This window comes from Roseovarius sp., assembly GCF_030373445.1.
GTDB lineage: Bacteria > Pseudomonadota > Alphaproteobacteria > Rhodobacterales > Rhodobacteraceae > Roseovarius.
The window spans coordinates 54,019-107,477 of the sequence record NZ_JAUCYU010000009.1; the positions used below are offsets into that span (position 1 = coordinate 54,019).

General features: G+C 66.2%; 58 protein-coding genes and 2 tRNA genes. 33 read left to right on the forward strand and 27 right to left on the reverse strand.

Annotated features, from left to right (window positions below):
* Window positions 1-120: 120 nt before the first annotated feature.
* Window positions 121-501: a hypothetical protein gene (locus QUV18_RS16210; protein WP_300895061.1), complete on the forward strand. Its 381-nt coding sequence runs from the start codon at window positions 121-123 to the stop codon at window positions 499-501.
* A gap of 75 nt (window positions 502-576) precedes the next feature.
* Here the strand turns inward: QUV18_RS16210 and QUV18_RS16215 are convergent, their stop codons facing one another.
* Both QUV18_RS16215 and QUV18_RS16220 read right to left on the reverse strand, forming a co-directional pair.
* Window positions 577-1,497, reverse strand: coding sequence for a manganese-dependent inorganic pyrophosphatase (locus tag QUV18_RS16215; RefSeq protein ID WP_300895062.1), 921 nt, complete (start codon window positions 1,495-1,497; stop codon window positions 577-579).
* 118 nt (window positions 1,498-1,615) lie between these two features.
* On the reverse strand, window positions 1,616-2,458 hold the full coding sequence (locus QUV18_RS16220; protein WP_300895063.1) for a GNAT family N-acetyltransferase: 843 nt from the start codon (window positions 2,456-2,458) through the stop codon (window positions 1,616-1,618).
* 106 nt (window positions 2,459-2,564) lie between these two features.
* On the opposite strand from QUV18_RS16220, the gene QUV18_RS16225 reads away from it, so the two are divergent.
* Window positions 2,565-3,239: a DUF2161 family putative PD-(D/E)XK-type phosphodiesterase gene (locus tag QUV18_RS16225; RefSeq protein WP_300895064.1), complete on the forward strand. Its 675-nt coding sequence runs from the start codon at window positions 2,565-2,567 to the stop codon at window positions 3,237-3,239.
* Here the strand turns inward: QUV18_RS16225 and QUV18_RS16230 are convergent.
* On the reverse strand, window positions 3,208-4,194 hold the full coding sequence (locus QUV18_RS16230) for a TraB/GumN family protein (RefSeq protein ID WP_300895065.1): 987 nt from the start codon (window positions 4,192-4,194) through the stop codon (window positions 3,208-3,210). The genes QUV18_RS16225 and QUV18_RS16230 overlap by 32 nt on opposite strands.
* 204 nt (window positions 4,195-4,398) lie before the next feature.
* On the opposite strand from QUV18_RS16230, the gene groES reads away from it, so the two are divergent.
* Both groES and groL read left to right on the forward strand, forming a co-directional pair.
* Complete coding sequence (groES, locus tag QUV18_RS16235; protein WP_300895066.1) at window positions 4,399-4,710, forward strand: co-chaperone GroES; 312 nt, start codon at window positions 4,399-4,401, stop codon at window positions 4,708-4,710.
* A 55-nt stretch (window positions 4,711-4,765) separates the two neighbouring features.
* Window positions 4,766-6,409 (forward strand): chaperonin GroEL, encoded by a 1,644-nt coding sequence (gene groL, locus QUV18_RS16240; protein ID WP_300895067.1) that lies wholly within the window; start codon window positions 4,766-4,768, stop codon window positions 6,407-6,409.
* Window positions 6,410-6,500: 91 nt separating this feature from the next.
* On the opposite strand, the gene QUV18_RS16245 is transcribed toward groL, so the two are convergent.
* Both QUV18_RS16245 and QUV18_RS16250 read right to left on the reverse strand, forming a co-directional pair.
* Window positions 6,501-7,115 (reverse strand): hypothetical protein, encoded by a 615-nt coding sequence (locus tag QUV18_RS16245; RefSeq protein ID WP_300895068.1) that lies wholly within the window; start codon window positions 7,113-7,115, stop codon window positions 6,501-6,503.
* A gap of 140 nt (window positions 7,116-7,255) precedes the next feature.
* A complete protein-coding gene (locus tag QUV18_RS16250) occupies window positions 7,256-7,744 on the reverse strand; it encodes a flavin reductase family protein (protein WP_300895069.1) in 489 nt (162 codons plus the stop codon).
* A 205-nt stretch (window positions 7,745-7,949) separates the two neighbouring features.
* On the opposite strand from QUV18_RS16250, the gene QUV18_RS16255 reads away from it, so the two are divergent.
* Window positions 7,950-8,855, forward strand: coding sequence for a glycosyltransferase family 10 (locus tag QUV18_RS16255; protein WP_300895070.1), 906 nt, complete (start codon window positions 7,950-7,952; stop codon window positions 8,853-8,855).
* A gap of 131 nt (window positions 8,856-8,986) precedes the next feature.
* Here QUV18_RS16255 and QUV18_RS16260 read toward each other — a convergent pair whose 3' ends face one another.
* Window positions 8,987-9,673 (reverse strand): glycosyltransferase family A protein, encoded by a 687-nt coding sequence (locus QUV18_RS16260; protein ID WP_300895071.1) that lies wholly within the window; start codon window positions 9,671-9,673, stop codon window positions 8,987-8,989.
* Window positions 9,674-9,805: 132 nt separating this feature from the next.
* On the reverse strand, window positions 9,806-11,518 hold the full coding sequence (locus QUV18_RS16265; protein ID WP_300895072.1) for a bifunctional sulfate adenylyltransferase/adenylylsulfate kinase: 1,713 nt from the start codon (window positions 11,516-11,518) through the stop codon (window positions 9,806-9,808).
* Window positions 11,519-11,809: 291 nt separating this feature from the next.
* Here QUV18_RS16265 and QUV18_RS16270 point away from each other — a divergent pair, with 291 nt between their 5' ends.
* Entirely contained in the window at window positions 11,810-12,859 is a 1,050-nt protein-coding gene (locus QUV18_RS16270; RefSeq protein ID WP_300895073.1) for a cytochrome-c peroxidase, read from the forward strand.
* Between the two features lie 41 nt (window positions 12,860-12,900).
* Here QUV18_RS16270 and QUV18_RS16275 read toward each other — a convergent pair whose 3' ends face one another.
* Window positions 12,901-13,806, reverse strand: a complete 906-nt coding sequence (locus tag QUV18_RS16275; RefSeq protein ID WP_300895074.1) for an SDR family oxidoreductase — start codon at window positions 13,804-13,806, stop codon at window positions 12,901-12,903.
* 190 nt (window positions 13,807-13,996) lie between these two features.
* Window positions 13,997-14,980 carry a thioredoxin-disulfide reductase gene (trxB, locus tag QUV18_RS16280; protein ID WP_300895075.1) on the reverse strand — a complete coding sequence of 328 codons (984 nt, stop codon included), beginning with the start codon at window positions 14,978-14,980 and terminating at the stop codon, window positions 13,997-13,999.
* Between the two features lie 271 nt (window positions 14,981-15,251).
* Between trxB and QUV18_RS16285 the strand changes: the two genes are divergently transcribed.
* A complete protein-coding gene (locus QUV18_RS16285; RefSeq protein WP_300895076.1) occupies window positions 15,252-15,752 on the forward strand; it encodes an Lrp/AsnC family transcriptional regulator in 501 nt (166 codons plus the stop codon).
* Window positions 15,753-15,780: 28 nt separating this feature from the next.
* Window positions 15,781-16,203 carry a hypothetical protein gene (locus QUV18_RS16290; protein ID WP_300895077.1) on the forward strand — a complete coding sequence of 141 codons (423 nt, stop codon included), beginning with the start codon at window positions 15,781-15,783 and terminating at the stop codon, window positions 16,201-16,203.
* A gap of 60 nt (window positions 16,204-16,263) precedes the next feature.
* Here QUV18_RS16290 and QUV18_RS16295 read toward each other — a convergent pair whose 3' ends face one another.
* From QUV18_RS16295 to lgt, 5 genes are all read right to left on the reverse strand, one after another.
* The gene (locus QUV18_RS16295; RefSeq protein WP_300895078.1) at window positions 16,264-17,055 is read right to left on the reverse strand and encodes a Hint domain-containing protein; all 792 of its coding nucleotides are present in this window, start codon (window positions 17,053-17,055) and stop codon (window positions 16,264-16,266) included.
* A 264-nt stretch (window positions 17,056-17,319) separates the two neighbouring features.
* A complete protein-coding gene (locus tag QUV18_RS16300) occupies window positions 17,320-17,460 on the reverse strand; it encodes a hypothetical protein (RefSeq protein ID WP_300895079.1) in 141 nt (46 codons plus the stop codon).
* 306 nt (window positions 17,461-17,766) lie between these two features.
* On the reverse strand, window positions 17,767-18,522 hold the full coding sequence (pgeF, locus tag QUV18_RS16305; protein ID WP_300895080.1) for a peptidoglycan editing factor PgeF: 756 nt from the start codon (window positions 18,520-18,522) through the stop codon (window positions 17,767-17,769).
* Window positions 18,519-19,580, reverse strand: a complete 1,062-nt coding sequence (locus tag QUV18_RS16310; protein WP_300895081.1) for an SAM-dependent methyltransferase — start codon at window positions 19,578-19,580, stop codon at window positions 18,519-18,521. Before QUV18_RS16310 ends, pgeF begins: the two co-directional genes overlap by 4 nt.
* Window positions 19,577-20,461, reverse strand: a complete 885-nt coding sequence (gene lgt, locus QUV18_RS16315) for a prolipoprotein diacylglyceryl transferase (protein ID WP_300895082.1) — start codon at window positions 20,459-20,461, stop codon at window positions 19,577-19,579. The genes QUV18_RS16310 and lgt overlap by 4 nt, the downstream gene beginning before the upstream one ends.
* Before the next feature lie 110 nt (window positions 20,462-20,571).
* Here lgt and QUV18_RS16320 point away from each other — a divergent pair, with 110 nt between their 5' ends.
* Complete coding sequence (locus tag QUV18_RS16320; RefSeq protein WP_057817815.1) at window positions 20,572-20,808, forward strand: accessory factor UbiK family protein; 237 nt, start codon at window positions 20,572-20,574, stop codon at window positions 20,806-20,808.
* 138 nt (window positions 20,809-20,946) lie between these two features.
* On the opposite strand, the gene QUV18_RS16325 is transcribed toward QUV18_RS16320, so the two are convergent.
* Window positions 20,947-21,294: a nuclear transport factor 2 family protein gene (locus QUV18_RS16325; protein ID WP_300895083.1), complete on the reverse strand. Its 348-nt coding sequence runs from the start codon at window positions 21,292-21,294 to the stop codon at window positions 20,947-20,949.
* 381 nt (window positions 21,295-21,675) lie between these two features.
* Here QUV18_RS16325 and QUV18_RS16330 point away from each other — a divergent pair, with 381 nt between their 5' ends.
* From QUV18_RS16330 to QUV18_RS16350, 5 genes are all read left to right on the forward strand, one after another.
* Window positions 21,676-22,176 (forward strand): YbjN domain-containing protein, encoded by a 501-nt coding sequence (locus tag QUV18_RS16330; protein ID WP_300895084.1) that lies wholly within the window; start codon window positions 21,676-21,678, stop codon window positions 22,174-22,176.
* Between the two features lie 138 nt (window positions 22,177-22,314).
* Window positions 22,315-23,130, forward strand: a complete 816-nt coding sequence (proC, locus tag QUV18_RS16335) for a pyrroline-5-carboxylate reductase (RefSeq protein WP_300895085.1) — start codon at window positions 22,315-22,317, stop codon at window positions 23,128-23,130.
* Window positions 23,123-23,464 carry a tRNA-binding protein gene (locus tag QUV18_RS16340; RefSeq protein WP_300895086.1) on the forward strand — a complete coding sequence of 114 codons (342 nt, stop codon included), beginning with the start codon at window positions 23,123-23,125 and terminating at the stop codon, window positions 23,462-23,464. Before proC ends, QUV18_RS16340 begins: the two co-directional genes overlap by 8 nt.
* Window positions 23,464-24,417, forward strand: a complete 954-nt coding sequence (locus tag QUV18_RS16345; RefSeq protein WP_300895087.1) for a D-glycerate dehydrogenase — start codon at window positions 23,464-23,466, stop codon at window positions 24,415-24,417. The genes QUV18_RS16340 and QUV18_RS16345 overlap by 1 nt, the downstream gene beginning before the upstream one ends.
* Before the next feature lie 88 nt (window positions 24,418-24,505).
* Window positions 24,506-25,627, forward strand: a complete 1,122-nt coding sequence (locus tag QUV18_RS16350; RefSeq protein ID WP_300895088.1) for a beta-ketoacyl-ACP synthase III — start codon at window positions 24,506-24,508, stop codon at window positions 25,625-25,627.
* 13 nt (window positions 25,628-25,640) lie between these two features.
* Here the strand turns inward: QUV18_RS16350 and QUV18_RS16355 are convergent, their stop codons facing one another.
* Together QUV18_RS16355 and QUV18_RS16360 are read right to left on the reverse strand one after the other, a co-directional pair.
* Window positions 25,641-25,895 carry a hypothetical protein gene (locus QUV18_RS16355; RefSeq protein ID WP_300895089.1) on the reverse strand — a complete coding sequence of 85 codons (255 nt, stop codon included), beginning with the start codon at window positions 25,893-25,895 and terminating at the stop codon, window positions 25,641-25,643.
* Between the two features lie 53 nt (window positions 25,896-25,948).
* A complete protein-coding gene (locus QUV18_RS16360) occupies window positions 25,949-26,533 on the reverse strand; it encodes a thymidine kinase (RefSeq protein ID WP_300895090.1) in 585 nt (194 codons plus the stop codon).
* A 90-nt stretch (window positions 26,534-26,623) separates the two neighbouring features.
* Here QUV18_RS16360 and QUV18_RS16365 point away from each other — a divergent pair, with 90 nt between their 5' ends.
* From QUV18_RS16365 to QUV18_RS16380, 4 genes are all read left to right on the forward strand, one after another.
* Entirely contained in the window at window positions 26,624-26,971 is a 348-nt protein-coding gene (locus tag QUV18_RS16365) for a RidA family protein (RefSeq protein WP_300895091.1), read from the forward strand.
* A gap of 5 nt (window positions 26,972-26,976) precedes the next feature.
* Entirely contained in the window at window positions 26,977-27,855 is an 879-nt protein-coding gene (locus tag QUV18_RS16370; protein WP_300895092.1) for an arginine deiminase family protein, read from the forward strand.
* A gap of 68 nt (window positions 27,856-27,923) precedes the next feature.
* Window positions 27,924-29,270 carry a 3-phosphoshikimate 1-carboxyvinyltransferase gene (gene aroA, locus QUV18_RS16375; RefSeq protein ID WP_300895093.1) on the forward strand — a complete coding sequence of 449 codons (1,347 nt, stop codon included), beginning with the start codon at window positions 27,924-27,926 and terminating at the stop codon, window positions 29,268-29,270.
* A gap of 238 nt (window positions 29,271-29,508) precedes the next feature.
* Window positions 29,509-30,126, forward strand: coding sequence for a hypothetical protein (locus QUV18_RS16380; RefSeq protein ID WP_300895094.1), 618 nt, complete (start codon window positions 29,509-29,511; stop codon window positions 30,124-30,126).
* Window positions 30,127-30,128: 2 nt separating this feature from the next.
* Here QUV18_RS16380 and QUV18_RS16385 read toward each other — a convergent pair whose 3' ends face one another.
* Window positions 30,129-31,130: a hypothetical protein gene (locus QUV18_RS16385; protein ID WP_300895095.1), complete on the reverse strand. Its 1,002-nt coding sequence runs from the start codon at window positions 31,128-31,130 to the stop codon at window positions 30,129-30,131.
* 154 nt (window positions 31,131-31,284) lie between these two features.
* Between QUV18_RS16385 and QUV18_RS16390 the strand changes: the two genes are divergently transcribed.
* The 10 genes from QUV18_RS16390 to QUV18_RS16435 all read left to right on the forward strand — a co-directional run bounded on the left by QUV18_RS16390 (window position 31,285) and on the right by QUV18_RS16435 (window position 40,444).
* Complete coding sequence (locus tag QUV18_RS16390; protein WP_300895096.1) at window positions 31,285-31,935, forward strand: hypothetical protein; 651 nt, start codon at window positions 31,285-31,287, stop codon at window positions 31,933-31,935.
* Window positions 31,932-32,897: a hypothetical protein gene (locus QUV18_RS16395; protein ID WP_300895097.1), complete on the forward strand. Its 966-nt coding sequence runs from the start codon at window positions 31,932-31,934 to the stop codon at window positions 32,895-32,897. Before QUV18_RS16390 ends, QUV18_RS16395 begins: the two co-directional genes overlap by 4 nt.
* Before the next feature lie 156 nt (window positions 32,898-33,053).
* Complete coding sequence (locus QUV18_RS16400; RefSeq protein ID WP_300895098.1) at window positions 33,054-35,099, forward strand: ASKHA domain-containing protein; 2,046 nt, start codon at window positions 33,054-33,056, stop codon at window positions 35,097-35,099.
* A 299-nt stretch (window positions 35,100-35,398) separates the two neighbouring features.
* Window positions 35,399-35,472, forward strand: a tRNA-Gly gene (locus tag QUV18_RS16405).
* A gap of 87 nt (window positions 35,473-35,559) precedes the next feature.
* Window positions 35,560-36,168: a (d)CMP kinase gene (locus tag QUV18_RS16410; RefSeq protein ID WP_300895099.1), complete on the forward strand. Its 609-nt coding sequence runs from the start codon at window positions 35,560-35,562 to the stop codon at window positions 36,166-36,168.
* A gap of 253 nt (window positions 36,169-36,421) precedes the next feature.
* Window positions 36,422-38,107, forward strand: a complete 1,686-nt coding sequence (rpsA, locus tag QUV18_RS16415) for a 30S ribosomal protein S1 (protein ID WP_300895100.1) — start codon at window positions 36,422-36,424, stop codon at window positions 38,105-38,107.
* Between the two features lie 377 nt (window positions 38,108-38,484).
* Complete coding sequence (ihfB, locus tag QUV18_RS16420) at window positions 38,485-38,769, forward strand: integration host factor subunit beta (RefSeq protein ID WP_300895101.1); 285 nt, start codon at window positions 38,485-38,487, stop codon at window positions 38,767-38,769.
* A complete protein-coding gene (locus QUV18_RS16425; protein WP_300895102.1) occupies window positions 38,769-39,119 on the forward strand; it encodes a lipopolysaccharide assembly protein LapA domain-containing protein in 351 nt (116 codons plus the stop codon). The genes ihfB and QUV18_RS16425 overlap by 1 nt, the downstream gene beginning before the upstream one ends.
* A gap of 9 nt (window positions 39,120-39,128) precedes the next feature.
* A complete protein-coding gene (locus QUV18_RS16430) occupies window positions 39,129-39,773 on the forward strand; it encodes a phosphoribosylanthranilate isomerase (protein ID WP_300895103.1) in 645 nt (214 codons plus the stop codon).
* Between the two features lie 47 nt (window positions 39,774-39,820).
* Entirely contained in the window at window positions 39,821-40,444 is a 624-nt protein-coding gene (locus QUV18_RS16435) for a class I SAM-dependent methyltransferase (protein WP_300895104.1), read from the forward strand.
* A gap of 19 nt (window positions 40,445-40,463) precedes the next feature.
* On the opposite strand, the gene QUV18_RS16440 is transcribed toward QUV18_RS16435, so the two are convergent.
* Window positions 40,464-42,290 (reverse strand): hypothetical protein, encoded by a 1,827-nt coding sequence (locus QUV18_RS16440; RefSeq protein ID WP_300895105.1) that lies wholly within the window; start codon window positions 42,288-42,290, stop codon window positions 40,464-40,466.
* 166 nt (window positions 42,291-42,456) lie between these two features.
* On the opposite strand from QUV18_RS16440, the gene QUV18_RS16445 reads away from it, so the two are divergent.
* The 5 genes from QUV18_RS16445 to QUV18_RS16465 all read left to right on the forward strand — a co-directional run bounded on the left by QUV18_RS16445 (window position 42,457) and on the right by QUV18_RS16465 (window position 47,185).
* A complete protein-coding gene (locus QUV18_RS16445) occupies window positions 42,457-43,479 on the forward strand; it encodes a glycosyltransferase family 2 protein (protein ID WP_300895106.1) in 1,023 nt (340 codons plus the stop codon).
* A 1-nt stretch (window position 43,480) separates the two neighbouring features.
* Window positions 43,481-43,879 carry a GtrA family protein gene (locus QUV18_RS16450; RefSeq protein WP_300895107.1) on the forward strand — a complete coding sequence of 133 codons (399 nt, stop codon included), beginning with the start codon at window positions 43,481-43,483 and terminating at the stop codon, window positions 43,877-43,879.
* Window positions 43,880-44,016: 137 nt separating this feature from the next.
* Entirely contained in the window at window positions 44,017-45,246 is a 1,230-nt protein-coding gene (gene trpB, locus QUV18_RS16455; protein ID WP_300895108.1) for a tryptophan synthase subunit beta, read from the forward strand.
* Between the two features lie 301 nt (window positions 45,247-45,547).
* A tRNA-Ile gene (locus QUV18_RS16460) sits at window positions 45,548-45,622 on the forward strand.
* Between the two features lie 411 nt (window positions 45,623-46,033).
* Window positions 46,034-47,185: a slipin family protein gene (locus tag QUV18_RS16465; protein ID WP_300895109.1), complete on the forward strand. Its 1,152-nt coding sequence runs from the start codon at window positions 46,034-46,036 to the stop codon at window positions 47,183-47,185.
* 44 nt (window positions 47,186-47,229) lie between these two features.
* On the opposite strand, the gene QUV18_RS16470 is transcribed toward QUV18_RS16465, so the two are convergent.
* From QUV18_RS16470 to QUV18_RS16505, 8 genes are all read right to left on the reverse strand, one after another.
* On the reverse strand, window positions 47,230-47,625 hold the full coding sequence (locus tag QUV18_RS16470; protein ID WP_064258822.1) for a carboxymuconolactone decarboxylase family protein: 396 nt from the start codon (window positions 47,623-47,625) through the stop codon (window positions 47,230-47,232).
* A 52-nt stretch (window positions 47,626-47,677) separates the two neighbouring features.
* Window positions 47,678-48,280 (reverse strand): hypothetical protein, encoded by a 603-nt coding sequence (locus tag QUV18_RS16475; protein ID WP_300895110.1) that lies wholly within the window; start codon window positions 48,278-48,280, stop codon window positions 47,678-47,680.
* A gap of 96 nt (window positions 48,281-48,376) precedes the next feature.
* Entirely contained in the window at window positions 48,377-48,751 is a 375-nt protein-coding gene (locus QUV18_RS16480) for a DUF2237 domain-containing protein (protein ID WP_300895111.1), read from the reverse strand.
* Window positions 48,752-48,828: 77 nt separating this feature from the next.
* The gene (locus QUV18_RS16485; RefSeq protein ID WP_300895112.1) at window positions 48,829-49,149 is read right to left on the reverse strand and encodes an antibiotic biosynthesis monooxygenase; all 321 of its coding nucleotides are present in this window, start codon (window positions 49,147-49,149) and stop codon (window positions 48,829-48,831) included.
* A gap of 108 nt (window positions 49,150-49,257) precedes the next feature.
* Window positions 49,258-50,421, reverse strand: a complete 1,164-nt coding sequence (locus QUV18_RS16490) for a serine hydrolase (RefSeq protein ID WP_300895113.1) — start codon at window positions 50,419-50,421, stop codon at window positions 49,258-49,260.
* Window positions 50,422-50,489: 68 nt separating this feature from the next.
* Window positions 50,490-51,182 carry an aminoacyl-tRNA hydrolase gene (gene pth / locus QUV18_RS16495; RefSeq protein ID WP_300895114.1) on the reverse strand — a complete coding sequence of 231 codons (693 nt, stop codon included), beginning with the start codon at window positions 51,180-51,182 and terminating at the stop codon, window positions 50,490-50,492.
* Between the two features lie 150 nt (window positions 51,183-51,332).
* The gene (locus QUV18_RS16500) at window positions 51,333-52,004 is read right to left on the reverse strand and encodes a 50S ribosomal protein L25/general stress protein Ctc (RefSeq protein ID WP_300895115.1); all 672 of its coding nucleotides are present in this window, start codon (window positions 52,002-52,004) and stop codon (window positions 51,333-51,335) included.
* Window positions 52,005-52,231: 227 nt separating this feature from the next.
* Window positions 52,232-53,398 carry an alpha-hydroxy acid oxidase gene (locus tag QUV18_RS16505; protein WP_300895116.1) on the reverse strand — a complete coding sequence of 389 codons (1,167 nt, stop codon included), beginning with the start codon at window positions 53,396-53,398 and terminating at the stop codon, window positions 52,232-52,234.
* Window positions 53,399-53,459 lie beyond the last annotated feature (61 nt).

A 53,459-nucleotide genomic window follows, 5' to 3' on the forward strand; every position in this document is an offset into this window, starting at 1 on the left:
ACTCGGGGCCGGCGGTCTGTGTTCCTGTTCCGGGTTGCCCGGGATCACCAAACGGGTTCTATGGAGCAGGAGGCCGGACGTGGCACAGATGCACCGGTTGACGACCAGAGGCGACGACACATGCAGCCCCGACATATCCAGAGATTGATTTCGGCTCCCTACTTCGTTCTCGGCGGGTGGTGCCTGTTCGCGCCGGGCATGGTCGAGCGGCTGACCATCGCCGCCGATTACCAGCACCTGAGCGCGACAAGCGCCCTCCTGATCGGCTGCTTCGGTGCCCAGGCCGTTCTCGGGGGGCTCTTCATCTGGTTCAGCACATGGCAGCGCACCACGTTCCTGGTCTACGCCATCGCCCTGCTGCCGTTTTTCTGGTTCAACTACTGGTTCGTCTTCGAGGTGCCGGTCTTCAATCGCTGGATGATGCTGGATTTCGGCGCCAACGCCGCGATGCTGGGGCTCAGCCTGTGGGGCTGGAAGCGCCTTGGTGAGGTCGCGCCGTAAGGGGCCGCGGCGGCGCAGGGGGCCGAACGCAAAAGGGCGCCCGCAGGCGCCCTCTCATTCAAACCATCGGTCCGGTCAGACCGCCAGGTTCGGGATGATCTGTTTCTTCCGGCTCATCACGCCCGGCAGCACCACCGTGTCACCCGAGACGGAGGCGCCGAAGCTCTTCTCGGCCACGGTTTTCACCAGATCGTTCGGCACCAGCAGGGTGGCTTCTTCCTTGAGGATGTCGACCACGAACAAGAGGACCTGGTCGACGCCGTCTTCAGAGGCCACGCCGGTCATGCTCTCCATCAGGCTGTCCTTGCGCGACAGGACCATGTCGGGCGCGGTGGTTTCCAGAACCGAGACGCGGAACTTCTTGCCGCCCACCTCGTATTCCTTCGAGTCCATCCGCAGCAGTTCGGCATCGGAAAAAGCCGACACGTCGGACTTGGCGGCGAACATCTCGGCGGCGTAGTCCGGGATCTTGATGCCGAGATCGGCGGCCAGTTGCTGGGCCACGGCCTTGTCGTGGTCGGTGGTGGTGGGCGAGCGGAATTCCAGCGTGTCCGACAGGATGCAGGTCAGCGCCGCGCCCTTGGCCCATTCGGGCATCCGGGCACTCTCCTCGCCCATCAGGTCGACCATGATCGTCGCGGTGCAGGCCAGCGGGCGCACGGTGATGTCGATCGGGCCCTTGGTCTCCAGCCCGCCGACCAGCTTGTGGTGGTCGATGATCGCCTGCACGTCGGCGCCGTTCACGTTGGCGGGCAGCTCGGCGGGGTTGTTGGTGTCGACGATCACGCAGGCCTGCCCGTCCTCGACGTCGGAGATGATGCGCGGCTTCGGCAGGTTCCAGCGCTCGAGCATGAAGGCCGCTTCGGTGTTGGGCTCGCCCAGCAGCACGGCCTCGGCGTCGATGCCCTTCACTTCCTTGAGGTACCACGCCCACAGGATGGGCGAGCCGGTGGAATCGGTGTCGGGGGATTTATGGCCGAAAACAAGCGTGGTCATTTGGGGTTTATCCTGTCTGCGATGAGAATTTGCGCGCCTTATAGGCATGTCCGAAAGGCTTGTCACTACCGATGCTGCGGTGCAGCATCATTTTGCTCGGCACCGCACGGATCGCCACCTATCCCAGCTCCATCGTGGCGATCGCCTGCAGCGTGGGGCCGGTCTCGGGCGCTGGGCCGCGGTACATCCGGGCGGTCGCGAACGGCACGGTGAACCCGTCCTGTTCCAGCGCCCGGCGCAGCGCCGTGTTGCCCTCCGGCAAGTCGACGATCAGCGGGCCATCGGGGCGCAGCGCGGCGATGTCGGCGATCAGGGTGAGCGCCTCGCCCGTGCCGGGCGCGATGACCGGCCCGATCTTGGTGCCACTGCCACAAGCCCGCCACGTGGCAAAACCGGCGATGTCGCCATTCGCCCCCAGCACGCGCGTCTCCCGCACCTCCGCCTCGTTCGACAGCCACGCCCCCAGGAACCGCGGCCGCGCATACCCCGTGGCCCGCGCGTCGAGCGCCATGAGCGCGGGCATGTCCCCTTCCTTGGCGGCACGAACCGCGGCGGATGCCATTGCCTCCACCCGCCCCTCGTGCCGCAGGCTCGCCCCCGTCCGCACGAAGCCCGACACCCGGTAATTCGCCTCCTGCGCCGGCACGCCATCCAGCCCCACGCACCGCGAACCGGCATGGTTGAGCCCATGCATCCACGTCGCATAGCCGATCCCCCGCCCGCGCCATTCCGGCCGGCAGAGGTAGAGGCCGAGGAAAGCGTTCCCCTCGTCGTGATTGACCACCGAGATCGCCGCCACCGGCTCGCCGCCCACCAGCGTCAGGAAGAACCCCTCCGGATCAGCGGCATGGAAGGCCGCCGCATCGGCGAGACCGGGGTTCCAGCCCTCTTCGGCGGCCCAGCCCATCACCGTCTCCAGCTCTGCGGCGCTCGTCGGGCGAGTGACGGGCGTCTCGGTCATGGCTGTCTCCTGCAAAGCCCCGCAACAGGGTAGCCCCGCCACGCCGCCCGCTCAATCGCATTTCCCGCATTGGCAAGCCGCCCCCGCCCCGGCTAGTTTGCGGGGCATGAGCAGACTGGCCGAAACAGACCTCTACCCGCCTGTCAAAGCGTGGCTCGAAGGCCTGGGCTACGAGGTCAAGGCCGAGGTCGGCCCGGCCGACGTGGTGGCCTGCCGCGACGGGGAAGAACCGGTGCTGGTGGAGCTGAAAACCGGCTTTTCCCTCACCCTCCTGCAACAGGCCGTGGCGCGGCAGGCGATATCCGACGCCGTCTACGTCGCCGTGCCTCGCTGGCAGGGCAGGGCGGGGTGGCGCGCCTTCAAGGGCAATATCGGGCTGTGCAAGCGGCTGGGCGTCGGCGTGATCAGCGTGCGGGCCGAGGATGGCTTCGTGCAGGTGCATGCTGACCCGGTGCCGTTCCGGCCGCGCAAGTCGCAACGCCGGCGCGAGAGGCTGCTAACCGAGTTCGCCCGCCGCGAGGGTGACCCGAACGCGGGCGGCACGCGGGGCGCGATCATGACCGCCTACAAGCAGGACACGCTGCGCATCGTCGCGCACCTTGCGGAAAACGGCGCCTGCCGCGGCGCCGAGGTGGCCAAGGCCACGGGCGTGACGCGCGCGACCCGCATCATGGCCGACAACCATTCCGGCTGGTTCATCCGGGTCGAGCGTGGGCTTTACGCCTTGAGCGACGCGGGCGGCCTTGCCGTCACGGACGAAGCGGAAGCCGCTCGATCGTGAAGCCTTCCTGCTCCAGCAGGTACAGGATCCCGATCTCGCCCGGCAGATGCCCGGCCCCCGCGGCGAGAACCACCTTCTGCCCCGGCACCTCGGCCATCAGCTTGTCGATCCACGCGGCGTTGCGGGCGGTCAGGAAGATCCTCTCCAGCCGCGCGAAATCCTCCTCCGCCGTCGGCCCTCCGTATTTCAGCGAAACGGCGCGAGAGAACTCCCACATCAGCGCCACCTCCTGCTGCAGGTAGCGCTCGCGGATCGTGTAGGACATGTCGTTCGCATCGCCCGGCCAGGCCAGCGTCATCCGGATCATCTCGATCTGCTTCTCCGGCGGCTCGGTGTCGAGCGTCGTCAATACCTCGGCGAAATCCTCCAGCGAGTGCGAGCCGAGCCCCTGCTCGGTCGCGTATTCGCCGACCATCTCGTCGATTCCGCCGCCTTCCAACCCGCCGTTGCGCGCCTCGCAGGGGCCGATGCCAAGCATCATCGCGGCCCAGAGCGGCTTGAACTTCGCGGCCATGAAACCGGGGATCATCCGCGCTTCCATCTCGGCCTTGAAATGCTGCCAGTCGGCCTCGCCCAGCAGGTCGGGCAGGGTCTCTCCCTCTGTGATGAACATGATCGACGGGTCGCTGGCCAGTTCGGCCTGAAAGCCCTTCTGATCTTCCAGCGACATTTCGAGATAAACGGAATCGGCCGCGTCGATCAGCGGTTTCAGGCGTTCGAGATGGGCGCCGGTCTCGGCATGGCGGAAGTGGTAGGTGCCGAAGATGGTGATCTCCGTATCGCCCCGTTCGGCCCGCCACAGCAGGCCCTCGGGATAGGGGGTGGCGTCCGCCCGCGCCTGCACCTCTTGCCGTTCGGCCTCGGGCATGGCATCGATCAGATCCTTGCCCTCGCACAGCGCAAACGCGGCAACGGGTTGAAGAACCAAAAGAATCACGGCAACAAGACGCAGCATGAAAACTCCTTTCGCCCCCCGTTCGGCGAAAGCCTATTGGCCCCATGCCCCGGCCGCAAACCCTCTTTCAAAAAAATGCATCACGGGATGTTGACAGCCTCGCGACCAGCCCCTAGCTATTCGCCGTTAGCACTCACCACCGACGAGTGCTAATCGCCCGGGACGGGGCGATTGGAGGAAACTTTGAGCCAAGGAGCCAAAGCAATGGCATTTAAACCGCTGCATGACCGCGTGCTTGTCCGCCGCGTTGAGAGCGAAGAGAAAACCTCTGGCGGGCTGATCATTCCCGACAGCGCCAAGGAAAAACCGCAGGAAGGCGAAGTCGTTTCCGTGGGCGCAGGCGCCCGTGACGAAGGCGGCGCCCGCGTCGAGCTCGACGTCAAGGCCGGCGACCGCATCCTGTTCGGCAAATGGTCGGGCACCGAGATCACGCTCGACGGTGAAGAGCTGCTGATCATGAAGGAAAGCGACATTCTGGGCATCATCGACGGTGACAAGGCCGCCAAGGCAGCCTGAACGCCCCGGATCGTCTAACTGACCCAACGACAACAAGATTTCAGGAGCAACTGACATGTCTGCAAAAGACGTCAAATTCAACACCGACGCCCGCAACAAGATGATGCGCGGTGTCAACACTCTGGCCGATGCCGTCCGCGTGACCCTCGGCCCGAAAGGCCGCAACGTCGTTCTCGACAAATCCTTCGGCTCGCCCCGCATCACCAAGGACGGTGTTTCGGTCGCCAAGGAAATCGAACTGGAAGACAAGTTCGAGAACATGGGCGCGCAGATGGTGAAAGAAGTTGCCAGCCGCACCAATGACGAAGCCGGCGACGGCACCACCACCGCCACCGTGCTGGCCCAGGCGATTGCCAAGGAAGGCATGAAAGCCGTTGCCGCCGGCATGAACCCGATGGACCTCAAGCGCGGCATCGACCTTGCCACCGCGAAGGTCGTCGAGCACATCAAGAACCTCGCCCGCGAAGTGAAAGACTCGAGCGAAGTTGCCCAAGTCGGCACCGTGTCCGCCAACGGCGAATCGGAAATCGGCCAGATGATCGCCGACGCGATGCAGAAAGTCGGCAATGACGGCGTCATCACCGTCGAGGAAAACAAGGGCCTTGAAACCGAGACCGACGTCGTCGAAGGCATGCAGTTCGATCGCGGCTACCTGTCGCCCTACTTCGTGACCAACGCCGACAAGATGACCACCGAGCTGGAAGACTGCATGATCCTGCTGCACGAGAAGAAACTCTCGTCGCTGCAGCCGATGGTTCCGCTGCTTGAATCGGTGATCCAGTCGCAGAAACCCCTGCTGATCATCGCCGAAGACGTCGAAGGCGAAGCGCTGGCGACCCTCGTGGTCAACAAGCTGCGCGGCGGCCTGAAAATCGCGGCCGTCAAGGCACCGGGCTTCGGCGATCGCCGCAAGGCCATGCTGCAGGACATCGCGATCCTGACCGGCGGCCAGGTCATCTCGGAAGACCTCGGCATGAAGCTGGAAAGCGTCACCATGGACATGCTTGGCCAGGCCAAGAAAGTGTCGATCACCAAGGACGAGACCACCATCGTCGACGGTGCCGGTGAGAAAGCCGAAATCGAAGCCCGCGTCAGCCAGATCCGCAAGCAGATCGAGGACACCACCTCGGACTACGACCGCGAGAAGCTGCAGGAACGTGTTGCCAAGCTGGCCGGCGGCGTTGCCGTCATCCGCGTCGGCGGCATGACCGAAACCGAGGTGAAAGAGCGCAAGGACCGCGTCGACGACGCGCTGAACGCCACCCGCGCCGCGGTTCAGGAAGGCATCGTTGTCGGCGGCGGCGTGGCCCTGGTTCAGGGTGCCAAGGCGCTCGACGGCCTCGAAGGTCTGAACCACGACCAGAACAACGGCATCGCCATCGTTCGCAAGGCGCTCGAAGCACCGCTTCGTCAGATCGCCGAGAACGCCGGTGTCGACGGCTCGGTCGTGGCCGGCAAGATCCGTGAATCGGACGATCCGAAGTTCGGCTTCAACGCGCAAACCGAGGAATATGGCGACATGTTCTCCTACGGTGTCATCGACCCCGCGAAGGTCGTCCGCACCGCGCTGGAAGACGCCTCCTCGATCGCGGGTCTGCTGATCACCACCGAAGCGATGGTGGCGGACAAACCGCAAAAGGAAGGTAACGGCGCAGGCGCCGGCATGCCCGACATGGGCGGCATGGGCGGCATGATGTAATCTGCCGAAGTCTGCGCACGAAGTACCAAGGGCCGCCTTTCGGGGCGGCCCTTTTCTCGTGTAACGCTCTTCCGGATCAAGCGGTGACGGCTTACGCCGACAGCAGCCCCCTCGAGAACCGCCCCGCCGTCTGCCCCGACCCCTGCCGGACATCGGTTTCCGAGGTCTGGATGATCTCGCAGAGATCCTCGTGGATCTGTTCCAGCTCCTCCGTCGCCCCGGTCAGGGCCAGGAGCGGGCTGTCCTGCCCGGCGACCCTTACGTAGAGCGAGGCGAACCCCGTGCGCCCGGCCGGGCGGCGCAGGAACAGGCTTTCGATCTCGTTCAGGCGGATGCTGCGCACCACGCGGCCCTGGTCGTTCATGTTGATCTTGGTCAGCGCCAGCGTCCCGCGCTTGGCATCCAGCGACAGCTGCCGACGGAAGCCGCGCGTACCATAGGCATAGACGACCAGCCCGGTCGCCGTGAACAGCGTCGCCAACAGGCTGTGCGAGACGATCTGGTCTGCGCTTGCCTCCAGCGGCAGTACCAGCCAAAGCAGGGTCGAGCCCGCCACCATCAGCCCACCCGCCAGACGCAGGACCAGCTCCGACATCGCCTCGACCTTGAAGCGCTCGAACCGTTCGCGCACCGTCAGGCCAAGCGCCGTCGCGGTCAGCGAAACGGTGCTCCAGTCGCCTTCATAGATGTTTTCCAGCCGTCCCATGCCTCGCCGACCCTATTGTTTCCCTTTGACTTGAATTGGCGCGAAAAAACCGGCGACAATATGTCCGGCCCATATCCATTTCACGGCGCGCGCGGGGTAAATTTCGGCCCGCCGGGCGGATCGCGGAGCGGCAGCGCCCCTCAGACCTGCCGCGGCCGGACGATATGGAACGACCCGCTCATGTAGGTCAGCGGCTTCTCGCCCGCGTTGGAAATACCGGTGACATCGCCGATACATATGGCGTGGCTGCCATGCACGTGCCGGTGGTTGAGCGAGCAGGTGAACGCCGTCGCCCGGGCCAGGATCGGCCCGAACTCGGTATTCGAGAACTCCACGCCCTGGAAGCGGCTGTCGCGCTCGTGGTCGAAGACCCCGGCAAAGGCCTGTGCCATCTCGACCGCGTCCTCGGGCAGCACGTTGACGCAGAACACCCCGTTGCCGCGCACAGCCCGGGCGATGCTGCTGTCGGCCTTCAGGCAGACCAGCACCGAGGGCGGATCGGCCGACAGCGAGGTGAAGGCGCTGACTGTGGCGCCGGCCTGGCCTGCCGGGCCGTCGGTGGTGACGACGGTGACCGTGGCCGCAACCTGCCGCATCGCCGTGATGAAGGCCTCGCGCGCGGCGTTCACGGGCGCGGGCCTTTCACGGCTGGCAGGAGGGCGGGGGCGGTCACGGGCGGTCGTCTCCTTGGCACGGGGGATCTGTCCTGTCGGTGACCACGGATAAAGGCGAAACCGGCCCCGGTAAAGCGCTTAGGCGGCCCGGACCTGCCGGCAGGCGATTGCCCAGCGGGCGGATTGCCCGTATGACCCTGCCTGCCAAGCGGAGCCTGCAATGCCTGATCCCACCCCTGCCGTTGCCGTCATGACGCCCGACATCAAGCCGGGCCTGCGCCGGGGGCGCGTGCCGCTCGACCGGCTGCTCTGGCCGCTGGGCCGGCCCGACCGTCTGGCGGGAGCGGGCGCCACCATCGCCGACCTCACTCCCGACGATCACCTCGTGGGGTTTGCCCAAAGCTACTACCTCGCGTGGCCCGGCCTCGGCACGCGGGCGCGGGTTTCGGTCATCATGGCCGAGCCCACGGCCATCCACGGCGCCTACCATGCCCGCGTCGCCCGCGCCGCGCGCCGCTACCACCGCGTTCTCAGCTACAACGAGGACCTGCTCGCGCGCCTCCCCAACGGCCTTTTCTTCCCCTATGGCAGCACCTGGGTCCGCGACTGGCAGACGCGTGACATGACCAAGTCCGCCATGTGCTCGCTGATCGCCTCGAAGAAACGCTCTCAGGCGGGTCACGCCCTGCGCCACCGGCTGGTCGAGCGGGTGCGGGCCGAGAATCTGCCGGTCGACGTGATGGGACGCGGATACAAACCGTTCGACACCAAGGCCGAGGGGCTGGCGCCCTACCGCTACTCGCTCATCATCGAGAACGTGCAGGAGCGGAACTACTTCACCGAGAAACTGGTCGACGCGGTGCTCTGCCGGACGGTGCCGATCTACTGGGGTTGCCCCAATATCGGCGATTTCATGGACACGTCCGGCATGATCCTGTGCCAGTCCGAAGGGGACATGCACGCCGCCCTCCTGTCGATGTCCGAGACCGACTATTCCGCCCGGCTTCCGGGTCTTGAAAGCGCGATCCCCGCCGCCGCATCCTACGCCGATTTCTACCACCGCGCCGCCACCGCCGTCCTGGAAGACCGCCCCGACCCGCCTCGACGGAACGATCGGAGGCCTTGAGGGGCCAGCCCCTTCAAACGCCCCGGGAGTATTTGGATCCAAGAAGAAACCGGGCGCCCGCGCCTCGTGCTTCTTCTGGCCCGAAATATCCCCGCCGGAGGCTCCGACGGTTTCACCAGAGGCGCCGGTCCCTATCGCGCGGGCCAGATCCCGTAGCGCCTGGTCAACAGCTCGACGCAGGCGATGTTCGCCGCGTGCCGCCCGCGCCCGCCGATCACCGCGTCCTGCAGCGCGTGCCCGTCCCCGAACGCCGGTACCAAACCGGCCCGTGCGCCGTCGGCAAGCCGGATCGCAACGCCCTGCCGCGCCAACTGTCCCGAGAGCCAGATATCGTCGACCGCCCACGCCTCCGCCGGAGGCACGACCTCCGCGCCCGCCAGCCAGCGCGGGTCGACCAGCACGCCCGAGAAGCCCTGCGCGATGTCCACGCAACCCGGCGTGGTCGTCCCCAGCCGCTTCAGCCGCGCCACCGACCAACCGCTTGCCGCCACCGCCGCCCCCTCCCGGCGCGCCGCCAGCAGCCTCGCCGCCCAGCCTGGCGGCATCAGCCAGTCGTCATCGCAATAGATCAGCCGCTCCACCTGTCCCGCCAGCGCCCGGGCCGGGCCGATCGCCTTCGTGGCCGGTCCGAAATCCTGTTCTGCCCGGATCACCTCAACGCCCTCGGGCAGGGCGGCCGGGCCGGGAAACCGCGCCCAGTCCCGCGGCAGGCACAGCAATACCCGCTCCGGCGCGGGCGTCTGCGCCAGAAGCGAGGCCAGCACCGGTCCCAGCCGGGGCAGGCGCGGCGGAATGGAAGTGAGCGCGACGGCATACATGCGTCTGCTCCTAACCGATCGCTGCCGCGAGGGCCAACCTCCCCGCCCCAGCCCCCGAGCCGGGGCCTCTCCCGGACGACAACGGGCGGTCCCGAAGGACCGCCCGTCAATCCGTTCAACCTGTCGTCAGGCTCAGCCCGCGATCAGCCCCATCTGCTCGAGCTTCAGGATCACCTGGTGCGCGCAGTTGTCAACATCGGTGCCTTCCGTCTCGACCCGCAGCTCGGGGTTCTCGGGCACGTCATAGGGGTCGGAAATCCCGGTGAATTCCTTGATCTTGCCCTCGCGCGCCAGCTTGTAGAGACCCTTGCGGTCGCGCTTTTCGCATTCCTCGATCGAGGTGGCGACATGCACTTCGCAGAAGGCGCCGTATTCCTCGATTCCCTGGCGCACCTTGCGGCGGGTATGGGCATAGGGCGCGATCGGGGCACAGATGGCGATGCCGCCGTTCTTGGTGATCTCCGACGCGACATAGCCGATGCGCAGGATGTTGAGGTCGCGGTGCTCCTTCGAGAAGCCCAGTTCGCTCGACAGGTTCTTCCGCACGATATCGCCGTCAAGCAGCGTGACCGGGCGGCCGCCCATCTCCATCAGCTTGACCATCAGCGCGTTGGCGATGGTCGACTTGCCGCTGCCCGAGAAGCCGGTGAAGAACACCGTGAAACCCTGGTCCGAGCGCGGCGGCTTGGTGCGGCGCAGTTCCTTGACCACTTCGGGGAAGGAGAACCATTCGGGAATCTCCAGCCCTTCCGACAGGCGGCGGCGCAGCTCGGTGCCGGAGATGTTCAGGATCGTGACCTTGTCCTTGTCGGCGATCTCGTCCATCGGCTCGTACTGGGCGCGCTCCTGCACATAGACCATGTGCTTGAAGTCGACCATTTCGATGCCGATCTCGTCCTGGTGCTCGCGGAACAGCTCCTGCGCGTCGTAAGGGCCGTAGAAATCCTCGCCGGCCGAGTTCTTGCCGGGGCCGGCGTGGTCGCGGCCGACGATGAAGTGGGTGCAGCCGTGGTTGCGGCGGATCAGCCCGTGCCAGACGGCCTCGCGCGGGCCAGCCATGCGCATGGCGAGGTTCAGCAGGCTCATCGTGGTGGTCGAGCCCGGGTACTTGTCCAGCACCGCCTCGTAGCAACGGACACGGGTGAAGTGATCCACGTCGCCCGGCTTGGTCATGCCCACGACGGGGTGGATCAGCAGGTTGGCTTCCACTTCCTTGGCGGCGCGGAAGGTCAGTTCCTGGTGCGCGCGGTGCAGCGGGTTGCGGGTCTGGAAGGCCACGACCTTGCGCCAGCCCAGCTTGCGGAAATAGGCGCGCAGCTCGTTGGGCGTGTCGCGGCGGGCGCGGAAATCGTAATGCACCGGCTGCTGGATGCCCACGACCGGGCCGCCCAGGTACACCTTGCCGGCGGTGTTGTGCAGGTAGTCGACGGCGGGGTGCGCGTCGTCGTCGGCGCCGAACACCTTCTCGGCCTCGCGCTTCTTGTCGGGCGTCCAGCGGTCGGTGACGGTCATCGTGGCAAGGATCACGCCTTCCTGGTCGCGCAGCGCGATATCCTGGCCGGGCTCGATCCCCTCGGCGAACGCCTCGGAGACGTCCAGCGTGATCGGCATCGGCCAAAGCGAGCCGTCGGCGAGGCGCATGTTCTCGACGACACCGTTATAGTCGGCCTCGGTCAGGAAGCCCTTGAGCGGGCTGAACCCGCCGTTCATCAGAAGCTCGAGATCGCAGATCTGGCGCGGGCTCAGGTCCCAGCTTGTCAGGTCACCGGCTTCGACCTTCAGTTTCTGCGCGGAGTCGTAGGAGACGTAGAGCTCGGGAATCGGAGCCAGGTTTGAATATGACATTGCTTCTCTCGTGTCGTCTGGACATTGAAATTCCTAAAGGCCCGCAACGACCGGGCCCGGCATCACCGGCGCCTTAAACCGCCTTGAACCCCACTTGCAAGTGCCCGCTGCGGGCGTCGGGCCGAAACTGGCGAAAATACCGCTATGTGCGCGGTGCATTGCCACCTCGCGCGGCATCCGTGGCGGGAAAGGGTCTGACCTATGTCAATTCGCAGCGTCTGGAATCGGTCTAATGTGGGCATGCGCGCGAACGCACTCGATCCATTTTCGAAATGTGACAAGGAGGTTCACATGCGCGTATTCCGACAGACCGCTCTCGCCACCGTGTCGGCGCTCGCCATGGCCACACCGGCCGCGGCGGATGACGACCTCAGGGCCGAGGCACTCGACATGTTCTCGCCGGTGCCCTCGACCATCCCGGCAATGACCGACAACCCCATCACCCCGGCCAAGATCGACCTTGGCAAGGCGCTGTTCTTCGACCCAAGGATGTCCGCCTCGGGGGTCTTCTCCTGCAACTCCTGCCACAACCTCGCCACCGGCGGGGATGACAACATGCCCACCTCGATCGGGCATGGCTGGCAGAAGGGGCCGCGCAACTCGCCCACCGTGCTCAATGCGGTGTTCAACGAGGCCCAGTTCTGGGACGGCCGCGCCGAAGACCTCAAGGCCCAGGCCAAGGGCCCGGTGCAAGCCGGTGTCGAGATGGCCAACACCCCCGGCAACGTCATCGCGACGCTAAACTCGATGCCGCAATATGTCGACTGGTTCAAATCCTCCTTCCCGGACGAGGCGGACCCGGTCACCTTCGACAACTTCGCCAAGGCGATCGAGGCCTACGAAGCAACGCTGACAACGCCCGCCCCGTTCGACGCCTTCCTCAACGGCGACGACGCGGCACTCGACGAGGCCCAGAAGGCGGGGCTCGGGATCTTCATGGAGAAGGGCTGCGCCTCCTGCCACAACGGGGTCAACCTTGGCGGCAACGGCTACTTCCCCTTCGGTCTGATCGAGAAGCCCGGCGCCGACGTGCTGCCGCCGGATGACCGGGGCCGCTTCCAGGTGACCGAGACGGCGGATGACAGCTACGTCTTCCGCGCCGCACCCCTGCGCAACATCGCGCTGACCGCGCCCTATTTCCACTCGGGCAAGGTCTGGGATCTGGAGGTGGCTGTGGCGATCATGGGCACCTCGCAGCTTGGCACCGAGCTGAACGAGGAAGAAATCGACAGCATCGTCGCCTTCCTCGGCTCGCTGACCGGCGAGGTTCCGGACGTCACCTACCCGGTTCTTCCGGCGGAAACCTCGGGCACGCCGCGCCCGACGGGCGAAGTGCAATAATAATTGGCCAGGGCGCGGATTACCTCCGCGCCCTGGCCTTTTCAGACCTGCACGCGCAGCCGGTTCACCAGCAGGTCGTCTTGCAGGATCGTGTCCTGCATGGCCGAAAGTTCGCCCACATCCCATGTCGCGCTCAGGTAGCGGCCCCTGGCCCAGTCGGCCTTGCCGGAGGCCAGCCATACGGCAAAACCCGCTGCCAGGTCCGGCGTCTCGGTCAGGTAGGCGTGCATCGCCTCGGGCATCTGCTTGCCCAGCTCGGTTGCCACGCCGCCGGGATGGATGGCGAAACACTTGATCCCGTCGGCGCCATGATCCGCCTGCACGAATTCGCACAGCCGGTTGATGGCGTGTTTCGAGGTCTGGTAATCCGACGCGCCGGGCATCAGCAGTTGCGCCCCGATTGACGACAGCAGGATCAGGTGCCCGCCGCTGCCGCCCTCTGCCGCCCACCTTTGGGCCGACGCGATCAGGTGGGGCAGGGTGAAGCGGATCACGTGGTAGGTGCCGCGCAGGTTGACCTCCCAGTTATGCCACCAGCCTTCGGGGTCGCTCTCGCCGATCTTCACCCACGGGCCCAGGTAGCCGGCATTGGCATCGGCCACGTCGATGGCGCCGAACCGGGCGATGCAATCATTGACCGCCTGTTCGACCGCTGCCGCCTGCGTGACATCACAGGCCGCGATGGCGCAGGCCGTGTCGGGATTGGCCTTACCGACCAATTCCCGCGTCTCCTCCAGCGCCGCAAGGGACCGGGCCGTCAGGTACAGGGCCTTCGCCCCGGCCTCGGCAAAACCCACCGCCGTGGCCTGCCCGATCCCCCGGGAGGCGCCGGCGATGAACACGACCTTGCCCTTGGCACTGCCCTGCAATGCGCCCGCAGGGTCGATCGCGTCATAGCGGTCGCTGTGAGAGGTCAGGTCGAGGAATTGCGATTGAATCGAGGACATGGGGCCGCTCCGTGCATCTGTTGATCCGTCTTGAAACCGATAGCCTGCCATGCAAGCCCGGTCCTGCCGCATCCTCCGCAAGACTTGCCTGATCCTCCGAATGGAACGGGGCTCCAGCTACGAAAAAGGCGCGGGGATGTCCCGCGCCTGCCCGTTTCATTTGAACTCCGATACCCGGTTCAGGGGAGCATCACTCGACCGCGACAACCTTCTCGGCAGGCGGCGCCGGCTGGTCTTCGAGCTCCGCAAGGAACCGCTCCGCATCGAGCGCGGCCATGCAGCCCATCCCGGCACTGGTCACCGCCTGCCGGTAGGTGTGGTCGGTCAGGTCGCCCGCCGCGAAGAGGCCGGGAACGGAGGTGCGCGTGCTGCCCGGCTCGACCTTCACGTAATCGCCGTGATGCATCTCGACCTTGCCCTTCAGGAGCTCGCTGGCGGGCGCATGGCCGATGGCGATGAAGACGCCCTTGCAGGGGATCTCCTTGACCTCGCCGGTCTGGTTGTTCTTCACCTTCACGCCGGTCACGCCCTTGGGGCTGTCGTCGCCCAGCACTTCCTCAAGCTCGTGGAACCACAGCGGCTCGATCTTCGGGTGCTTGAGCAGACGGTTCTCGAGGATCTTCTCGGCCCTGAGCTCGTCGCGGCGGTGAATCAGCGTCACCTTGCTGGCGAAGTTCGTCAGGAACAGCGCCTCTTCCACGGCGGTATTCCCGCCGCCCACAACGACGATTTCCTCGCCACGGTAGAAGAACCCGTCACAGGTGGCACAGGCCGACACGCCGAAACCCTTGAAGGCCTCCTCGCTATCGATCCCCAGCCACTTGGCGCGGGCGCCGGTGGCCATGATCACGCTGTCGGCGGTATAGACCGTGCCGCTGTCGCCGGTTGCCTTGAAGGGGCGGCTGTCGGTGTCCAGATGGGTGATGATGTCGCTCACGATGTCACAGCCCATCGCCTTGGCATGGGCCTCCATCCGCACCATCAGGTCGGGGCCCTGCACCTCGGTATCGCCGGGCCAGTTCTCGACCTCGGTGGTGGTGGTCAGCTGGCCGCCCGGTTCGATCCCCTGAACCAGCACCGGCTCGAGCATGGCGCGGGCGGCATAGACACCGGCGGTATAGCCGGCCGGGCCTGACCCGATGATGAGGGTTTTGGTGTGACGTGTCTCGGCCATGATCGGAACCTGCGTGATAAGGGTGTCGGTGACTCGGGGCACAGATATAGCGGCGGGGCAGGGGGCGCGAAACCCCTGCAAGCCCGCCATGTGCAAAGCGGGACGCAATCCCGCCAAGCCGCGGGCCTTCGGTGCCGCCGTTCCCGGCGCGCGCTGCGCAACGAAACACCGCTGCGGCGCCGGTCAGGAAACGATCTTGCGCCAAGGCGAAACAATATTGCGCGCGCTGCCAGTGGTGTTATAACAATCGCGAATTTTCAGGAGACCCAGAATGCCCGCGACCCGACTCGATGAGATCGACCGCAAGATCCTCGCCGAACTGCAGGCTGACGGCCGGATGACCAATGTCGAACTGGCCAAGCGCGTCGGCATCTCGGCGCCGCCCTGCCTCCGCCGGGTCCGCACGCTCGAGGAAAGCGGCTATATCCAGGGCTACCACGCCAAGGTCGACGCCCGCGAACTGGGATTCGAGGTGCAGGTCTACGCCATGGTCGGCCTGCAAAGCCAGGCCGAGGCCGACCTGTCGGCTTTCGAGGCCCGCTGCCGCGCCTGGCCGCTGGTTCGCGAATGCCACATGCTGAACGGCGAGGTGGATTTCATTCTCAAATGCGTGGCGCCCGACCTCTCGACCTTCCAGCGCTTCCTGACCGAGGAGCTGACCGCCGCCGACAACGTGGGCAGCGTCAAGACCTCGCTGGTGATCCGCGGCGCCAAGGACGAGCCGGGCGTGCCCTTCGACGTGCTGGAAGACCGGCTGAAGAAATCCGCCTGAGGCGCGGTTCCTGCCGCATGAGACCAACATGCCGTCATCCCGGACCAACCCGAAACGCATCGTCATCGACCCGGCCACGGCGATCCTGATCGCCTCCGGAGAACTGTCGCCGTCGGCCTCCTTCACTATCCTCGCCCCGACCCTCCTGCGGTCGCAGGTGCTCGCGACCCTCTATGCGCGCGTTCGCGACGGCGCCCTCTCCGCTGACGAGGGGCAGGCGATCAACGCGCGCTTCGCCAAGCTCAAATTCAGGTACCTGGGCGACGCGGTGATGCGGCACAGGGCCTGGACCATCGCCGACCGGCAAGGGCTCGCTTCGACGGAACTGGCCGAATACGTCGCCCTCACGCAATTGCAGGCCGATGCGCTGGTCACCGAGGATGCAGCCCTGGCCGCGGCGGCCGAAGGGCTCGTTCCCGTCATCTCGCCCGGGTCCATCGCAACCGGTTGAATCGAAACGGGGCGCGACCCCCGTCGCGCCCCGTTTCGGTCATGGCAGCAAAATACCTTGTCAGGCCATCTCAGCCGCGTTCTCGATCCCCTTCAGCGGCAGGCGTTCATGCGCCAGCGGGCCGAAATCGCGCGGCTGCTTGATATGCGGGAAGAACGACAGGAACAGGCTCAGCATGTTCGGCCCCATGTTCCGCTCGAACCCCGGGCCGGGGTGATAGCTCTCGGCCTCCATCCCGCCGGCGGTGATGATCGCGTGGCGCCGCAGGCAGAGGTGATAGACCGTCACCGGCCGCGGCGGGGTGATCTCGATAGCGTTGTACCCGTCGACCATCTGCGCCGCCGGGGTCAGCGTCCGTTCGCTGCCATAGCGCTCGGCATAGCCGCTGGGCCGCAGCAGGAACCGCGCGCCGGGCCCGGCCATGATGTCGGCCTGCGGCCGGCCAAAGCCGAAACTGTCGGCCATGATCCGGGTCAGGCTGCTGCCGTGCGGATGCTTGTCGGACCGCGGCATCAGCGTCATCGCTCCCACCCACAGAAGCTGCATCGGCCCCTGGTCGGTGGTCTGAAGCTTCATGCCCGGCTCGAGATCCTCGACCGCGACCTGGCCTTGCGTGGTGTTGATCAGCGTGCCGTGCGAAAACGCCGAGAAGGCGGCTTCGAAAATCGGCATCGCCGGACCGATCTGGTCCGAGACGCGCACCTGTCCGTCCGACATGAGCGAGGAAATACGGTACTTGCGCATCGCCAGCGTCTTGCGGGCCTGCTGCGGAACGGTGCCGCGGTCGCGATGTGCAGAAGACTTGTTACCGGAACGCGCGGAAAAATGCGCGGAATCGTAGGGGGATACCATTATTGAGTCACCTTTATCAGGTTGTCTCAACCGCGTCGGCCCCCACCGACAACGACAGAAGGACTTGTTACCATTCACGTTGCGATGACAAACAATTGGCGCAATTGCCCAAGTTTAGTCAAATTTGACCAATCACTGTCATGTGCCGACCGACAATCTATTAAATTTCGTTAAGATTGTCGGTCACGTGTCGACGATTTCGCCACAATTCGGCATTCCCGTCCGATTCGAATCGCGCAACTTTGCCACAATTGGCAGCGTCGCTCAGGCGGTGCGCACGGCCTTGACCGGTGCGGCGACCGGCGCGGCACCCTGGCCCGCGTGTCGCAGCGCCGTGTTGCGCATCCCGCGCCGGAACGGCAGCGCCGGCGTCGCCTGCTTGCTGGTTTCGATGACGGATTTCATCCAACGTCTCTTCATTGTCCCTTACCCTCTTGCTTTGACGGCTCTCGAACCCGGCGGTGTGAGCGCGGCGGCGTCCCTCGTTCCGTTGCCTGCAATATTGCCGGGGTTTGAGGCCACGATTTGACGCGGGTGTGGGATTCCTCGGTCTTTTGCCGGGCAGGGCGGCCAAAATCCGGAAACCCTGCCAGAGTTCCGGCACATGACTGAAATCATTTAGGAAATAGCCTCGACCCAAAGGCCGCCACCGGTCCGGACGGGCGCGATTGTGGCAAGAACGGGCACCGCCCGGTCCCGGCCATGCCCCATTTACAGCCGGATCGCCGCCAGAAGCCGTCCGTAATCGGCCTCGCCCGCATGGGTCGCGCGCCGGTAGGAATAGAACCGCCCGGCATCGGAATAGGTGCAATGCCGCGTCCATTCCGCGTGGCCCACCCCGGCGCGGCGCAGCCGGTGCAACCCGAAAGAGGGCAGGTCGAACAGGTAACGGTCGCCCTCGCCATTGGCGAAGAAGCGGTGGTTGTCCGGGTCGTCGGCCATGAAGTCGTCAAGGAACTCGGGGCCCACCTCGTAGGCCTGTTGGCTGATCGAGGGCCCGATCACCGCCACGATATCCCCGCGCGACGCGCCCAGTGCCTCCATCTGCTCCACGGTCTCTTCCAGCACGCCGTCCAGCGCCCCGCGCCAGCCCGCATGGGCCGCGCCGATCACCCCGGCCTGCCGGTCGGCGAACAGCACCGGCTGGCAATCGGCGGTCAGGATCGCCAGCGCCAGCCCGGGCACCTTCGTCACCATGCCATCGGCCCTGGGCCGCTCCTCCTGCGGATCCTCCACCACCTCGACCCGCGCGGAATGCACCTGGTGGACGTTCACGAGATTCTCCGGCCCGAGCCCCAGCGCATCGGCCGCCCGCGTCCGGTTGATCCGCACCACGTCGGACTGGTCGGATGATCCCAGCCCGCAATTCAGCCCCGAGAACACGCCGGACGACGCCCCGCCCTTGCGGGTGAAGAACCCGTGGCGCAGCGGGGCAAGGGCGTCGGCGGTGATGATCTCGAGCGTCATGTGTCCAGTCCGGGCGGCGGGGCCGCCCCGTCGGGGGTGAATGCCATTACCTTGAAGAGCGTCCCCATTTCATGGGGGTGGGTCAAGCGGCGATGCGCGGCAATGTGGGTTTCCAGCCGATCGCCCTCAAGCCCCTTGGCCAGCGCCTGCGCCCGCGCGGTGATTCCCAGCCGCTCCAGGAACACCCCCTGCGGCGTCAACCGGCTGTACCGGCAGGGCACCGCCCGCGCCAGCGCCTCGAAATCCACATGCGCCGTCAGGTCGGCCCGCCCCGGCTCGGCCAGCGGGTCCGTGGCCTCGTGCCCCTTCACCGCCTGCCACGTATCGCCCAGCGACCGCCAGTCGCCGTAATCCACGATCAGCGCGGCGCCGCCATGTTTCGCGATCCGCCCGCCGATCTCGGCCGCGATACTTTCGCCCATGGGCGAGAATTCGACGATATCCCCGTCCCGCGTATCCTCCAGCCGGTGCTCCAGCGGTGCCATCGCCTTCGGATCGCTCAGCCCGATCGCCAGCGCCTCGCCCTCGAGCCCCACCAGCCGTTCCCGCCAGCGCTCGCCCTCCCGCTGCACCTGCCGCACGGGCAGGGCATCGAAGAACTCGTTCGCGACCACGAAAAGCGGCAGCTCCGGCAGGTCGCCCACGCTCTCGCGCCACGCGATGCCCGGCCACGTGACCGTCTGCGCCTGCACCTGCCTGAGCGCCGGCGACGTCTCCACAAGGTTCACCCGCGCCGCGTCGTGAAACCCGGCCACCCCCTTCGTCGCCCGCAGCACATCCGCCATCAGCGTCCCGCGCCCCGGCCCCAGCTCGGCCAGCACGAACGCCTCCGGCGCCCCCTGGTCCATCCACGCCTGCGCCAGCGCCAGCCCGATCAGCTCGCCGAACATCTGGCTCATCTCCGGCGCCGTTATGAAATCGCCCGCCGTGCCCAGCGGGTCGCGCGTGGCGTAATAGCCATGCTCGGGATGCATCAGGCAGACGGCCATGTACTCCGCCACCGTCATCGGCCCGTTGGCCCTTATCTGGCTGACAAGATGCTCCTTCAGCGCGGTCATGCCGGCCCGCGCGCCCGGATCACCAGGTAGGCGGCCAGCGCGAACATCGGCAGCGACAATATTTGCCCCATGGTCAGCCCGTAGCCGCCCACGTGGAAGGCCAGCCCCAGCGGGTTGCCCTCCGACACGAACTGCGCATCCGGCTGCCGCACGAACTCTACCAGGAACCGCGCCAGGCCATAGCCCGCGAAGAACACCCCCGTCACCGTGCCCACCCGCTTCAGCGCGCCTTTCCGGAACACCAGCCACAACAGCACGGCACCCAGGATCAGCCCCTCCAGCAACGCCTCGTAAAGCTGTGAGGGATGCCGCGCACAGGCGCCCACCACCTCGGGGCAATACTGCGCCATCTCGCCGGGGAAGATCACGCCCCACGGCAGGTCGGTCGGCCGCCCCCACAGCTCGGCATTGATGAAATTCGCGATCCGCCCCAGCAAAAGCCCCACCGGCGTCGCCATGCACAGCACGTCCGCCACCGACAGCCACGGAATCCGCTGCCGCCACGAGAAGCCCACGCAGGCGATGATCACCCCGAGAAGCCCGCCATGGAACGACATGCCGCCCTGCCACAGCATCAGGATCTCGGCCGGATTCTGAACGAAATAAGCAGGCTTGTAGAACAACACGTAGCCCAGCCGCCCGCCAAGGATGACACCCAGCACCACCCAGGTCAGCAGGTCCTCGACCTGGCTTTCCTTCATAACGGGCGTGTCGTTCTTCCACAGGTGCGGCCGGCGCAGCGTCGCCACCACCAGCCGCCAGCCGATGATGATGCCCACGATATAGGCCATCGCGTACCAGCGCAGCGCGAATTCCATGCCGAAGATCGGCAGGGTGAAGATCTCGGGCGACAGATCGGGGAATTGGATGGCGGCCTGCATTTGTGTCTCTCTGCCTCTGTCGCCACGGGGAAGTCAACGGGGAAGTCGACCTTGCGCGGCGGGGTTTTGCGGCCCATATAGATTGCAAATATAACGCCGGAGCAATCCCCATGCAGACCCGCAACAAGGTATTCGACGACATCTCGCAGCTCATGACCAACGCCATGGGCGTGGCCCAGGGCGCGCGGGAAGAGGCCGAGACGGCAATGAAGTCGATGATCGACCGCTGGCTCGCCGACCGAGATTTCGTCACGCGCGAGGAATTCGACGCCGTCCGCGCCATGGCCCAAAAGGCCCGCGAGGAGAACGAGGCGCTCAAGGCCCGCATCGAGGCGCTGGAGAAGTAAGCGTCGGGCGGGCATTGGCCCGCCACTGTCGCACCCTGCCACGCTCGGCGCGGCGGCCGTAGGGTGGGTGCCAACCCACCTTTTCCCCGCACCACGTCCCTATCCAAGCCCCGCCCGGCGTGCCACGCCCCAACCGCTCTACCCGGAAACCGGCGACTGCTGATGCGCCAGCAACCGCCACCCCTCGTCCCCCTTCACATACGTGCTCATGCACAGCGCCACGTAAGCCGCCTCGCCCTTCCGTTTGCCCGTCGCGCGGTACGCCAGCACCACCGTGTCCCCCATCCCGGTCGCCTCCCGCTCGTCGAACCGCACCTCGGCCCAGCGCGGCGCCTGTTTGAGCCCCTCGACGATCTCCTCCCCGGCCAGGATTCCCACCGGATCGGGAAACACCATCCGCGCATCCGGCGCCATCGCGCGGCCATAGAACTCCGGCCCATCGAGCCAGAAGCTCTTCTCCATCTTCCACAGCTCGTCATGTGCCATGCCGGCCGCCTTCCTTTCCACGCCAACCGGCAGCCTCGGCCCGCGGTTCCCGGCGCATTGCATACCGCAAGGTGAGTTCCCCCGTCCCGGCCCCCGAGCCGGGACCTCGCTCAAACCAGAGGCCCCGGGTCAGGCCCGGGGCGGACAAACCCTAAAGGGCCGGGAGCGATCCCCCACATGACACCCCCAACTCATCTTGATGAAGTTTTGACGTCATCCACAACTTATTGAGGTTATCCCCAACAAATAGCTTTACAGGCTGCAATCCACTCGCCACGATATATGGTAGGGACAGAGGGAATAAGCCCCCGTTCTAGAGCAGGCACCTAGCGCTTGGGGCGCTGCCAAGCCCCCGCGCTACAACTCACAAGAGGTGGCGGCATGGCATTATCCGAGCAGTTTCTGAGTGAAGATCTTCACCCCATCGATATCGTCGAGCATCTCGCCGAGCATCACGACTGGGATTTCGACCGGATCGGAGACGATCAGATCGCCATGGCCGTCGAGGGCCAGTGGCGCACCTATTCGGTCACGCTGGCATGGTCCGCCTATGACGAGACCCTGCGCATGGTCTGCACCTTCGAGATGGAGCCGCCGGAAGACAAGCTGCCGGTCCTCTACCAGACCCTCAACGAAGTGAACGACCAGTGCTGGGCCGGCGCCTTCACCTACTGGGCCGAGCAGAAGCTGATGGTCTACCGCTACGGCCTCGTCATGGCCGGCGCGCCCAGCGTCTGCCCCGAACAGGTCGACACGCTGATCAACGCCGCCGTCCTCAGCGCCGAGCGCTTCTACCCGGCCTTCCAGCTTGTCGTCTGGGGCGACCGTACTCCGCGCGACGCCATGCAGGTCGCCATCGCCGAGGCTTACGGCACCGCCTGATTTCACGGCAATCCGCCGCGCCCGGCGGGCGATGCTTCGCCGGGTCGCGCCGCGCCGCTTTTCCCGCCATTGAATCCCGCGGGATGCGGGCGTAACACTCTCCCCCGAATGCCGTTCATCAAGGCAAGGGGGACAGGGATGACCACGGACAACGTAGCCCGCAACGGGCTGGTGCTGCTGGGCTGCGGCAAGATGGGCTCGGCCATGCTGGCAGGCTGGCTGAAGCGGGGCCTGCCGCCGCAAAGCGTCTGGGTGATCGACCCGAAACCCTCCGAATGGCTGCAAACCACCGGCGTCACCCTCAACGGCGACCTGCCGAAACAGCCCGCCATCGTGCTCATCGCCGTGAAACCCCAGATGATGGGCGACGCGCTGCCCGCCATCGCCGCCATGGGCGGGGGCAGGACCCTCTTCGTCTCCGTCGCCGCCGGCACGCCGATTTCCGCCTTCGAGGCCGCGCTCGGCGATGACAGCCCGATCATCCGTGCCATGCCCAACACGCCCGCCGCCGTGGGCCGGGGCATCACCGCCATCATCGGCAACGCGCACGCCACGCCCGCCCATCTCGACACCGCCGAGGAGCTGCTGACAGCGGTGGGGCAGGTGGTCCGCCTCGACAGCGAGGACCAGATGGATGCCGTCACCGGCGTCTCGGGCTCCGGCCCGGCCTACGTGTTCCACATGATCGAATGCCTGGCCAAGGCGGGCGAGGCGCAAGGTTTGTCCCCCGCGCTGGCCATGCAGCTCGCCCAGGCCACCGTCGCCGGGGCAGGGGCGCTCGCCGAAGAGGCCGAGGAAACCCCCGCCCAGCTTCGCGTCAACGTCACCAGCCCCAACGGCACCACGCAGGCCGGGCTGGAGGTGCTGATGGATGAAGATACCGGCCTCCCGCCCTTGATGAAGAAAACCGTGGCCGCCGCCACCGACCGCTCGAAAGAACTCCGCAATGGCTGACGAAATAACCTTCGACGACTTCCTCAAGGTCGACATCCGCGTGGGCCGCGTGATCCGCGCCGAACCCTTCCCCGAGGCCCGCAAGCCCGCCATCAAGATGTGGATCGATTTCGGCCCCGAGATCGGCGAGCGCAAGACCTCTGCGCAGCTCACCGCCCACTACACGCCCGAAAGCCTGACAGGCCGGCAGGTCATGGGCGTGGTCAACTTCCCGCCCCGCCAGATCGGACCCTTCATGTCCGAAGTGCTGGTGCTCGGTGCTGCCGATCCGCAAGGTGGTATCGTCCTCATCGCCCCCGACCAGGAAGTTGCCGAAGGGGAGCGGATGCACTGATGCGGGTGCTCTTCACCACACGCCTGCCCGATGCCGTCATCGCCCGCGCCGAACAGCATTTCGACGTCGAGATCCGCGAAGATACGCGGCCGCTGAAAGTCGGCCAGATGCGCGCGGCGCTCACGCTTTACGACGGTGTCCTGCCCACCCTGGGCGATTTCTTTACGGCGGATGTCTTCGAAGGCTCCGAAGGCTCCCGCTGCAAGGTGCTGGCCAATTTCGGCGTCGGCTACAACCATATCGACGTGGCCGCCGCCCGCGCCGCCGGGCTGATGGTCACCAACACCCCCGGCGCCGTCACCGACGCCACCGCCGATATTGCCCTCACCCTCATGCTGATGACCGCCCGCCGCGCGGGCGAGGGCGAGCGCCTTCTGCGCGCCGGCAAGTGGACGGGCTGGACCCCCACGCAACTCCTCGGCCTGCATGTCACCGGCAAGACCGTGGGCATCATCGGCATGGGCCGCATCGGCCAGGCCATCGCCCGGCGCTGTCACTATGGCTTCGGGATGAACGTGGTTTATTTCAACAGATCGCCCAAGGATGTGGACATCGAGGCCCGGCAGGTTGAAACCATGCAAGAGCTGGCTGGTCTTTCCGATTTTGTCGTCACCGCCGTGCCGGGCGGGGGCGAGAACCAGTATCTCGTCGGCGAAGAGCTCTTCTCCGCCATGCAGCCCCATGCCCGCTTCATCAACATCGCCCGCGGCGACGTGGTCGACGAGGACGCGCTGATCGAGGCGCTGAAAACCGGGCAGATCGGCGGTGCCGGGCTCGATGTCTACGAGCACGAGCCGAAAGTGCCCGAGGCGCTGACCAAGATGGAGAACGTCGCCCTCCTGCCGCATCTCGGTACCGCCGCGCTGGAAGTGCGCGAACGGATGGGGTTCGTCGCCGTCGACAACCTCGTCGCCGCGCTCAACGGGAATATCCCGCCCAACCTCGTCAACTGACCCGGCGTTCCGGCAAGGCTTCGCCGGTTCCGCTTGACCTTCAGGCCCGCCTGCGTTGATCTGGGCGATACACCTGATGAGAGCCACAATGTTCAAACCTGCCATCACGGGCACCGGGGTCTTCACCCCGAACGAGACCATCACCAACGCCGAACTGGTCGACGCCTTCAACGCCTATGCCGACACCTTCAACGCCGAGAATGCCGAGGCGATCTCGGCGGGCGAGATCGAGGCCAAGCCGCACTCCTCCACCGGCTTCATCTTCTCCGCCTCCGGCATCGAACAGCGCTACGTGATGGACAAGACGGGCGTGCTCGACCCGGACGTGATGCACCCCCACCTTCGCCCCCGCTCGAACGAGGAGCCGGGGATCATGGCCGAAATGGCGCTCGACGCCTGCGGCAAGGCGCTGGCGCAATCGGGCCGCACGGCGGAGGAGGTCGACCTGGTCATCTGCGCCGCCTCCAACCACGAACGGCCCTATCCGGCCATCGCCATCGAGATCCAGCAACACCTGGGCGCCGGCGGCTTCGCCTTCGACATGAATGTCGCCTGTTTCTCGGCCACCTTCGGCATCCAGGCGGCCGCCGACATGATCCGCGCGGGCTCGGTCCGCTGCGCCATCGTGGTCAGCCCGGAAATCTGCTCCGGCCACCTCGAATGGCGCGACCGCGACTGTCACTTCATCTTCGGCGACGTCTGCACCGCCATGGTTCTCGAACGCGCCGAGGATGCGAAAGGCCCGCATTTCCTCGTCCATTCCACCCGCTGCGCCACGCAGTTCTCGAACAACATCCGCAACAACAACGGCTTCCTCCGCCGCACCCGCGAGGGGCACATGGACGACCGCCGCGACATGCTCTTCGTTCAGGAGGGGCGCAAGGTGTTCAAGGAAGTCCTGCCGCTGGTGTCGAAACACATCGCCGACCACATGGCAGAGGAAGGCGTCGCCGCCGACCAGCTTAAACGCCTCTGGCTGCACCAGGCGAACAAGACGATGAACGATTTCATCGGGAAAAAGGTCATGGGCCGCACGCCGGAACCCGACGAACAGCCCAACATCCTGCAGGACTATGCCAACACCTCTTCGGCGGGCTCGATCATCGCCTTCTCGAAATACTCGGATGACCTCCAGCCCGGCGATGCCGGGCTGATCTGCTCCTTCGGGGCAGGGTACTCGGTTGGCTCGGTCCTGGTCGAACGGGCTTGAGCCACCCCCGGGTTTAAATCTCCGGCGCCTTCGGATCGGGCAGGATCCCGTCCGACTGCCGCGGCTTGCGGTGGTTGAAATTCGGGTCTTCCCGCTTGATGGCGCGGGAAATCCAGAAACCGATGGGGTAGGCGGTGACAACGCCGATGACGCCGCAGACAAGGAAAGACCAGAAAGAATAGTATCCAAGCGCGAATGCCACGATCAGCGCGGCACCGGCAACACAGGCACCGGCCAGGACGGCAAAGTAGATGGCCAGACGGTCCATGACGGTTCTCCTTTCACGCGAAACCAACGTGCAAGGGCCCTCGCCGGTTCCCGCTATCCCCGGTCGCCCACCGCCTCGCGCCAGTGCCGCCGGCACAGGCTGACGTAGGTCTCGTTGCCGCCGATCTGCACCTGCTCGCCCTCGGTCAGCACCCGGCCCCCGGCATCCTGCCGCGCCACCATGGTGGCCTTCTTGCCGCAATGACAGATCGTGCGCACCTCTCGCATCTCGTCCGCCAGCGCCAGAAGCGCGGCCGAGCCCGGAAACAGCTCGCCCCGGAAATCCACCCGCAGGCCATAGCACATCACCGGCACGCCAAGGTCGTCCACCGCCCGGGCCAGTTGCCAGACCTGGGCCTTGGTCAGGAACTGCGACTCGTCGATGAAGGCACAGGCCACAGGCCCTTTCTCCAGTCGCGCCCGAAGCGCTGCGAACATGTCGGTCTCGCCCGAAAACACCGCCGCCCGCTGCCCGATCCCGATGCGCGAGGCGATGGTCGCCTCGCCCGCCCGGTCATCCACCCGCGCGGTCATCAGGAAGGTCTCCATTCCCCGCTCCTGGTAGTTATGCGCCGCCTGCAGAAGCAGCGTTGACTTGCCCGCGTTCATCGTCGAGTAGTGGAAATAGAGCTTGGCCATGCCCCGCCTTATGCCGATCGCGCGGCCGGATGCAATTGTCTTCTCGCGGCCCCGCCACGGGGTCAATCATCATCGAAGGAACCCACCCCCATGTCCGACATCTCCCGCCACCACACCGGCCAGCGCATGAGCCAGATGGTCACCCATAACGGCACGATCTACCTGGCCGGGCAGGTGGGCGAAAAGGGCGACAGCGTCGCCGACCAGACCCGCTCGTGCCTCTCGAAGGTCGAGAAACTTCTGGCCGAGGCCGGCTCCGACACCACCCGCATCCTGCAATGCACCATCTGGCTCGCCGACATGGCCGATTTCGCCGAGATGAACGAGGTCTGGGATGCCTGGGTGCCCGAGGGCCACGCCCCCGCCCGTGCCTGCGGCGAGGCCAAGCTCGCCCATCCCGAGCTCAAGGTCGAGTTCCTGATCACTGCGGCAGGCTGAGGCGCTTGCGGCACTTCCACATCGCCGACGAGTTCGCGCCCCTTCGCCACGTGGTAATGGGGCGCGGCGCCGGCTATCACCGCGACGGCGCCCGCGTCGAGGTGGTCAACGAAACCCACCGCCACACGCTCGCCCGCCACGGCCACCCCACCGAGGCACAGGTCGTGGCCGACTTCTCCACCTTCCGCACGGCGCTGGAGGGGGCGGGCGTCACCGTTCACATCCCCGACCTCGCCCCGGAAACCGTGCAGGACCAGACCTGCCCCCGCGACATCGGCTTCGTCATCGGCGACACCTTCGTCACCGCCGCCATGCGTAACGCCAGCCGTACGGAGGAAATCCGCGGGCTCGACCGCCTCCTCGCCAGCTTCACCGGCCCCCGCCTTTCCGTGCCCCCCGGCATCACCCTCGAAGGCGGCGACGTGATCATCGCCGGCCCCGACATCTTCGTGGGCGTGGGCCAGCGCAGCGACCCCGAAGGCGCGGCCTTCCTCCGCCGGGAATTCGGCGACATCTACTCCATCCACCAGGTCCCCACCCGGCCCCTGTCGCAGGGCGAAGATGTGCTCCACCTCGATTGCGCCTTCCAGCCGCTGGGCCTCGGCCACGCCCTCATCTACCCTGCCGGGCTCGATACCATCCCCGCCGCCATGCGCTCCCGGTACGACTGGATCGAGGTCACCCGCGACGAGGCGGCGGCGCTGGCCACCAACGTCCTCTCTCTCGCCCCCGATCACCTGGTCGCCCGCGATCACCCGGCCTGCGCCCGCGTCAACGCCGCCCTCCGCGCCGCCGGCTACCGGGTCGACGAACTCCCCTTCGACGCCGTCCCCTCCACCGGCGGCGCCTTCCGCTGCGCCACCCTGCCGCTCGCCCGGGGCTGAACACGGATTTACCCGGCGCCATGCTTGCGCTATCAGGCAGGCCGACCCGTTCACGAAAGGCGCAGCAAATGTCCGGCCACGGCACCCCGACCCCCATGTCCTCCCACGCCTCCACCGGTCTTTCGGGCGAAGCCGCCATTCCCGGCGACAAGTCGATCTCCCACCGTTCGCTCATCCTCGGCGCGCTGGCGGTGGGCGAAACCACCATCACCGGCCTTCTCGAAGGCGAAGACGTGCTCGACACCGCCAAGGCCATGCGTGCCATGGGGGCCGAGATCACCCGCGACGACGACGGCACATGGCATGTCCACGGCGTCGGCACCGGCGGCTTCGCCGAGCCCGACCAGGTCATCGACTGCGGCAATTCCGGCACCGGTGTCCGCCTGATCATGGGCGCCATGGCCACCTCGCCGATCACCGCCACCTTCACCGGCGACGCCAGCCTCAACAAGCGCCCCATGGCCCGCGTCACCGACCCGCTTGCCCTCTTCGGCGCCCAGGCCGTCGGCCGCTCCGGTGGCCGCCTGCCCATGACCATCGTCGGCGCGCGCGACCCCTTGCCTGTGCGCTACGAGGTGCCGGTGCCCTCGGCGCAGGTGAAATCCGCCGTCCTGCTCGCCGGCCTCAACGCCCCCGGCGAAACCGTGGTCATCGAACGCGAGGCCACCCGCGACCATTCCGAACGCATGCTGGCCGGCTTCGGCGCCACCATCGCGACCGAGGTCACCAACGAGGGCCGCATCATCACCCTGCAGGGCCAGCCCGAGCTGAAACCCCAGACCATCGCCGTCCCGCGCGACCCCAGCTCCGCCGCCTTCCCGGTCTGCGCGGCACTCATCACCGAAGGCTCCGACATCCTGGTCCCGAATATCGGCCTCAACCCCACCCGCGCCGGCCTCTTCACCACCCTGCGCGAGATGGGCGCCGACCTCACCTACGAGAACCAGCGCGAGGAAGGCGGCGAACCCGTGGCCGACCTCCGCGCCCGCTTCTCGCCCAACCTCAAAGGCATTTCCGTCCCCCCCGACCGCGCCGCCAGCATGATCGACGAATACCCCGTCCTTTCCGTGGTCGCCGCCTTCGCCGAGGGCAAAACCGAGATGCGCGGCGTCAAGGAACTCCGCGTCAAGGAAAGCGACCGGATCGACGCCATGGCCACCGGCCTGCGCGCCTGCGGCGTTACCGTCGACGAGGGCGAAGACTGGTGGACGGTCACCGGCCTCGGCCACGGCAACGTCCCCGGCGGCGCCACCTGCGAAACCCATCTCGACCACCGCATCGCCATGTCCTTCCTCATCCTCGGCCTCGCCACCCGGAAACCGGTCAGCATCGACGACGGCGCCCCCATCGCCACCTCCTTCCCGGTCTTCGAACCCTTGATGACCACCCTCGGCGCCACCATCCGCCGCGGCTGAGACCCGGCACAACCCCAACGCTTCTTCTGGCCAGAAATATCCCGGGGGAGACGTTGAAATCCCCAGGGATTTCGACGTCGGGGGCTGGCCCCCTAAACCGCCAGTCACGGCGCGTTCCACCCATCGGCGGGCCGCGCAGGCCCGGCCACCGGAACCACCCCGGCCCTGCCGAAAAAATGTCGACGCGAGACCAGCTATTTCCTAGGCTGGAAACGAAACCAATTGTCGGAGAGTTATTTTGAGCATTCGTCTTCTTGCTGTCCTCGCGTACCTCCTCCCCGTCACGGCGCTCGCGCAAAGCCTGACCCCGGAACAGATCAACCAGATGATCGACAAGCAGATGAACGATCTCGATCCCTACCAGGAACTGCTCAACAACCCCGATCCGGCCCGCAGCCTGGCGGCCATGGAGATCATGCTCGAATCGGGAGACGAGTCGTTGCAGCGCATGGCGCTGGAATACGGCCTTCTTTCCCCGAACCCGACGGTCAAGCGCATCGCGTTCGAGACCTACCTCAAGACCCGGCCGATCTTCAGCATCCGGTTCGACGGCGGTCACGTCAAGGACAGCTCCTGGCCCAGCCGGATGCGGGACTGGAACGGAACGCTCGATGCCAACGGTATCGGCTACTGGCGGATCCCGGTCGGGGATTACCACGAAGACAAGCGTTGCTTCGGTGAAAGCAGCTACAGGCCCGAAAACTGCTTCGTCACGGTCAACAGCGACGGTGTCTTCCTCACCCCTTACGGCATGAACGCGAGGGCGGTCGTCACGGAAACGGGCGCCCTCGAAGGCGTCGCAACACTCGACTCCGTCGATGAGCCCGTTCCCTTCAGCATCCGCCTGATCGACTGATCCTACCAGACGAAAACGCGTTCGATGGCGATCGGTCCGTCGGACCACGCATCGAGCACGATGATCCTCAGCCGCTTGGCAAGGCGCGGCGCGATCTGTCCGGTGTCAAACGCGCCGTCGGGCCCGACCTGCCGGCGCGCGATCGTCCTGAAGCCCGCGCCCCCCGCCTCGACAGAGGCCTGGATCAGGATGTTCTTCGGAACGGCATAGGTCCCGTCGCCCGGCGCCTGCATCCGCAGCCGCGAGACCGGCCTTCGCTCGTCGGGTTCGAACCGGAAATCGAAGGCCACGTGGCGCGCCGGCTCGAAGACGAACACCCCATCGGTCAGCATGTTTTCCGGGGCATGGCTCGGGCTGACCGCGGGCACGCTGGCCGAGACGAGCGCGATCCTGAGGCCGGCATCGCTTGCCGTCTCCGGGGCTTCTGTCGTGGCCATGCTGCTGCCGGCCGGGTTCGACCCGGTCTGCGAAAGAAATCTGGCAAGGTGCATCCTGATCTCCTCGACCCGCATGAACGTGGCACGCCGCGTGTCGTCCGAGGTGATGGCCATGCCGATCGGTTCACCCTCGTGAAACGCGAACGCGCCGGAGGTGCCTTGCGCGATCTCCCCGCTGTCCGAGGGCGCCACCTGGCCCACGAAGGTCAGGTACCCGCGATCCCCCACCACGATCTCGACCCGGTCCTCCGACCCGTCCGGCAGCAGTCGCAGGATGTGCGCCGTGGCCGCCCTCTGGGCCGTCCGCGACGGATCGAGGTCATCCAGACTTGCGGTGCAGCGCTCCCGCATTCCCTCCGAGGCCACCGCCAGCGCCAGGTCGATACCCTCCCAGAACGGCCGCAGAACCGTGCCCGTCCCCGAAACCACGGGGGCCGGGGTGGACAGGTTCACGCGCGGGAAATAGTCCGGTCCGGCGACATGCCGCGGCAAGGCGACATAACAGTTCCCCGCGTAGCCGAACATGTATCCGTGGCCGTGCCCGCCCTCGCTGTTCAGGACACTCACCGTTTGCGAAGCCGCCGAACTCGGATAGACTGTTCCCATTACCAAAAAGGCAGTCAGGAAAAACATGATCCGCGGCATTTTTCCACTCCTCGCAATTCTTTGTTCGACCACTTCGATTGCAGCACAAACGGCCACTTCTGACAATGTCATTGCCTTGGCGAACGAGCCCGTTGACGGCGTCGTGCCCTTCATTGAAAGGCTGTCGGATGCCGCCAAGATCTCCGGCGCAGTGTTCGCGGGTATGCAGGTCAGGCAGACCGCGGAAAGTGCCGTCGGGCTGAAGGTCTACCTGCCGCCCAGCTGGCAGGGAAAGCTGATCTGTTCGCGGGTTGTCTCCGCCGACGGGCTCTACGAGTCGGTGAACACCTATCGCGTCGCGCCCGCGCCGGGCGCAGACGCGGACGCCCCGCTGCTTGCGCCGGTGCCCTTCGAAACCCGGTACGGCGACAAGCTGGCGAAACTGCCCGAAGACGAGCTTGCGATCCGCGTCTCCCTCGGGGCCTGCGCCTCGGGACAGACCGAAGAGGTGACGGTCGCGTACTGGAACGCCGGGGTCGCGCCGCGCATCTCCCTGCTGGTGAACTCCTTCCGTGCCAGCCGCGTCTTCGTCTATGTTGGCGAGGAGGCCCGGCCGCCGATCCAGTGCGCGCCCGTCGAGGTCTCGGCCCGCACGGCATACGATACCCTCTGCCTGCTCGAGGACCTGCCCGCGCAACAGGATATCAAGCTCGGCGTGTTCCGTGTGCGCGAGAACGGCAGCACGTCACTCGACGAGATCCACATCCAGACACCGCATACCGAATGACCATGACCGGCGGCGGCGCGAAAAACACCCTTGGAACCGTCATGTCCGCCCTGGCCGTCATCGCGATCGGCCTGTTCTGCATCAGCCTGGTATGGGGGTCCTGGACCCGCACGTTCCTGGTGGAGGCCCGCAGTTTCGGCGCGACCCTGACGTTTCGCGGCAATGCCAACGCGTGGGAGCTGGAACAAGCCGCGCTCTGCCGGGAACGGGCGGCGCCGGTCTTGGTGGCGGATGGCGACGCCGCCCTTTGCCCCGCCGCCGCCTTTTCCGTCACCGGCCCGGACCCCCGAACCATCGCTTGGCCGGACAAGGCCGAGGTGCGGCTGCGCCTTCAACCCGACAACAGCCTGATGATCGAGGGGATTTCGGGCACCGAACCCGCGCTCGCGGAAGGCGACCGGCTGGTCGTTCCGGCGGAAACCTGGCGCCGCCATGGCGCGCTCGTCGTCAACGGCTCGATCACCTTCGGCGGCGGGATCGCGCCCGGCGCGAACGATTATCTGGTGTCCGGCCGGTGGGAGGCGCGCCAGGAAAGCCTGGCCTCCTCGATGTTCCGGCCGACGATGGAAATCGTGAAACAGGGCGAGCTCAGCCGCGGCGCCTCCGCGGAAATCTGGCGCGGCGGCTGGCTGTGGGGCCTGTTCGCCGAGGGGCGCCCCGCAACCGTTTACGGGCATGTCACCCCCTCCTTCGACTCCGACACGCCCGGCATGGTGCTGTCCGCGCTGTCCGAGACGTCACGGGTGGAAATGCACCTGCGCTACTACGGTCTGGAAGCGTTCGCCGTCATCCGGCCGGACGCGCTCGACACCATCATGACAAGCCCGGTGCTGCTGGCAGCGGCAGCCGTCCTGGGCGTCCTGGCCCTGATCCTCGACGTCGGCAAAAGCCTCAGGGGCGACGGGTCGGCCGGCCGGCCCACCGTGACATGGTTCAGGCGGTGGCTGTCACGGCGGGAATAAGCCCGGGGTCGCGACGATCGCGGCCCTGTCCCGGAAACCCGCTTGCCCACCCCATGACGCCTGCGGACAAGATTCTGCCGGTTGCAGCCTTCCCTCGGAAAACGAAGCGTCTATGGTGCGCCACAAAGTCACCTTTGGCCGAAGGTCCGCACCGTAATGACCACCGATCCCCTCGTCGTCTTCACCCCCTCCGGCAAGCGCGGCCGGTTCCCCGCGGGCACCCCGGTCCTGACCGCCGCCCGCCAGCTGGGGGTCGACCTCGACTCGGTCTGCGGCGGCCGCGGCATCTGTTCGAAATGCCAGATCACGCCCGGCTACGGAGAGTTCTCCAAGCACGGCATCACCGTGGCCGACAACGCGCTCTCCGAATGGAACAAGGTCGAGGAACGCTACGACCAGAAGCGCGGTCTGAAACCCGGCCGCCGCCTCGGCTGCCAGGCCCAGATCCTGCGCGACGTGGTGATCGACGTGCCCCCCGAAAGCCAGGTGCACAAGCAGGTCGTGCGGAAGGCCGCCTCTGCCCGCGTGATCGAGATGGACCCGGCCACCCGGCTCTACCTCGTCGACGTGGAAGAGCCGGACATGCACGAGCCCACCGGCGATCTCGAACGCCTTGCCCGCGCCCTGAAAAAGGAATGGGGGATCGAGGCGATCCGCGCCGATGTCACCCTCCTGTCCAAGCTCCAGCCTGTCCTGCGCAAGGGCAAGTTCCAGGTCACCGTGGCCCTGCACAAATCCCACCAGGATGACGTGGCCCGGGTGCTCGACATCTGGCCCGGCCTGCATGAGCACGGCCTCTACGGCCTTGCCATCGACCTCGGCTCCACCACCATCGCCGCCCACCTGACCGATCTGGTCACGGGCGAGGTCAAGGCCTCCTCCGGCATCATGAACCCCCAGATCCGCTTCGGCGAAGACCTGATGAGCCGCGTCTCCTACTCCATGATGAACCCCGGCGGCGACAAGGAAATGACCAAGGCGGTGCGCGACGCCATCAACACCCTCGCCGGCGAGATCGCCAAGGAAGCGGAAATCGAGCCGCACCTCATCTTCGAGACGGTCTTCGTCTGCAACCCGGTCATGCACCACCTCCTCCTCGGCATCGACCCGGTCGAGCTGGGGCAGGCGCCCTTCGCGCTCGCCACCTCCGACAGCATGACGCTCGAGGCGCGCGATCTCGACCTCACCGTCATCAACACCCGCGCCCGCACCTACATCCTGCCCTGCATCGCCGGCCACGTGGGCGCCGACTGTGCCGCCGTGGCGCTGTCGGAAGAGCCCGGCAAGTCCGAGGACCTCGCGCTCATCGTCGACGTCGGCACCAATGCCGAGATCCTCCTGGGCGACAAGACCCGCGTGCTCGCCTGCTCCTCGCCCACCGGCCCGGCCTTCGAAGGCGCACAGATCTCCTCCGGCCAACGCGCCGCCCCCGGCGCCATCGAGGCGATCCGCATCGACCCCGAGACCAAGGAACCCCGCTTCCGCGTCATCGGCTGCGACAAGTGGTCGGACGAGGAGGGCTTCGCCGAGGAAACCGCCGTCACCGGCATCACCGGCATCTGCGGCTCGGGCATCATCGAGGCGGTGGCGGAACTGCGCATGGCCGGGCTGATGGACGAGTCGGGCCTCATCGGCTCCGCCGCCATGACCGGCACCGAGCGCTGCATCCCCGAGGGGCGCACCCATTCCTACCTCGTCCACGACGCCAGCGCCGAGGGCGGCCCGCGCATCACCGTCACGCAAGGCGACATCCGCGCCATCCAGCTCGCCAAGTCCGCCCTCTACGCCGGCGCCCGCCTGCTGATGGACCAGCGCGGCGTCGACAAGGTCGACCGCGTGGTGCTCGCCGGGGCCTTCGGCGCGCATATCTCGCCGAAACACGCCATGGTCCTCGGCATGATCCCCGACGTTCCGCTCGACAAGGTCACCTCCGCCGGCAACGCCGCCGGCACCGGCGCCCGCATCGCCCTCTGCAACATCGGCGCCCGGGCCGAGATCGAGCGCGTCGTCCGCCAGATCACCAAGGTCGAAACCGCCATCGAACCGAAATTCCAGGACCACTTCGTTGCGGCCAACGCCATCCCCCACAAGACCGACCCGTTCCCGGAGCTGAAAAAGATCGCCCCCTTGCCCCAGGTCAGCTTCAACCTCGGCGGCGGCGATGCCGGCGGCGAAGGACGCCGGCGCCGGCGGCGGGGGTAATCCTGTGAACCATTCCCCGCGAGACAGCGTCGCGCCTTAAGGCGCAACACCCCCGCACGCCCCCTTAACCCGCCCCTTTCGGGAAAAAACACCGACAAAATACCGACGTTATACCGACGCGATACCGACACCGGATTTCCGCCGTTAATCAGCCCCTTAACGGTGATTCCCGCCGGATAACCCGTACGCCCCGTTTCACTTGCCCGTTAACGCTTGCCGAAACCCCAACGCAACGGCCCGGCGCAACCCGAAACCACTTGACCGCACCGCGGCGATTTCATACCTACAGCTTCTGCAAAGCGGGTATGGTGAAAAGGTATCACGCGAGCTTCCCAAGCTTAAGTTACGGGTTCGATTCCCGTTACCCGCTCCAGCACTCCCCCTGGCATCTCCCATCCAACGGCTTGAGCCCCGGCGCGTGATCTTCTACCACTTCGGGACTCGGACAAGGGGCAGGGCGATGGCGTTCACTGTGGCAATCGACGGGCCGGCCGCGGCCGGCAAGGGCACGATCTCCAAGGCCGTGGCGGCGCATTTCGGCTTCGGTCATCTCGACACCGGGCTGCTCTACCGTGCCACGGGCCGGCGCACGCTGGACGGTACCGACCCGGTGACCGCCGCCGAACAGCTTCAGGCCGCCGACCTCGAGGCGGGTGACCTGCGCACCCCCGACGTGGCCCAGGCCGCCAGCCGCGTCGCCGCCATCCCCGAGGTGCGCCGCGCCCTAGTGGATTTCCAGCGCGCCTTCGCCCGGCGCGATGGCGGGGCCGTGCTCGACGGGCGCGATATCGGCACCGTGATCTGCCCGGATGCGCAGGTGAAGCTCTTCGTCACCGCCACGGATGACATCCGCGCCGAACGGCGCCTTAAGGAATTGCTGGGTTCCGGCCACGATACCGATTACGACAGCGTCCTGGCCGACCTGCGCACCCGCGACGCCCGTGACAGCGCCCGCGCCGCGGCCCCGCTCAAACCGGCCGACGACGCGGTGACGCTCGACACCTCGACCATGGATATCGACGCCGCCGTCGCCGCCGCGATCACCATCGTTAAGGAAGCGTTAACCTGAGCCGGCCCGTCCGCGCGCATCCCGCCCGCACGGGCGCGCCCGCGGATTACCCTTGATTCCCTCCGCCGCCGCCTCTATAGAGCGCGGTGTCGACAAGGCGGGCAACGCCGCAAATGATAAGAAGAGGTCGAGCAGGGTCGGGCACACCGGCCCTCTTTCGTTTGCAGCCCGCTGACCAACGAACCCACCCAAGACCGGCGGAGACAACCGCGCGGCCGGAAAAATCGAAGACGTAAAAGGAACCGAACGCCACATGGCTCAAAACACATCGATGGAGGAATTCGAAGCCCTCCTCAACGAAAGCTTCGAAATGGACACCCCCGAAGAGGGCTCTGTCGTCAAAGGCAAGGTGATCGCGATCGAAGCGGGCCAGGCCATCGTCGACGTCGGCTACAAGATGGAAGGCCGCGTTGACCTGAAAGAATTCGCAAATCCTGGTGAAGTGCCCGAAATCTCCGTCGGAGACGAGGTCGAGGTCTATCTCCGCGCGGCCGAGAACGCCCGCGGCGAAGCGGTCGTCAGCCGCGAGATGGCCCGCCGCGAGGAAGCCTGGGACCGCCTGGAAAAAGCCTATGCCGACGACGCTCGCGTCGAAGGGGCGATCTTCGGCCGCGTCAAGGGCGGCTTCACCGTCGATCTCGGCGGCGCCGTGGCCTTCCTGCCCGGCTCCCAGGTCGACGTGCGCCCCGTGCGCGATGCCGGCCCGCTGATGGGTCTCAAGCAGCCCTTCCAGATCCTCAAGATGGATCGCCGCCGCGGCAACATCGTCGTCTCGCGCCGTGCCATCCTCGAGGAAAGCCGCGCCGAACAGCGCGCCGAGGTCATCGGCAAGCTCTCCGAGGGCGATGCCGTCGACGGCGTGGTCAAGAACATCACCGAATACGGCGCCTTCGTCGATCTCGGCGGTGTCGACGGCCTGCTGCACGTCACCGACATGGCCTGGCGCCGCGTCAACCACCCCTCCGAGATCCTGTCGATCGGCGAGACCGTGAAGGTCCAGGTCATCAAGATCAACAAGGAAACCCACCGCATCAGCCTCGGCATGAAACAGCTGCAGGAAGATCCGTGGGATATGGTGGCCGCCAAGTACCCGCTGGAATCGGTCCACACCGGCCGCGTGACCAACATCACCGACTACGGCGCGTTCGTCGAGCTGGAGCCGGGTGTCGAAGGTCTGGTGCACGTCTCGGAAATGTCCTGGACCAAGAAGAACGTGCACCCCGGCAAGATCGTCTCCACCTCGCAAGAGGTTGAAGTCATGGTGCTCGAAATCGACCAGGCGAAACGCCGCGTGTCGCTCGGCCTCAAGCAGACCATGCGCAACCCCTGGGAAGTCTTCGCGGAAACCCACCCCGAGGGCACCGAGGTCGAGGGCGAGGTCAAGAACATCACCGAATTCGGTCTCTTCATCGGCCTGCCGGGCGAGATCGACGGGATGGTCCACCTCTCCGACCTGTCCTGGGACGAGCGTGGCGAAGACGCGATCCAGAACTACCGCAAGGGCGATGTCGTCAAGGCCGTGGTTTCCGAGGTCGATGTCGAGAAAGAGCGTATCTCGCTCTCGATCAAGGCCCTGGGCGGCGACAAGTTCGCTGAAGCCGTGGGCGGCGTGAAGCGCGGCTCGATCATCACGGTCGAGGTCACCTCGATCGAGGATGGCGGCATCGAGGTGGAATACGAAGGCATGAAATCCTTCATCCGCCGCTCCGACCTGTCGCGTGACCGCTCCGAGCAGCGCCCCGAGCGTTTCTCGGTTGGCAACAAGGTCGACGTGCGCGTCACCAACATCGACAGCAAGACCCGCCGCCTTGGCCTCTCGATCAAGGCGCGCGAGATCGCCGAAGAGAAGGAAGCGGTGGAACAGTATGGCAGCTCCGACTCGGGCGCCTCGCTGGGCGACATCCTCGGCGCCGCGCTGAAGGGCGACGACGACAAGTAATCCCGTCCCCCGAAAGGTGGATGGTCAGACGGCCCCGTCAGGTTCTGGCGGGGCCGTTTTCCATTCGCGGATCCGCTGGCGAAATTGTACCCCACCGTACAGTCATTCCGCACACCGCCCCCTTCGCCGCCCCGGCGGGGGCCGGGGTATTTCCGCATCCGAATCAATGATTTTTTTCGGCCGACTTCTCTGCGGCGCGGCATGTCGCTTCCGGACGAAATGTCGCTTGCAGGCCGAAATTCCCGGCAATGATGCCGTGAAATGGCGGAATTCCTCCCAAAGGTAGCGCGTGAGACTATTCCGATTTTTCTGATTTCTATCTATAGTTTACCAAAATCAGGACTGCGCAAGCAAAGCCAAGCCCGGGGAGACAGCCGATGATCCGATCGGAATTGATTCAGAAGATTGCCGACGAAAACCCGCATTTGTATCAGCGCGATGTCGAGCGCATCGTGAATACAATCTTCAACGAAATCACCGATGCAATGTCACAGGGCAACCGGGTCGAACTGCGCGGCTTCGGCGCCTTCTCCGTGAAGAAGCGCGAGTCGCGCACCGGGCGCAATCCGCGCACCGGCGAGTCGGTGCATGTCGAGGAAAAGCACGTGCCGTTCTTCAAGACCGGCAAGCTGCTGCGTGACCGTCTGAACGGGAAGGCCTAATGCGATACATCCGCTACGCCTCGATCGCGATCTTCGCGATCGCCCTGATCCTTATCGCGCTCGCCAATCGCGAGGTGGTGACCGTTCAGGTCCTGCCGACCGAGATCGCCCATTTGGCCGCGCTCAACCCGGCCTATGACATGCCGCTCTTCCTTGTCATGTTCGGCGGGGTTCTGGCGGGGCTGATCATCGGCTTCATCTGGGAATGGATCCGCGAGGCCGGCGAACGCGCCGCCGCCGCCCGCCAGGCGCGCGAGATGGAGCGGCTCAAGGCCGAGGTCAAGCGCCTCAAGGGCGAACGCCACCAGGGCAAGGACGAAGTGCTGGCACTTCTGGACGAAGCCAGCTAAGACGCTGGCATGCCGTCAGACACCAGGGTCAAGATTTGCGGGCTCACCGACCCCGCCGACATTCCCGCCGCGATCGTGGCGGGGGCGTCCTATCTCGGCTTCAACTTCTTCCCGAAATCGCCCCGCTATATCGATCTCGAGGCCGCGGCCTTCATGGCCGCCTCGGTGCCGGTGGGCGTGGGCAAGGTGGGGCTCACCGTCGATGCCGACGACGCCACGCTCGACCTTCTGACCACCACCGTCCCGCTCGATTTCCTGCAACTCCACGGCAAGGAAAGCCCGGCCCGCGTGGCCGAGGTCAAGGAACGCTACGGCCTTCCGGTCATCAAGGTGGTGGGCATTTCCGGCCCCGAGGACGTGACCCAGATCGACTTCTACGGCAAGGTCGCCGACCAGATCCTCGTCGATGCCAAGCCGCCCAAGGGGGCCGACCGTCCCGGCGGCAACGCCGTGGCCTTCGACTGGAAGCTGATCGCCGGCCGCCGCTGGCCCGTGCCGTGGATGCTGGCCGGCGGCCTGACCCCTGAAAACGTGGCCGAGGCCATCCGGCTCACCGGCGCGCGGCAGGTCGATGTCGCCTCGGGCGTGGAAAGCGCGCCCGGCGTCAAGGACCCCGAGCGCATGCGCGCCTTCATCGACAACGCCCGCGCCTGAGCCCACGGCTTCGGCCCACTACCCTGAAAGCCAAGGAGGAACTGCGAATGAAAAGCGAGGATCTCGATGGCGTCTATGGCGCCAAGTCCCCGGATGAAGCCCGCACGCTCTACGACGACTGGTCCGGCAGCTACGATGCCGACAACCTGGCCAAGGGCTTCCGCCTGCCGGCCCTCGGCGCGGGGCTGCTGGCCAGCCATATCGGGCGCACCAGGGGGCCGATCCTCGACGCCGGCTGCGGCACCGGGCTGGTGGGCGAGACGCTCATGGTCATGGGTTACATGCATGTCTTCGGCTGCGACATCTCGAAGGACATGATGGCCCGGGCCAACGAGACCGGCGCCTATTCCGGGTTCGAACAGGCCGACATGGGCGAAAGCCTTCCCTACGCCGACGACCATTTCGCGGGCTTCGTCTGCGTCGGCTCCTTCGGGCCGGGCCACGCCCCGGCCTCGACCCTGACCCACCTCGCCCGCGTCACCCGCCCCGGCGGTTACGGTGTCTTCAACCTGCTCGAACATTCCTATGTCGACCAGGGCTTCCCGCCGGTGATGGAGCAGCTCACCGCCGATGGCGCGTGGGAAGTGGCCCAGGTCACGCCACCCTTCCGGCCCTTCATGCTGGGCGAGCCCGACCTCTATTCGCGCGCCTACGTGGTGAAGATGCTCTGATCGAAGGCTCGGGGCAGGGTCAGCCTGCCCCGTCCCCCGTCACCCGCAGCAGGATCAGTGCCGGGTCGGGCCCCTCGACCGGCTCGAGCCCCGGCGCCTCGCCTGTCCGCGCCAGTTCCGTGGCAAAAGAACTCCCATCGCCATAGCGCGCTTCCCGGCATAGCAGCAGGTAATCCGCCCCCGTGCTCGCAAGCGCACTGCGCAAGGCCGTCTCGTCGCCATCGAAGGGCAGGGCGCCATTGGCCACCGCCTCGGCGCTGCGGTGATAGGGGCCGGCCAGCGCCGTGTGATCGGTCAGCAGAAGCAGGACCGGGCCGAAATTGCTGGAGGTGAGCACAAGCCCGGGCGGCGCCGCATCGAGGCTCCGCACAAGCTCGGCGGTGCGGCAGTCGCTTGCATCCGCGCTGCCCGCGGCCGTCGTGGACGCCTGGCCGGACGCCGGGCCAGACGGGGCTTCCTGCGACCTGACCAGCGTGAACAGCGTCGGCGACAGCAGCGTCAGCGCCACCGTCCCGGCCAGCGCCACCGCCCTCCCGGCCCGCGCCCCGCCGCCCTCGCGACCGGGCAGAAGCGCGGCGATGGCATAGCCCATCAGGAACGGCACCGCCGCCGCCCCCATCAGCACCAGCCGGATCTGGAACTGGCAGGCAATCACCCCCAGCCAGCCGAAGGCCAGCAGGATGGCGACCCGCCCCGTGGTCTCCACCCCGTCGCGCTTCGCCATGGCCCGGACACCCCAGACCAGCGTCGCGATCATCACCGCCGCCGCCGCGGGGAAGACGAAGCGGAACGCCATTTCGTCGCCGGCCAGAAGAGGCGGCAGGGCCGGGCGCGCCTCGGTGATCCGGGTCGAGATCAGGGCCTGCACCTCCGCCGGCAGGTTCCCGTAGGGCCCGCCGAAACAGGGCGCGATCAGCGGGTAGACCACCGCCAGCCCGATGGCCGTGACCCCCAGCACCGCGACGACCCGCAGGCCAAGGCTGCCCATCCATGCCGAGATCACCGCCGCGGCGATACAGATCAGCGCGCCCACCCCGGCCAGGGCCAGGAAAGGCGGCGACAGCTCGTCGCATTTCGGCACCGGCCATTCCACCGGCGGCGTTTGCCCAACGAAGAGCAGCACCGCCCCCACCGACAGCGCCAGCGCGAAGACAACCAGTTGCCAGCCCTTGCCCGGCTGCCGCAGCACCGTCTGCACCAGCAGAACCACGCCCGCCAGCGCCAGCGTCACCAGCATCTCCAGCCCCACCGCCAGCGACATTGCCGCCGCCAGCCCCCCGGCGAGCCCCAGCCGGACCGGCCGCCCGGGCAGCAGCAGGGTGATCAGCACCACGCAGGTCAGCAGGATCTGCACGTTGTGATGGTCGATCCGCGCCGGCCCGAAATAGGTCAGCCCCGTCGGCGGCCAGAGGGCAAGGGCGATCATGCTGACGATCGCCGCCTGCGTGCCGAACACGCGCCGCGCCGCAAACCCCGTGGCCAGCAGCAACAGCAGGAACAGCAGCGTCGGCCACGCCACCAGCGCGAACGCCTCGGCCTGCGCCATAGGCACCACCTGCGCCGCCACCCAGACCAGCGCGGCGATCGGCGCATCCACGTAGCGCGACCAGTGCAGGTCAAGCCCGGCGGGCGGCAGCATCCGATATTGCGTCATGTCGTACCACGCCTGGCCCTCCAGCAGGGCCCGCACCGACAGGAACCGCATGATGTCGTCATTGTCCGACACCGCCAACGTGTCGATGGGCGGGGCGGGTGCAAGCACCGCCTTCATCACCATCATTGCCATGGTCAGCACCAGTATGGTGATGAAAAGACGCGTCTCCCGGCCGGTCTCGTCTGCCGTCATGTGCCCTGCCCCGCTGACGCCTCTCGGGGCGCTCTGATCGCCGGTTTCGCCCGGCGTGACGTGAATGATCCCTTCAATTGCCGCAATTTTGCCAGCTTGACCCTGTCATATCCATTGAAAAATCAGGCCGGAGACCGCTCCGGCGCAGAAAGTTAGGGCCAAGCGGATGTCGATCATCTTTCCCGACCGGTTCAGCAAGGAACGGTTTCACCCCGGCGCCGCGCCGCTTCGGGTGGCGGTGCTGATCCCCTGCTACAACGAGGCGGCCGCCATCGGGCAGGTCGTGCGCGACTTCCGCGCGGCCCTGCCCGAGGCGGAGATTTTCGTCTACGACAACAATTCCTCCGACGACACGGCGGCCATCGCCCGGCAGGCCGGCGCCATCGTCCGCACCGAACCCCGGCAGGGCAAGGGCTACGTGGTGCGCCGCATGTTCGCCGATGTCGAGGCCGACGTGTTCGTCATGGTCGACGGCGACGACACATACGATGCGGCGGCGGCGCGGTTCATGGTCGACAAGATGCTCGAGGACGGGCTCGACATCGTCAACGGCGTCCGCGTGGCGCGCAGCGGAACGGCCTACCGGCCCGGCCACGCCTTCGGCAACCGGATGCTGTCGGGGCTGGTGCGCTCGATTTTCGGGCGTGGCGCCACCGACATGCTGTCGGGCTACCGGGTGTTCTCGCGCCGGTTCGTCAAGACCTTCCCGATGATGTCGCGCGGCTTCGAGATCGAGACCGAGCTGACCATCCACGCGCTGGAACTGCAGATGCCGGCGGGCGAGGTGCGCTGCAGCTTCAAGGACCGCCCGGATGGCAGCGAAAGCAAGCTGAACAGCATCCGCGACGGGGTGCGCATCCTCTTCACCATCACCAAGCTGCTGAAGCAGGAGCGGCCGCTGCCGGTCTTCCTGGCGACGGCCTGCCTTCTGGCGATGGCCTCGCTGGGGCTGGCCGCACCGGTCATTTCCGAGTATATCGCCACCGGCCTGGTGCCGCGTCTGCCGACGGCGGTTTTGTCGGCCAGCGTGATGATCCTCGCCTTCCTGATGGGGGCGGTGGGGCTGATCCTCGACACGGTGACACGCGGGCGGCAGGAGCTGAAGCGGATGCATTACCTGTCCGTGCCCGGTGTGCTGAGCGAGATGAAATCGGCCCAGCCCTCTGGCCCGCGCAGCCTGAGCAACTGATATGTCGGCCACGGGCCAGCAATTCCTGCGCTTCGCCGCGGTGGGTGGCATCGGCTTCGTGGTCGATGCGGTGGCGCTGTACCTGCTTGTCGAAATGGGCGGCGCGCCCCTGCTGATGCGGCTTTTCAGTTTCGCGCTGGCCGTGTCGGTCACCTGGGCGCTCAACCGCGCCTGGACCTTCGGCAGGACCGGCCGCAGACCCCGGACGGAATATGCCGCCTATGTCTCGGTCCAGACGGTGGGCGTGGCGATCAACTATGCCGTCTACGCGCTTGTCCTGTCGATGCTGACGCCCTCGCCGGCCCATGCCGTCTTCGCGCTGGCCTGCGGCTCGGCCGTGGCGCTGGTGGGCAACTTCATCGGCGCCCGCACCCTGGTCTATCGCGACGCGCGCGGCTGACGCAGCCCCGGCTTTCACTTTTCCAGAAATACTCAATTCCACCGCTGCGGCGAAAGACCCCGGTGCGGCAGGAATCCTCTGGAAAAAGCCGCCCGCGTCCCATATTCAAGCGCGGTGAGACAAGGGAAGACCAAGCGATGAACGACCTTTTCAACTCCTTCATGACCGGGCCCGACGAAAAGGGCCGGTTCGGGCAATTCGGCGGGCGCTTCGTGTCGGAAACGCTGATGCCGCTGATCCTCGAACTGGAAGAGCAGTATGAGAAGGCCAAGACCGATCAGTCGTTCTGGGACGAGATGAACGATCTGTGGACCCATTACGTGGGCCGCCCCAGCCCGCTCTATTATGCGGCCGGGCTGACCGAGCATCTGGGCGGGGCGAAGATCTACCTCAAGCGGGACGAGCTGAACCACACCGGCGCGCACAAGATCAACAACGTGCTGGGGCAGATCCTGCTGGCGCGGCGCATGGGCAAGACCCGGATCATCGCCGAGACGGGCGCCGGCCAGCACGGCGTGGCGACCGCGACGGTCTGTGCCAAGTTCGGCTTGAAATGCGTGGTCTACATGGGCGCGCATGATGTCGAGCGGCAGCGGCCCAACGTGTTCCGGATGAAGCTGCTGGGCGCCGAGGTGGTGCCGGTGACATCCGGTCGCGGTACGCTGAAGGACGCGATGAACGACGCGCTGCGCGACTGGGTGACCAACGTGCGCGACACGTTCTACTGCATCGGCACGGTGGCGGGGCCGCATCCCTACCCGGCGATGGTCCGCGATTTCCAGTCGATCATCGGCAAGGAAGCCAAGGAACAGATGATGGCTGCCGAGGGGCGCCTGCCCGACACGATCATCGCCGCGATCGGCGGCGGGTCGAACGCGATGGGGCTGTTCTACCCGTTCCTCGACGACAAGGAGGTGCGGATCATCGGGGTCGAGGCCGGGGGGAAGGGCGTCAACGAGAAGATGGAGCATTGCGCCAGCCTGACCGGCGGACGGCCCGGTGTGTTGCATGGCAACCGGACCTACCTGTTGCAGGACGAGGACGGGCAGATCCTGGAAGGCTATTCGATCTCGGCCGGGCTGGACTATCCCGGCATCGGGCCGGAGCACAGCTGGCTGCACGAAAGCGGGCGGGCCGAGTACGTGGCGATCACCGATGCCGAGGCGCTGGAGGCGTTCCAGCTCAGCTGCGAGAAGGAAGGGATCATTCCGGCGCTGGAGCCCTGTCATGCGCTGGCGCATGTGATGAAGATCGCACCGGAGCTGCCGGCGGATCACATCATCTGCATGAACATGTGCGGGCGGGGGGACAAGGACATCTTCACAGTGGCCCGGCACCTGGGCTTCGGGATGGACGAGGCCGACTGAACCCGTCCGAAATTTGTTGCGCCGCGTGGCGCGGAAAAATGCGTCCCTGCCTGTTGGCCGGGGCGCATTTTTGCATTTGTTACCCAAGCCCGCAATTTTGTTGCGCGAAGATCACGAGTGTTTCGGGTGGTCAATGAAACGTCTAGGGCGACTCGGGGTGTTAGCGGTAAACCCGGCCTCCCGATCGGACGGATCGGACCCTAGCGGGCGGAGGTGAGCATCCTCCCCCGGTGCGGACGGCGCTGCCGGACCCGTATGCCAGGGCCAATCCGTCGTGAGGGGATGGCTTGTGGTGCCATTGGATCAATGTAGCTCATCCAGGTAGAGCACTCGACCAATAATCGGGGTGTAGCAGGTTCGAATCCTGCCATTGTCACGGGTAAAGGCCATTTGCGCCTGGGGTTCGACTCCCCTCCGCCGTTGAAGGACGGCTCCAAAAAGGGGTCCGGGGCTGCCTCAGCAGGGGCAGCCCGGCGTTGCCTGCGCCTTCGGGGGCGGGCGGCAAAGGGCTGCCGCTGCTCTGGCCGCGTGCCGGAGCGGGGATGATGGTGGCGCCGCAATCCGGCCCGCGAGACCGTCCGCAAGGACGGGCGAGCGCGCCGGTTTGCCGCGCGCCCGCTCGCCTTTCTCCCGCGCGTTGCCATGGCGCGGAGCGGCTTCGGATCCCGTCTTCATGTGCCTCGAGAGGGGCGCATAACACCTGCGGCCATTCCGGCCCAACATACTGAAACCAAAAGGAGATCGCATCTTGCGACGACGATAGGACGACGAAAGAAGGAGATGACCCATGATCGATATACTGATCCGACTGATCGAATGGGGCGCCGGGCTGACCCGCGTCACCGTGATGGAAAACAAGCGTGTGCTGGTGCTGCGCAAGGGGCGGATCGACACGATCCTCGGCCCCGGGGAGCACCGTATCCGGCGCGGCAAGACGCGGCTCGAATCCCATGATCTGGCCCATCTCCGGTTCGCGTCCGATTACAGGGATGCGCTTCTGCGGGAGCGGCCGGACCTCGTCGAGGCCCACCTGACCGACCTTCGGGCAGGGGAGGCCGAGGTGCTGGTCGCCCTGCGGGACGGGGTGCCGCACACGGTGCTTCTGCCCGAGACCCGCGCGGTGTTCTGGGCCGATGCCGGGCCGTGGACGGTGGAAACCGTTGCGGTCGGTGACACGCTGGCCGTTCCCACGGCGCTGGCCAACCGGCTGGTGCGGGCGGGGCTGACCACGGCCTTCCACGCCACGGAAGTGGCCGAGGGGCATGTCGGGATGCTGACGGTGGACGGGGTTCTGAAAGGGCGGCTTGCCCCCGGGACCCACGCCTTCTGGAAGCTGGGCCGGCACGTGGCGGTCAAGCATGTCGACCTTCGGCTGCGGACCCACGAGGTCACCGGTCAGGAGATCCTGACCAAGGACCGGGTCACCATCCGGGTCAACCTGACGGCCGAGTTCCGGGTTGTTGACCCGGAGCGGGCGGTGAGCGCGGTGAAGGACTTCGAGGAAGCGCTTCACCGGGCGCTGCAGCTGGCCTTCCGGCGGACGCTGGGCGCGCTGACGCTCGACCGGCTGCTGGCGGAGAAGGTGACCGTCGATGCCGAGGCCGCGAAAGCGGTGCGGACAGAGATGGCGCGTATCGGGCTCGAGGTGGGGGAGATCGCCCTGAAGGACGTGATCCTGCCCGGCGAGATGCGCGAGATCCTGAACCGGGTGGTCGCGGCCGAGAAAGAGGCCGAGGCCAACGTCATCCGGCGGCGGGAAGAGACGAACGCAACGCGGTCGCTTCTGAACACCGCGAAGGTGATGGCCGAGAACCCGGTGATGCTGCGGCTGAAAGAGCTGGAGGCGCTGGAAAGCATCGCCGGCAAGGTCGAGCGGCTGACCGTTCACAACGGGACGGAAGGCCTGATGACCGATATCGTGCGGCTGCGCGACAGGTGAAAATGGCCCGGCCCGGAGCATATCCGGGCCGGGCTTTTCGCGTCTTACGCCTTGAATTCCTCGTCGACGGGCACCTGCATGGCGTTGACCACGGCGTTGGTCTGGTTGGCCATGCCGATGACCGACAGAAGCTCGCCATACATGGCGTCGGTCATGCCCTTGGCGCGGGCCGAGGCGGTGTGGGAATGGCAGCAGTATTCGCAGCCATTGCTGGCCGAGACGGCGATATAGACCATTTCCTTGACCAGCGGATCGAGGGCGCCCGGGGCCATCACGTCTTTCAGCCTGTCCCAGGTCGCCTTGAGGAGCGCGGGGTCATGGGCCAGCGCCCTCCAGAAATTGTTAACAAAGTCTGAACCGCGGGTGGTGCGGATGTCGTCGAAGACGGCGCGGACCTCGGGCGAGGCCTCTTCATCGGTGATCAGCGTGACGGTGGCCATGTCCTACCCCTTTCAAGTGTTACGAAATGCTAACCCACCGTGCCCTGCCCGGTCACGCGCCTTCTGCCGCCGCGCGGCGGGCGATCCGGCGGCAGCGCCAGCGCGACAGGCGGCGGGTCTGCATCCGCTTCGGATCGAGCCGGATGCTGCCATTCTTGTCCCGGCCGATGCAGTAGCACTTGCAGGCCCCGGCGGTGGTGTGGGTGGCGCCGAAGACCACGAACTCGATCTCGTTGATCTTTTCCAGCTCCTCGGGCTCGGCCGACAGGCCGGCCCGGTGGAAGATCTCACGCAGATCGCCCAGCGACCGATAGGCCCCGCCCTGAAGCGGGCCCTGCAGCGTGCCGTTCAGGGCATCGTCGAGCTCTTCCCGGCTGTATTCCTGGCGCTCGGTGACGAAGGCCGGCGTGGTCTTGTCGTCGGTCCGGACCTTCATCAGGATATCCCGCAGGTAGACGGGTTCGTTGCCGAGGTTCGTCACGAGGACATGGGCATCCATGCCGTCGCCGGCGCCGCGGTTGATACTGAGCCACGCGCGCTTGTTTCGCCGGATGCCCCCGACGAGGATTTGCAGGTACACCAGCCAGATCACGGCCGTGACGATCGATGCGATCGCCTGAACCGCGCCGGCGTGTTCCGACAGCCAGTCAAACATTTTCCCACCTTCGTTGTCGTGTTCCAGCGCCGGTCCTTGCCGGCTTGCGGGCCACAACGCGACAGGTGGGAAATTGTTCGGGGGTGGGGCCGAAATTCAGCTCGGCACGTGCTGTCTGAGGACGTCGAGCGGCACGATGTCGAGGGCGCGCTCGTGCGTCGCCTCGAGCCGGACCTGCGGCGCGCAGCCCTCGTCATGGGCCTGCAGGAAACGCGCGGCGCAGAGGCACCACTGGTCGCCCGGCTTCAGCCCGGCAAAGCCGAACTCGGGGCGCGGGGTGCTGAGATCGTTGCCGACATACTTGGAATAGGCCAGGAATTCGGCGGTCATCAGGGCACAGACCGTGTGGCTGCCGTGATCCTCGGCGCAGGTGTTGCAATGGCCGTCGCGGAAGAACCCGGTTACGGGGTCGTCCGAGCAATGGGCCAGTTCGCCGCCGAGCACGTTGACGGGCGCGTCTTTCTCGATCATCGCCTGCTCCTTTCGCCCCGTCGAGCCTAGCGTATTCGCGCGGCGTGACAAGCCGCGCGACGCAGGCCCTGCAGGTGTCAGCCCTCGTGCAGGACCGTCTCGAACCCTTCGAATTGCGGCGGGCCCACCAGGGCATCCTTGGTCGAGGACTGGCCGGCGTTCTTGTGGGCCTCGCGGAAGGCATCCGATTTGGTCCACGCTTCGAAGTCTTCGCGGGTGGCCCAGATGACGTGGCTGGAATAGAGGCGGTACCCCTCGCCCTCGGGGCCCTTCAGGAGGCGGAACTCCTTGAAGCCCGGCACCTCTTTCAGCCGGCTTTCGCGGGAGCGCCAGACCTCTTCGAAATCGGCCTCGGACCCGGCGCGCACCTTGAACCAGTTCATTGCAATGAAACTCATGTCTTGCCCCTTCTTCTGGCTTGGAACTGTTCGTCGCGTCGCTGGCGAAGGCAGGCTGGCTGTTCGCGGGCCATGTAACAGCAGGCCGGGTGGCGGGGCAAGCCGGGGTCAGAGGCTTTCGGCGATGGCGCGGAACATGGCGATATTGGTGTCGTGCACGCCATCCTCGCGGAACTGCCGGTCGGCGCCGGTGGTGACGATCACCACGTCGCGGGTGCGGTCGATGTAGATGTACTGGCCATAGATGCCGCGGGCGAGGGAGATGCCGGGTTCGGAGCCTTCGGGGATCCACCACTGGTAGCCGTAGCCGATGGCGCCGGGTTCGGTGGGGGCGCTGGCGGCGGTGGATTGCTCGAGCCAGTCTTCCGAGACGACACGGCGGCCGGCGATGGTGCCGCCCTGCTCGACCATCAGGCCGAAACGGGCATAGTCGCGCGTGGTCATGTTCAGCCCGCCGAGGACGAAGGCCACGCCGTCGCCGTCGGTGATGTAATAGGGCGGCTGTTCGAGGCCGAGGGGGGCGATGACCTTTTCCGACAAAAGCGAGGGGATGTCGCGGCCGGTGGCGCCGCGGATGACCATGCCGATGACATGGGTGTCGATCGAGACGTAGAGCCAGCGCTCGCCCGGCTCGGCCTCGCGTTCGGACAGGCCGGCGGCAAAGTTGTCCATCGCGCCGCCGAGGGCGAGCACGCGGCCCATGCGGTTGATGTCGGAGTCGTAGTCGAGGTAATCCTCGTTGAATTTCACGCCGCTGGCCATCTGCAGCACGTTGCGGATGGTGGCGCCGTCATAGGCGCTGCCTTCGAGCATGGGCGCATACTTGGTCACCGGATCGTCGAGGGAGGCGATGTGCCCCTCCTCCATCACGATACCGAAGAGGACCGAGAGGAAGCTTTTCGCCATCGACCAGCTGATCCGCCGGTCATCGGTGCCGGTGCCCTGGTGATAGCTTTCGTGGACGATCTCGCCGTTCTTGAGGACCAGCAGGGACGTAACGGCGCGGTCGTCGATCCAGGCGCCGATGTTTTCCGGCAGGGTGGCGTGTGGGCCCTCGGGCAGGGGGGTGACCGGCATGTCGCCGCGTCCGACGGGCGTGGTCAGGAAGGCGCCGTTCATGTGCGAGAAATTGGTGACGATCTTCTCTTCGGCGAAGAGGCTGTTGACGGCGAGGAGGCGGCTGATCTCCTCGCGTTTCCAGATGCCGACGGCGACGGCGGCCAGCACGAAGGCCAGCAGGATCCGCAGAAGCCATTTCAGGATGGTGCGCATGGTTCATGTCTCCCGATGCGCAGGTAAGCAGGGCACGCGCTGGCTGTCCAGCGTAACGCGGCGGCGGATCAGCGGAACTTGTCGACCAGCTTCTGCAGGGGGGAGCGGGGTTCGGCCTCGGCTTCCGGTTCGGGCTGCGGTTCGGGCCTGGCCTCGGACGGCTTGGGCTTGGCATCCGTTTTCGAGGATCGCGCGGGGGCGGTGCGCAGCGCCACGGCGTTGAGGAACCTGTCGTTGCGGCCAGCCGCCAGTTCCGGCGCGCCGTCGGCGATGCCGCGCAGCAGGTCGTCGAGCCAGTCCTGGTCGGCCTTGGCGAAATCGTGCAGCACGTAGTGGCTGACAAGGTCCTTGCGGCCCGGGTGGCCGATGCCGAGGCGGACGCGGCGGTAATTCTCGCCGATATGGGCGTGCATGGAGCGCAGGCCGTTATGGCCGGCGTGGCCGCCGCCTGTCTTGACCTTGAGCTTGCCGGGCGCGAGGTCGAGCTCGTCGTGGAAGACGGTGACGTCCCCGGGGTCCAGCTTGTAGAAGCGCATCGCCTCGCCCACCGACTGGCCGGAGAGGTTCATGAAGGTGGTGGGTTTCAGGAGGATCACCTTCTCGGTGCCCAGCCGGCCCTCGGCGACCTCGCCCTGGAAGCGGGCTTTCCACGGGCCGAAGCCGTGATCCTCGGCGATGCGGTCGAGCGCCATGAAGCCGATATTGTGCCGGTTGGCGGCGTATTTCGGGCCCGGATTGCCGAGCCCCGCGAAGATCTGCATGGGTTTGCCCTGCCCGTTTCGAGTTGGGAGAGGTGTAGGGCGGGGGCAGGGTTAAATCAACACCCGGGCCGGGTGTTGCCGCTGTCCGAAAGAAAAACGCGGGGCCCGCCATCGCAGACCCCGCGTTCGAACTCGGTCGGAAGGAGAGGCTTACTCTTCGGTGGCCTCTGCGGCTTCTTCGCCGCCTTCCTCGTCGCCGACGGTCGGCACTTCGTCCGCTTCGGCCTCTTCCTCGTCTTCCTCGGATTGCAGGGCCGACGGGGCGGACACGTTGCAAATCACGAAGTCGCGGTCGATGGTGGGCTTGGTGCCCGCCGGAAGGTCGACCTGGCTGATGGTGACGGTGTCGCCGATATCCAGCGCCGAGAGGTCGACGGTGACCTTCTCGGGGATTTCGCCGGCGGTCACGATCAGCTCGATCTCGCCGCGGATCACGGTGAGCACGCCGCCGCGGCTGATGCCGGGGGCCTCTTCCTCGCCGACGAACTCGACGGGGATGAACAGGTTGATCTTGGTGTTCCGGCGCAGGCGCATCAGGTCGAAATGCGTCGGCAGGTCTTTCACCACGTCGCGCTGCACGTCGCGGCAGATGACGCGGACGTCGTCATGCCCGTCGACCTTGAGGTTGAAGAGGGTCGACTTGAAGCGACCGTCCTTCAGCTTCTTCAGCAGGACGTTGAACGGAATTTTCACGGGAAGCGGATCTACGTCGCCCCCGAAAACGATACCCGGAACCATGTGCTCGCGGCGCACTGCACGAGCGGCGCCCTTGCCTGTCCCCGTGCGTTCCTGGACGTGAAGATCAGGAATTTCTCCAGCCATTTTAAAAAGTCTCCAAAGTTGAGGCGGGGTTCCTCCAAGGCTGTAACCCCGCGTGAAGCCGCGCGTATAGACCGGATGGGCGGCTTTGAAAAGCCTTAAATTGCTTGGGTCAGCCGCAATCGTCGCACGGCTTGGCGGGGGTGGGGATGTGAGTATTTCTGGAAAAGTGAAAGCGGGGGGCGGCGCCCGCATTTCACCTTTCTTCAAATACTCGAATGCCGGCCCCGTCAGCTTTCCCAGCGGCCAGAGAATCCTTCGGGAATCATGAGGATATCGCGGTCGAGCGTCCTGACGTCGCGGCGGCCGCAGAGGGCCATGGAGGTGTCGAGCTCCTTGTGGAGGATTTCGAGCGCCTTCGTGACCCCCTCTTCGCCCATGGCGCCGAGCCCGTAGACGAAGGAGCGGCCGATCATCACGCCCTTCGCGCCCATGGCGAGGGCCTTGAGGATGTCCTGGCCCGAGCGGATGCCGCTGTCGAGATGCACCTCGATCTTGTCGCCCACGGCATCCATGATTGGCGGCAGGGCGCGGATCGAGCTAAGCGCGCCGTCGAGCTGGCGGCCGCCGTGGTTCGACACGACGATGGCGTCGGCGCCCACGTTCACCGCCTCCTGCGCGTCGCGCGGGTCGATGATGCCCTTGATGATCACGGGCCCGTCCCACATCTTGCGGAATTCGCGGATCTTCTCCCAGTCGAGGGAAGGATCGAAGGCTTCGGCGGTCCACTGTGTGAGGGAGGAGGCATCGCTCACGCCGGTGGCGTGGCCGACCACGTTCCGGAATTCGCGCCGCTTGGTGCCCAGCATGCCGAGGCCCCATTGCACCTTGGTGGCCATGTTGGCCATCGACTTGAGCGTCAGCTTGGGCGGGGCCGAGAGGCCGTTCTTGATGTCCTTGTGGCGCTGGCCCATGACCTGCAGATCGACGGTGATGACGAGGGCCGAGCACTTGGCCGCCCTGGCGCGCTCGAAGAGGCGTTTCATGAAGGCCTCGTCGCGCAGGGTGTAGACCTGGAACCAGAAGGGTTTCGAGGTATTCTCGGCCACGTCCTCGATCGAGCAGATCGAGAGGGTCGAGAGGGTGAAGGGCACGCCGAATTTTTCGGCGGCGCGGGCGGCCTTGATCTCGCCATCGGCGCTTTGCATGCCGGTCAGGCCAACGGGCGCCAGCGCCACGGGCATGGAGACGTCCTGCCCGACCATCTGGCTGGCGGTGCTGCGCCCGGCCATGTCGACGGCAACGCGCTGGCGGAGGTATATCTTCTGGAAATCCGTGGTGTTTTCGCGGAAGGTCTGTTCCGTCCAGCTTCCGGTTTCGGCATAGTCGTAGAACATCCGGGGCACGCGGCGTTCGTAGAGGCGCCGGAGGTCTTCGATACAGGTGATGACAGGCATGAGCGCACTCCGGCTTCCATTGGTAAGGTTTCTTAGCCAAATCCGGGGGGCTTGTGCAATG

Excerpts from the sequence above, each read along its gene's own strand:
- QUV18_RS16505 (WP_300895116.1), bottom strand. The coding sequence starts at position 53,398 with ATGCCTGTCATCACCTGTATCGAAGACCTCCGGCGCCTCTACGAACGC.
- QUV18_RS16225 (WP_300895064.1), top strand. The coding sequence starts at position 2,565 with ATGAGCAGACTGGCCGAAACAGACCTCTACCCGCCTGTCAAAGCGTGG.
- trpB (WP_300895108.1), top strand. The coding sequence starts at position 44,017 with ATGAACGACCTTTTCAACTCCTTCATGACCGGGCCCGACGAAAAGGGC.
- pgeF (WP_300895080.1), bottom strand. The coding sequence starts at position 18,522 with ATGACGCTCGAGATCATCACCGCCGACGCCCTTGCCCCGCTGCGCCAC.
- QUV18_RS16350 (WP_300895088.1), top strand. The coding sequence starts at position 24,506 with ATGTTCAAACCTGCCATCACGGGCACCGGGGTCTTCACCCCGAACGAG.
- QUV18_RS16425 (WP_300895102.1), top strand. The coding sequence starts at position 38,769 with ATGCGATACATCCGCTACGCCTCGATCGCGATCTTCGCGATCGCCCTG.
- QUV18_RS16400 (WP_300895098.1), top strand. The coding sequence starts at position 33,054 with ATGACCACCGATCCCCTCGTCGTCTTCACCCCCTCCGGCAAGCGCGGC.
- QUV18_RS16365 (WP_300895091.1), top strand. The coding sequence starts at position 26,624 with ATGTCCGACATCTCCCGCCACCACACCGGCCAGCGCATGAGCCAGATG.
- QUV18_RS16440 (WP_300895105.1), bottom strand. The coding sequence starts at position 42,290 with ATGACGGCAGACGAGACCGGCCGGGAGACGCGTCTTTTCATCACCATA.
- QUV18_RS16500 (WP_300895115.1), bottom strand. The coding sequence starts at position 52,004 with ATGGCTGGAGAAATTCCTGATCTTCACGTCCAGGAACGCACGGGGACA.
- QUV18_RS16290 (WP_300895077.1), top strand. The coding sequence starts at position 15,781 with ATGCCGTCATCCCGGACCAACCCGAAACGCATCGTCATCGACCCGGCC.
- QUV18_RS16220 (WP_300895063.1), bottom strand. The coding sequence starts at position 2,458 with ATGACCGAGACGCCCGTCACTCGCCCGACGAGCGCCGCAGAGCTGGAG.
- groES (WP_300895066.1), top strand. The coding sequence starts at position 4,399 with ATGGCATTTAAACCGCTGCATGACCGCGTGCTTGTCCGCCGCGTTGAG.
- QUV18_RS16485 (WP_300895112.1), bottom strand. The coding sequence starts at position 49,149 with ATGAGTTTCATTGCAATGAACTGGTTCAAGGTGCGCGCCGGGTCCGAG.
- QUV18_RS16480 (WP_300895111.1), bottom strand. The coding sequence starts at position 48,751 with ATGATCGAGAAAGACGCGCCCGTCAACGTGCTCGGCGGCGAACTGGCC.
- pth (WP_300895114.1), bottom strand. The coding sequence starts at position 51,182 with ATGCAGATCTTCGCGGGGCTCGGCAATCCGGGCCCGAAATACGCCGCC.
- QUV18_RS16470 (WP_064258822.1), bottom strand. The coding sequence starts at position 47,625 with ATGGCCACCGTCACGCTGATCACCGATGAAGAGGCCTCGCCCGAGGTC.
- QUV18_RS16215 (WP_300895062.1), bottom strand. The coding sequence starts at position 1,497 with ATGACCACGCTTGTTTTCGGCCATAAATCCCCCGACACCGATTCCACC.
- QUV18_RS16355 (WP_300895089.1), bottom strand. The coding sequence starts at position 25,895 with ATGGACCGTCTGGCCATCTACTTTGCCGTCCTGGCCGGTGCCTGTGTT.
- QUV18_RS16490 (WP_300895113.1), bottom strand. The coding sequence starts at position 50,421 with ATGCGCACCATCCTGAAATGGCTTCTGCGGATCCTGCTGGCCTTCGTG.
- QUV18_RS16330 (WP_300895084.1), top strand. The coding sequence starts at position 21,676 with ATGGCATTATCCGAGCAGTTTCTGAGTGAAGATCTTCACCCCATCGAT.
- QUV18_RS16260 (WP_300895071.1), bottom strand. The coding sequence starts at position 9,673 with ATGTATGCCGTCGCGCTCACTTCCATTCCGCCGCGCCTGCCCCGGCTG.
- QUV18_RS16340 (WP_300895086.1), top strand. The coding sequence starts at position 23,123 with ATGGCTGACGAAATAACCTTCGACGACTTCCTCAAGGTCGACATCCGC.
- QUV18_RS16310 (WP_300895081.1), bottom strand. The coding sequence starts at position 19,580 with ATGACCGCGCTGAAGGAGCATCTTGTCAGCCAGATAAGGGCCAACGGG.
- QUV18_RS16360 (WP_300895090.1), bottom strand. The coding sequence starts at position 26,533 with ATGGCCAAGCTCTATTTCCACTACTCGACGATGAACGCGGGCAAGTCA.
- groL (WP_300895067.1), top strand. The coding sequence starts at position 4,766 with ATGTCTGCAAAAGACGTCAAATTCAACACCGACGCCCGCAACAAGATG.
- QUV18_RS16210 (WP_300895061.1), top strand. The coding sequence starts at position 121 with ATGCAGCCCCGACATATCCAGAGATTGATTTCGGCTCCCTACTTCGTT.
- QUV18_RS16475 (WP_300895110.1), bottom strand. The coding sequence starts at position 48,280 with ATGTTTGACTGGCTGTCGGAACACGCCGGCGCGGTTCAGGCGATCGCA.
- aroA (WP_300895093.1), top strand. The coding sequence starts at position 27,924 with ATGTCCGGCCACGGCACCCCGACCCCCATGTCCTCCCACGCCTCCACC.
- QUV18_RS16275 (WP_300895074.1), bottom strand. The coding sequence starts at position 13,806 with ATGTCCTCGATTCAATCGCAATTCCTCGACCTGACCTCTCACAGCGAC.
- trxB (WP_300895075.1), bottom strand. The coding sequence starts at position 14,980 with ATGGCCGAGACACGTCACACCAAAACCCTCATCATCGGGTCAGGCCCG.
- ihfB (WP_300895101.1), top strand. The coding sequence starts at position 38,485 with ATGATCCGATCGGAATTGATTCAGAAGATTGCCGACGAAAACCCGCAT.
- rpsA (WP_300895100.1), top strand. The coding sequence starts at position 36,422 with ATGGCTCAAAACACATCGATGGAGGAATTCGAAGCCCTCCTCAACGAA.
- QUV18_RS16450 (WP_300895107.1), top strand. The coding sequence starts at position 43,481 with ATGTCGGCCACGGGCCAGCAATTCCTGCGCTTCGCCGCGGTGGGTGGC.
- QUV18_RS16270 (WP_300895073.1), top strand. The coding sequence starts at position 11,810 with ATGCGCGTATTCCGACAGACCGCTCTCGCCACCGTGTCGGCGCTCGCC.
- QUV18_RS16445 (WP_300895106.1), top strand. The coding sequence starts at position 42,457 with ATGTCGATCATCTTTCCCGACCGGTTCAGCAAGGAACGGTTTCACCCC.
- QUV18_RS16265 (WP_300895072.1), bottom strand. The coding sequence starts at position 11,518 with ATGTCATATTCAAACCTGGCTCCGATTCCCGAGCTCTACGTCTCCTAC.
- QUV18_RS16435 (WP_300895104.1), top strand. The coding sequence starts at position 39,821 with ATGAAAAGCGAGGATCTCGATGGCGTCTATGGCGCCAAGTCCCCGGAT.
- QUV18_RS16300 (WP_300895079.1), bottom strand. The coding sequence starts at position 17,460 with ATGAAATCCGTCATCGAAACCAGCAAGCAGGCGACGCCGGCGCTGCCG.
- QUV18_RS16320 (WP_057817815.1), top strand. The coding sequence starts at position 20,572 with ATGCAGACCCGCAACAAGGTATTCGACGACATCTCGCAGCTCATGACC.
- QUV18_RS16465 (WP_300895109.1), top strand. The coding sequence starts at position 46,034 with ATGATCGATATACTGATCCGACTGATCGAATGGGGCGCCGGGCTGACC.
- QUV18_RS16285 (WP_300895076.1), top strand. The coding sequence starts at position 15,252 with ATGCCCGCGACCCGACTCGATGAGATCGACCGCAAGATCCTCGCCGAA.
- QUV18_RS16255 (WP_300895070.1), top strand. The coding sequence starts at position 7,950 with ATGCCTGATCCCACCCCTGCCGTTGCCGTCATGACGCCCGACATCAAG.
- QUV18_RS16395 (WP_300895097.1), top strand. The coding sequence starts at position 31,932 with ATGACCATGACCGGCGGCGGCGCGAAAAACACCCTTGGAACCGTCATG.
- QUV18_RS16325 (WP_300895083.1), bottom strand. The coding sequence starts at position 21,294 with ATGGCACATGACGAGCTGTGGAAGATGGAGAAGAGCTTCTGGCTCGAT.
- QUV18_RS16245 (WP_300895068.1), bottom strand. The coding sequence starts at position 7,115 with ATGGGACGGCTGGAAAACATCTATGAAGGCGACTGGAGCACCGTTTCG.
- proC (WP_300895085.1), top strand. The coding sequence starts at position 22,315 with ATGACCACGGACAACGTAGCCCGCAACGGGCTGGTGCTGCTGGGCTGC.
- QUV18_RS16410 (WP_300895099.1), top strand. The coding sequence starts at position 35,560 with ATGGCGTTCACTGTGGCAATCGACGGGCCGGCCGCGGCCGGCAAGGGC.
- QUV18_RS16345 (WP_300895087.1), top strand. The coding sequence starts at position 23,464 with ATGCGGGTGCTCTTCACCACACGCCTGCCCGATGCCGTCATCGCCCGC.
- QUV18_RS16295 (WP_300895078.1), bottom strand. The coding sequence starts at position 17,055 with ATGGTATCCCCCTACGATTCCGCGCATTTTTCCGCGCGTTCCGGTAAC.
- QUV18_RS16430 (WP_300895103.1), top strand. The coding sequence starts at position 39,129 with ATGCCGTCAGACACCAGGGTCAAGATTTGCGGGCTCACCGACCCCGCC.
- QUV18_RS16230 (WP_300895065.1), bottom strand. The coding sequence starts at position 4,194 with ATGCTGCGTCTTGTTGCCGTGATTCTTTTGGTTCTTCAACCCGTTGCC.
- lgt (WP_300895082.1), bottom strand. The coding sequence starts at position 20,461 with ATGCAGGCCGCCATCCAATTCCCCGATCTGTCGCCCGAGATCTTCACC.